Below are 56,790 nucleotides of genomic sequence, written 5' to 3'. Positions count from 1 at the left end.
GCTCGCGGTGCTGCGCGGGATCGCGGATCTCCGACCCGTGGAACACCAGACCGTGCTTGATCCCGGCCTGGTCCAGCATCGGTACGTCGGTCGTCCACATCTGCCCGCGCTGCTGGCCGAACATCGGCCGGCCCGCCTCGAACAGCACGTGGGTCACCTCACGCAACGCGTACGCCGTGAGCTCCAGCTGCCAGCGCAGATCCGACCGGTACTGGCGGTAGGTGCCCGTCCGGTGCACGCGGAAGTCGAACGCGCCGCTGCCCGTGGTGAGCGACTCGGCCTTGACGTCCGGCACCTCACGCTCGAGCGCGGTCGCCCACAACCACGCCTGTCCGGCACTGTTGACCGGGCCGAGCAGCAGGTGCCGCCCGGTCTTGTGTGCCTTGCCACCCGGCCGCGTGATGTCGAGCTGCCGCCCGGTCAGCTCGGCGTACAGCTCCCGCAGCTTGGTCGCCTGACCAGCCCAGGACACCTCTTGCTGGTACGCCGGATCGGCGACCCGCTCGCGGTAGCTGTCCAGATCGCCGAGCACCGTGCGGACCTTCGACGCCAGGTCGTGCGCGTCGGCCGCGGTGAAGACCTCGCCGATCTTGGTGCGGTCGACGAACTCCTTCATGCTCGGCATGTCGCTGACCACCACCGGCAGTCCGGCGAAGGCGTACTCGAACAGCTTGTTCGGCAGCGCCATCTCGTGGCTCGGGTAGCGCAGGATCGGGATCAGCCCGACGTCGGCGGTCCGCAGGAATGCGACCACCTCGTCCGGCTTCACCGGATCCAGGCAGTGCAGGCGGTCCTGCACCTCGAGCTGCGCGGCCTGCGCCTGCAGCTCGCGGACAGCGTCTGTCGCCACACCAGGTACACACACGACAGCCAGGTGCGCGTCCGGCAGATCCACCAGCGCCTGGACGGCGGTGTGGATGCCACGCGCCCGCGTCACGCCACCGCTGTAGACCAGCAGCGGTACGTCGGATGCCAGGCCGATCTGGCTGCGAATGTCGGACACCTCGACCGACACGTCAGCAGGGTTCGGCGTGTTCATCACCACGGTCGGCTCTTGCCGGAGGTTGTGCTCGCGCCGCAGCCGGGTCGCGATGGCCGGGCTGACGGTGATCACCCGGTCCGCGTCGCCGATGTACTCGGCCTCGTGGTTGGCCCAGGCCGCGATCGAACGCCGGGTCCGGGCGCCGTACTGCGAGAGTCCGGCGACGTACTCGTGCGCGTCGTACACAACCTTCAGCGTCCGGCCGCGCAGTTTGGCGCGGCCGGCGGCACGGGTCGCGACGCCGATCACGTGCATGTCGTGGGCGTGCACGACGTCCGGCTCGAGGCGGTCGATCAGGTCGCCGAACGCGATCTCCAGGTCCAGCGCCTCCGGGTGCAGCTTGCGCCACGGCGCCGGCCAGGGCAGCCGGTGCAGTACGCCGTCGTACGCCCGCCAGCCGAACTTGAACGGTCCGTCCGCCTTGTTGCCGACGCCCTTGCGGACCCAGGCGGCGCGCTCGGCGGCCTGCCAGCGCGCGCGGCGGAGCAGCCGGGTGGCGACGCCGGCCTTGAACTTGACCGGGTTCCCCTGGCCCGCCTTGGCGCGCGCGATCGCGTGCCCGGAGTCCGCCTTGAGTTCCTTGAGCTCGGCCGCGATCCGCTGGCTGCGCGCCACATAGGTTGCCCGGTACCGGTACCCCACCAGTGGCGGCCGCCAGTTGCGGCGCGCCGTACGGCTTCGTTTCCGTTCCTCACGCAGCGTGAAAGGCACCGCTACCCGGACGATCAGCGCTCCGTCGAGCATCTCCCTCGACGGCAGGCCGCTGGCCGAGACCCCGAGCACAGTCACCTCTGCTCCGGTCTCGGCCAGTGCTGCGGCCTCCTTGCGGACCCGGCTGTCGTTGGTGACGTCGTTGGCGACCATCATCACGACCCGCAGGTCGGCATGTGTCACTGGCTGACCGACCTTCCGATCACAATCCGACGCACGCCCGCCCACTTGGCCGGGTCGGTGCGGTCGCGACCGTCGACGAGTACCTGCACACCCGGCAGGTCGGCCGGGCTCAGCTGCGCGTAGTCCGCGTGGTCCGCCTGCAGCACCGCCGCGTCCACCGGCGTACCCAGCGTGTACGGCGTGAAGCCGAGACCCTGGAGCTCCTCGTCGGTGTACAGCGGGTCGTGCACGGACACCTCGGCACCGCGCGCCTTGAGCGCCTCGACTGCCGGGAAGACTCCGGAGAAGGCAGTCTCCTTCACGCCACCACGGTACGACGCGCCGAGCACGACGACCTTGGCGCCCTTGAGGTCACCGAACGCGCCCTCGAGCAGGCCGATCGTGTAGTCGGGCATACCGGCGTTCGCCTCGCGGGCGGCCCGTACGACGGTCGCGTCCGGGTCGGTGTACAGGTACAGCCGCGGGTAGACCGGGATGCAGTGACCGCCGACCGCGATACCCGGCCGGTGGATGTGGCTGTACGGCTGCGAGTTCGACGCCTCGATGACGGCGTGCACGTCGATGCCGTTCTGGCCGGCGAACCGGGCGAACTGGTTCGCCAGGCCGATGTTCACGTCGCGGTAGGTGGTCTCGGCCAGCTTCGCCAGCTCGGCCGCCTCCGCGGAGCCCAGGTCCCAGACGCCGTTCGCACGGTCCAGGTCCGGGCGCTCGTCGAAGTCCAGGACGGCCTCGTAGAACGCGGTGGCGCGCTTGGCGCCCTCCTCGGACAGGCCGCCGACCAGCTTCGGGTACTTGCGCAGGTCCGCGAAGACACGGCCGGTGAGCACCCGCTCCGGCGAGAACACCAGGTGGAAGTCGGTGCCCTCGGTCAGGCCCGAGATCTCCTCGAGCATCGGCTTCCACCGGTTCCGGGTGGTGCCGACCGGGAGCGTGGTCTCGTAGCTGACCAGCGTGCCGGGCGTCAGGTGCTCGGCCAGCGAACGGGTCGCGTTCTCCATCCAGCCGAACTCGGGCTGACCGGTCTGCTCGTCCACGAACAGCGGCACGACCACGACGACCGCGTCGCTGTTCGGGATCGCGTCCGCGTAGTCCGTGGTCGCCCGCAGGCGGCCGTCGGCCACGGTCTCGGACAGCAGCTCCTGCAGGTGGGCCTCACCCGGGAACGGCTCCTGGCCGGCGTTCACCAGCTCGACGAACTTCTCGTTGATGTCGACGCCGACGACCTGATGGCCCTTGGCCGCGAACTGGACCGCCAACGGCAGTCCGATCTTGCCTAAGGCAACAACACTGACACGCACAGCAACTCCACTAGGTAGTGATTCTTCATCGGGGGCCTCGGAGCTTTCGTTCCAGCGGGTGCTCGACGAACTTGTAGAGCAGCCACGAGGCGAAGATCGAGATGACCAGGACACCGGCGTACCAGGTCAGGTTGGACCAGCCGATCGGGCCGGCGACACCGTGCTGCTCCTTGATCGCATACAGGATCGTGGCGTGCACGAGGTAGAAGGCGTACGACCACTGGCCGAGCGCCACCATCGGCTTGCTGCGCAGGAACGACCGGCCGCCGCGCATGTCGCGGGCCGCGACCGCGAGGATCAGGAAGCCGTACAGCATCGTCAGGACTTCCTTCTGACACAGGCCCATCGTGACCGCGCCCGGGACCTGCGTCGGGTGCGCACCGGAGTACCAGAGCAGGTACAGGCCGCCGCCGGTGACCAGGAACGCGAACCACACCGGGATCCGCGGCGTCCAGCCGGACCGCAGCGCGATCGCGAGACCGATGCCGAACAGGAACGCCACCGAGTGCAGCACCGGCTGCGGCAACACCGGTACGTCGGCCTTGTAGTGGAACAGCGCCAGGCGGTACGCCCCGCCGAGCACGATCACCGAGACACACAGGATCAGGCCACCGACCGTCTTCAGCCGCTGCGTGGCCCGCCAGACGAACGGGAAGTACGCGTAGAAGAACGCTTCGACCGACAGCGTCCAGCCGGCCGGGTTGCCGCCGTACAGGATGGTCGGGTTGTTCGACCAGCCCTGGACCAGGAACGCCGACAGCACCAGCACGGTCATCGAGACCGGCTTGATCCAGGACATCCCGGTCGGCGGCTCGAACCGGTAGAAGACGAAGATCGCCGCGACCAGCGTCAGGAAGTACAGCGGGAAGATCCGCGCGAACCGCCGCCGGTAGAACGTGCTGATCTTCGTCCCCGGCCGCGACGACCAGGTGAGCACGAAGCCGGACAGCACGAAGAAGAACGTGACGCCGGACGTGCCGTACTTCAGGAAGTCGTAGATCGGTAGCGGCGCCAGCTGCGTCATGTGGTGGCAGAACACGAAGAAGGCCGCCCACCAGCGCAAACCGGTGAGCGACTCGACTCGTGGCAACCTCTTGCCGGGATCCGGCGGTGAGGTGGTGGTGACAGGCGCGCCCGAGGACGGGGTCGTGACACCGGCCGACCCGGGCATTTCCTGGGTCGGCGGCGTCTGGTTCTCTTCGGCGGCCTTCGTCATGTAGTTACTCCGCGAGAGTGGAGACGACACGCTCTGCAGCGTGCCCGTCGCCGTACGGCATCGGGCGGTCCCCCGTGGGCGTCGGCCGTGCGGCCAACTCGGGCAGCTTACTCACGTCGGATGTCAACACGTTCCATCCGTCGTCCAGCGTCTCGACCCACTCGGTCTCGGTGCGCAGCGTGGTGCACACCCGGCCGAGCAGGAAGGCCTCCTTCTGGAGACCCCCGGAGTCGGTCACCACACCGGCCGAACCGAGCACGGCCGCGACCATCTCGGGGTAGGCCAGCGGCTCCCGGACGTGCAGCGAACCGTCCGGCCGCTCCAGCTTGATGCCGTGCTCCGCGCACTTCGCGACCAGCCGCGGGTGGGCCAGCAGCAGAACCGGCGTACCGGCCCCGGCGAGACCGTCGACGATCGCGGCCAGCCGCGCCGGGTCGTCGGTGTTCTCGGCCCGGTGGATGGTCGAGACGACGTACTCACCGCGCTTGAACGGCAGGTCCAGCGGCTTGTCCGCGACCGCGTCGCGGACCCGGAAGCACACGTCGGTCATCACGTCGCCGACCAGCCGCGACCTGTCCTTCAGACCCTCGTTCGCCAGGTGGTCCATCGCGACCTGGGTCGGGGCCAGCAGCAGGTCCGCCGCGTGGTCGGTGAGTACCCGGTTGTGCTCCTCTGGCATCAGCCGGTTGAACGAGCGCAGGCCGGCCTCGAGGTGCGCGACCGGCAGGTGCATCTTCACCGCGGACAGCGTGCCGGCGAGCGTCGAGTTCGTGTCGCCGTACACCAGCACCCAGTCCGGCTTGTGCTCGTCCAGTACGGCGTCCATCGCGGCCAGCATCGCGCCGGTCTGGACACCGTGGCTGCCGGACCCGACGCCCAGGTGGACGTCCGGGTCCGGGATCCGCAGGTCGGCGAAGAACACGTCGGACATGTTCTTGTCGTAGTGCTGCCCAGTGTGCACGATCACGTGCTGGTGCTCGGTCGCGGCAAAAGCCTCTGCCACCGGTGCCAGCTTCACGAACTGCGGGCGCGCCCCGACAACGCTCAGAACCTTCATGGCTACAGGGTCTCCCCGGCGACGGCCACAGTCCGGTCCTCCGTCGCCGACTGCAGAACGGCCTCGGCCACCCGGACGGTGGTCAGACCCTGCTGCAACGTGACGATGTCGGCCTCCTTGCCGAGCACCGCGTCGCGGAACTGCTCGTGCTCGGTCTTCAGCGGCTCGGGCTTGCTGATCGCGTACCGGACCATGTCGCCCTCGCTGACACCGCGGAAATGCGCGACGTCGTCCCACGCGGTCTGCACGGTGCCGTTGGCGTGGAAGGTCAGGTCCGCGGTCAGGGTGTCGGCGATGAACGCGCCCTTCTCACCCGTGACCACGGTGAGCCGCTCCTTCATCGGGGACAGCCAGTTGACCAGGTGGCTGGTGACGGTGCCGTTGGCCAGCTTGCCGGTCACCGCGATCAGGTCCTCGTACTGCCGACCGGACTTGTGGGCGCTCTGCGCGGCCACCGTGACGAACGGCGACTGCGTCACCCACGCGGTCAGGTCGATGTCGTGGGTGGCCAGGTCCAGCACCACGCCGACGTCGGCGATCCGGGCCGGGAACGGGCCCTGGCGGCGGGTGGTGATCTGGTAGATGTCGCCCAGCTCACCGGCCTCCAGCCGCACCCGCAGCGCCTGCAGCGCCGGGTTGTACCGCTCGATGTGGCCGACCGCGCCGACCAGACCGGCCGCCTCGAACGCCTTCGCGATCTCGGTCGCCTCGGCCGAGGAGCCGGCCAGCGGCTTCTCGATCATCGCGTGCACGCCGGCCTCGGCCAGCGCCTTCGCGATCTCGGCGTGGTACTGCGTCGGTACCGCGACCATGCAGTAGTCGATCTTCTCGGCGATCAGCTGCTCGATGTTCTCGTGCACCGGACGACCGCCGGCGACGCCGAACTTGTCACCACCCGGGTCGGCGACCGCGACCAGGTCGACGCCCTCGAGGGACGCCAGCACCCGGGCGTGGTGCCGGCCCATCATGCCCAGGCCGATCAGGCCCGCACGCAGGTTCGCCATCTCACGCACCCGCCTTCGCCACGGTGTTCACCGCGGCCACGATCCGGTTCAGGTCTTCCTCGGACAGCGAGGGGTGGACCGGCAGCGAGAGCACCTCGGCCGCGGCCTTCTCGGTCTCCGGCAGGTCCAGCTCACGCTGGAACGACGGGAGCCGGTGGTTCGGGATCGGGTAGTACACGCCGCAGCCGACGCCGTACTCGGTCCGCAGCGCGTTCGCGAAGCCGTCGCGGTCCTCGGTCACGCGGATCGTGTACTGGTGGTACACGTGGGTCGCCTCGGCGGCGACCGCCGGAACGGCGACACCCTGCAGGTTCGCGTCCAGGAAGGCCGCGTTCTCCTGCCGCTGCTTGGTCCAGCCGCCGACCTTGGTCAGCTGCACACGGCCGATGGCGGCGTGCAGGTCGGTCATCCGGTTGTTCAGGCCGACGACCTCGTTCTCGTACTGCTTGAGCATGCCCTGGTTGCGGAACAGCCGCATCCGGCGCTCGAGGTCGGCGTTCGCGACCGAGTTCATGCCGCCCTCACCGGACGTCATGTTCTTGGTCGGGTACAGGCTGAACATCGCGAACTCGCCGAAGGTGCCGACCGGCGCGCCGTTCCAGGTGGCGCCGTGGGCCTGCGCGGCGTCCTCGTAGATTTGAATGCGGCGCTCGGCGGGCTTGTCGGCACTGTGTTTATCAGCTATGGCCTGCAGCGCGGTGACGTTGGCCGGGTGACCGAACAGGTGCACCGGCATGACGGCCTTGGTCTTCTCGGTGATCGCGGCCTCGACCGCGACCGGGTCCAGGCAGAAGTACGTCGGCTCGATGTCGACGAACACCGGGGTGGCCCCGGTCAGCGCGACGCTGTTCGCGGTCGCGGCGAAGGTGAAGGACGGGACGATGACCTCGTCACCCGGTCCGACCCCCGCGGCCAGCAGGCCGAGGTGGAGACCCGACGTGCCCGAGTTCGTCGCGACGCACGCCCGGCCGGAGACCAGCGCTGCGCCGAACTCCTGCTCGAACGCCGCCACCTCAGGACCCTGGGCGAGCATGCCGGACTGCATGACACGGTCGACAGCCTCGCGCTCCTCCTTCCCGATGATCGGCTTCGCGGCCGGAATCGGCTGCACCATCAGTTCTCCTCCTGTGCTTCATCGGCCGGCCGCAGCCGTCCGTCGGTTTCGATGTACATCTCGCCCGTGTTCGGGCACTTCCACTCGCCGTCCCCGACGGAGAGCAGCGGAACCCCGGCCTTGCCGACCCACTTGAGCCGGCGCGCCGGGACCCCCGCGACCAGCGCGAAGTCTGGCACGTCCTTGGTGACGACCGCACCCGCGGCGACCGTCGCCCAGCGGCCGATGGTGACCGGGGCCACGCACACGCTGCGCGCACCGAGCGAGCAGCCTTCCTTCATCGTCACCCCGACCGGTTCCCAGTCGTGCCCGCTCTTCGGCGACCCGTCCGGGTTCACCGCGCGCGGGAAGTAGTCGTTGGTGAGCACCACCGCCGGGCCGATGAACACGCCGTCCTCGAGGGACGCGGGCTCGTACACCAGCGCGTAGTTCTGGATCTTGCAGTTGTCGCCCATCCGGACCCCGGTCCCGACGTAGGCTCCGCGGCCGACGATGCAGTTCTTGCCGAGGACCGCGTTCTCGCGGATCTGGGCCAGGTGCCACACCGACGAACCGTCGCCGATCTGGGCGCTGTCGTCGACGTCGGCGGAGGGCGCGATGCGGGCCGTCACAGGGTCTCCTTCTTGGTGAGCCAACTACTCAGTACTTCGGCCGAGCGGCGTCCGTCGTGCAACGCCGCCACGAACTCGGGGCCGGTGGCCGCCTGCGCGGCGGCGGCGTCACGATCCGCGATCAGACCGCTGACGACATCACCCAGGGTGTCGGGATCCGCCTCCACGATCGGCACCTCTCGCCCGGCCAGACTACGCACTCGGTGGCGCACCCCGTCACCGACGTACGAAACCACGATCCGCCCGGCCGCCAGCGCTTCCGCGGCTGCCACGCCGTACAGGCCGATCCGGAGCTGATCGACAACGATGTCGGCGTCACCGATGACGCTTGCCATCTGCTCGTGCGGTACCCCGGTGATCCGCCGGTACTCGACCACGCCGCTCTCGTGCAGCCGGGTCAGCACCGCGTCGATCTCCTCGGTGCCCTTGAGTTTCGCGTTCGACGGGACGTGCGCGACGACCGGCTTCGCGCCGGAGAACAACGGCCGTGCGGCCTGCTGCCAGGGCGCCGGATCGATCGCGACCGGCAGCCACTGGGCGTTCGGTACGTCGTCCAGCAGGTCGACCGTGGAGACGAACACCGGAAGCTGCAGCGACTCGACGAGCTCGGCGTGCCGGCGGGCCTGCGGCTCGAGGCGATCGGTCAGCTCGTCACCCGGGGTGAACGGCGACCAGCGCTCGCGCTGCGCGTGCCGGCTGGGCAGGCGGATGTCGGAGCCGTGGAAGAGCAAGCTCACGTTGATGCCCTTGCCGAGCATCGTCTCGATGTCGGCGGAGGCGTCCGAAACGCCGCGGGCGCCGAAGACCGGACGCAGCGACTCGACCATCACATGCGTGTAGTTCTCGACGACGTACCGCTCCTGGGCGCGCTGCCAGCGCGGCTGACCGAACCACGCCAGCGGTACGCCGTAGTCGTCGGCGAACTGGAACTGTCCCTTGCGGTGCAGGGAGAACGCCACGGCGCTGACGTCCGGCAGGGTCTTGGCGGCCTGTGCCCAGGCGTACCCCTGACCGGCGGAGTTGGTCGGTCCGACCAGCATCCGCACCCGTGTCGCCCCTGCCGGCGGGAAGGCCGGCAGTTGCGCGTACGAGTACCGCAAGCCCCGCAGGCGCCGCCGGACCGCTCCAGCGGTCCGGGCCAACGGCGCCGGCAGGTGCTCGCGGATCGTCATCGTCGTCGTGTCACCCATTACGCAGAAGGGACCTTCATCATGTCGAGCTCGCGACGGGCCGCGGGCAGACCGAGCACGACCGGGGTGCTCGCCTTCCGCTGGCCGAGGTTCCAGCCGGCCCAGATGGCGCCGGCGTCGAGCGCGATCACGACATCGGCCTGGTCGATGGTCGACAGCACGTCGCGACGGCTGAGCACCCGCTCCCAGTACGTCTTGCCGAGGTCGCTGGTCGCCCGCTGACCGCGCAGGAACTTCACCGGCGCCGAGGTCTTGATTGCCTTGGGCAACATCCGCCCGGCGACCTTCTTGGCTCTCCGTGCGCGCCACTCCACAGCCTTCACCACCCGCTTCGCCCCAGTGGGCCGCGGCTTCGCAGCAGGCGGAGGAGTGGAGGCGGTGGTTCCGGCGGCGGCCACCTCAGCGGCGGCCGGGGCGATCTTGGCTTCGTCTTCAACGACGGTTGCCGGGTCGGCGACCGCTTCGGGGGCGATGACGGCGTCGGGGGCCTCGTCGGTCGGCTCGGTGGCCGGCTCCGGCTCGGGCGCCGGCGCGGCCGGCATCCGGCCCGGGCCGATCAGCGTGAACGTGTTGACCTTGTCGGCCACCCAGGCGGACGGAGCCACCCAACCGACGACGTCGATGGTGATGTCCTGATCGCCGAGGTCCTCACGAACCTGGTCGAAGTACGTCGGCGGCAACTTCCTCGTGGACAGCAGAACGACCTTGCTCACGCTGCAACCCCCTTCACACTCGCGGCCAGCGCTTCGATCCGCGGATCGAGTTGCAGGTCCCGCCGGTACGACGCGCCGAACTCGCGCGCCTTCGCCCGGATCCCCTCGTCCGCGGTCCGCGCCGCGTGCGCCGCCTCGATCAGCGCCGCCGCGATCGCCTCCGGCGTCACGTCCGCGACCGGGAACCACAGCGGGTGCCCCCGCAGGACGTCGGACGCCGCGTTCTCCGGGTCGTGCACCGACACCACCGGCAACCCGGTGGCGAGGTACTCGAACACCTTGCCGCTCGTCACGTACCGGCCCTTGCCCAGCATCAGCAGTTGCGCGTCGAACTCGTCGTACGCCTTGGCGATCTCCGCCTTGCCGACCGGGCCCTCGTAGCTGACCCCGTCCTCGGTGGCGGCGTTGATCGTCGCGAGCATGTCCGCGCGCGGCTGCGCGTAGTACCCGAGGTAGCCGTAGATCTTCGCCTTCGCGCCGGCGAGCTCCTCGGACTGCTCCTTGGCGAGCTGCCAGCCCTTGACGAAGTCCGCGAGCGGCACCTTCGGCGACACCGTTCCGACGTACCCGAAGACCAGCGGCCGGTCGGTGACGGCGCCGCGGTCCTGCGTGTCCGGCACCAGGTCGGGGTCGAAGCCGTTGGCGACCGTGTGCATCTTGCCCGCGTGCGTCGGGTAGAGCTTCTCGTGCCAGTCCTTGATCGGGTCGTTCACGAACCAGACCTCGCGGGCGGACTCGACCAGCTTCTTCTCCCACTTGGCCGCGCGGCTGTTCGGCTCGTGCAGCCGGTCACCGGTGAACACGTCCAGCAGCCACGCGTCGCGGTAGTCCATGACGTACGGCACCTGGAACTTCTTGTGCAGGTGGTACGCCGCGGTGAACGCGACGTGCGGGTTGGCGGTGGCGACCGTCAGGTCGACCTTGTGCGCCTGGTGGATGCGCTCCGCGGCCTTCTCGATCACCGAACGCCACGGCCCGTAGCCGCTTTCCGGGAACGGGATCTGGTCCTGCTTCGTGCGCCACTTGGCCCAGAGCTTCGGGTTCGACGCCCGGCGCTTGGACCAGCGGCGCAGGTCGGCTTCGAGAATCGGCCACTCGAACGGGACCCGGACTACCTCGACGGACGGGTCGACCCGCTCCTCGAGGGTCAGGTCCGCACCGGTGAACCGGAAGAACGTGTCGCGGTCGGCCGTCAGCACGGTCACCTTCCAGCCGAGCGCGGCGAACCGGTTGGCCGTGGCCAGGGCCCGGTAGACGCCGCCGCCTCGGCAGGGCGGGAAGCCCCAGGCGACGTACAGCAGGTGTGGGCGGTCGGTCATGCAGTTCCTCTTAAAAGATTGAGAATCGCGTCGGCCAGGTCGTCGTACGGCGTGTTCGTGGGCAGCTGGTCCGCCGCCCACTGCAGCGCGTGGTCGCGCAGCTTCTCCAGCTCACCGGGGTCCGCGGACCAGCGCCGCAGGGTCTCGGACGCCTCCGCCACCGAGTCCACCAGGACTCCGCCACCGGACTCCTCGATCACCTTCGTCTGCCGGGGCAGGCGCGTGGAGAGCACGGGAAGACCGCTGGCGAGGTACTCGTAGATCTTGGACGGCATCGCTTCCACGAACGCCGGGGTCGGCTGCAGCATGGCCAGGCTCGCCCAAGCTCCCTTGGTGAGCTGCCACGCGTCCGCCGGTGGCTGGCGCCCGTGCAGCCGGACCCGACCGGTCAGGTCGGGCCGTGCGACCCGGGTCTCCAGCTCGTCCCGGTCCGACGGTGCGACCGGGCCGATCAGATCGAGAGACCAGTCCGGCGCCGCGGCGACGGTCTCGACCATGTCGAACAGTCCACGGCTCCTGCGCAGGTCCCCGACGTACACCGCGCGCGGTGCGCCGGTGGGCGGGGACGGGGCCAGGAAGCCGCGGTTGGGAAGGTTCTGCACCACGATGCGGTGCTTCGCCTGGTGCGGTGCGAGGTGCGAGTCGGCGACGACCGTGAGGTCGGCGCCCGCGGCCAGCTTGGAACCGGCGCGGACGATCATCCGGGCCGGCAGACCCGCCGGGCCCTGCGCCCACGCGCGATCGGCGAGCAGGCGCTCGTAGTCCTCGTGCACGTCGACCACGAACTTGCGCCGTCGCAGCGCGGTGACGAGCCGGGTGACCGGAATCATGTCCGGGTCGACCGTCATCACCACCTTCGCCTTGGTCCGCCACGGCAGTACGGCCGTCCGGGCCAGCCGCTGCACCAGGTTGCCGCGCGGTCCGGCGTGCACCACAGCACCCGCCGGTCCACCGGCGGCGTCGCCGAGGCCCCACAGCTCGACCGACAGGTCACGGTGCTGCAGGGCAGCGGTGATCTTGTGCAGGCGCGCATCGGCCACGTCGTGGCCGGTCGTGATGATCCCCACGTCCGGCGCGGTGCTGCGTGACATTGGTCAGAGGTCCTCGAGTGAGACAGCTTCTGCTTCGCCGACCTGCAGGAACTTCGTGTAGGCCTGGATGACCTCGTTCGGCTCGCCGCGCATCATCAGCTTGCCCTTGTGCAACCAGATGCAGTCGTTGCACAGTTCGCGGACGCTGCTCATCGCGTGGCTGACCAGGAACATCGTGCGGCTGTTGGTGACGAGCTCCGACATCTTGGCCGCGGCCTTGGTCTTGAACGACGCGTCACCGGCGGACAGTGCCTCGTCGATCAGCAGGATGTCCGGGTCCATGTGCACCGCGACGGAGAACGCCAGCCGGCTGAACATGCCGGACGAGTACGTCCGCATCGGCATCTCCATGAAGTCACCGAGTTCGGCGAACTCCGCGATCTCCTCGTACCGGGCCTCGATCTCCTTGCGGCTCAGGCCCGCCGCGAGTCCACCGAGGACCACGTTCTCCTTGCCGGACAGGGCGGCGTTGAAGCCGACGCCCAGCGACAGCAGCGTGGAGACCCGGCCGTGCACCTCGATCCGGCCCGAGGTCGGCGGCAGGATGCCGGCCACCGCGCGCATCAGCGTCGACTTGCCGGCGCCGTTCGCGCCGATGATGCCGATCGTGGTCCCGTGGTTGACGTCGAACGAGACGTTCTGGACGGCCTTGACCTCACGGACCGCCCGCTCGCCGCGACCGAAACGCACCAGGGCGCTCTTGAAGGTCGGCACCCGCTCGAACGTGGTCCGGTAGGTGATGGACACGTCCTGCACCTTGACGGCCGGAATGTCCGAAGGGCTCTTCTGCATCGGCTTCTTCTCAGTGTCAGAGACGGACAACGAACTCACGCTCCCTCGACATGAAGAACAGCGAGCCGATCACGAAGGCGAGGATCGCCCAGAAGCCGGCGCCGGCCCACATCTGCCACTTGGGGATGTCACCGCGGACCAGCAGGTCCGCCCAGCCCCCGATCAGCGAGTAGAGCGGGTTGTACTGGATGAAGCCCTTGAACTTCGGCGGTGCCTGCTCGGCGAACCACAGCACCGGCGACAGGTACAGCCAGATCCGCACGAAGTACGGCAGGAAGCTGGTGGTGTCGCGGAAGTAGACCTGCAGGGCCGCGAAGATCATGCCCATGCCGGCCGCGAAGATCGTCAGCATGATCAGGAACGCCGGGGCCAGCAGCATCGGCCACCGCAACGGCTGGCGCATCACCAGGTGGATCACCAGGTAGACGCCCAGGGTCGGCAGGAAGCGGAAGAACGCCGTCCGGACCGCGGACAACGGCAACAGCATGCGCGGGAACGACTGGTTCATCAGCAGCTTGCCGCCACCGACGACGCTGGCCGCACCGGCCGTCATGGCACCGGAGAAGTAGTAGAAGGCGAAGAGGCCGCCGCACATGTGCGCGAACCGCTCGCCGGCGTCGATCTTGGAACCCCCACCGGCGATGATGTCGACCAGCAGGTAGTAGACCGCTGCCAGCAGCAGTGGGTTCAGGACCAGCCACACCTGACCGAAGAAGGTGTTCGTGTTGGCGGCCCGGATGTTGGTCCGGGACATCTCCGCTGCGAACTCCCGCCGCTGCCACAGCGCCTTGAAGTACGGGCGCAGTGCCGGCAGACCGACCTTGTGTGGTTCGTACACGTGCACCGACGGGTTGAACTCCTCGTCGACGCTAGTCGCGTTCATTCAGGCGATGCCTCTCTCTGCCGGAAGTTGGATCCACGATGGCCGATCACCTGGGTTTCGGCGGTAGCCGCCCGGGGTACGGCGACGTGCCACGCAGACCGGGAAGCAGAGTAGCGGATCGGCACGGACGCCGACGACACAGCGGTCCTCCTTAGTGAGCAACGACGTACGGACGGCTACCAAACGTCGTACCCCGCTGCGTCCACAACACCTGCGTCGTCCTTCGCCGATCGTTATCCGGAATATACATTTGACAGCCTGAGACGACCAAAACGCCTTCCAGCCAAGTCAAATCGCGGTCAATTCACGAGGTACGACGCTACCCCGGCGCGCGAAGTTGACGTGACCTGTCACACCGGCCGCGTGATCAGCGAGAGCAGCAGCGTGAGCGGGACCCCAGGAAGTGCGTCCTGGCCGGGGCGTGCCGGGCGGCGGACGTGACACGCAACATCACATCCGCGCTCCCCATGGACAGCCTCACCATCCACGGAGCACCCTTCAGCACCCCCTGGGGTTCCACCGTCGATCCGGGAGCACGTCCGCAGTGGGCGGTAGCGGACAGCCGCGCCGGATCGGGCAGCACGATGACCAGGGCGGCGGTCATCGCGCATCGAGCCCGTCGGGAGACGAGCTCGTTCGTCCGTCCCCAGAGGTGCTGCGTTCGCCGGCAGGTGCGCGCAGCAGGTGTGGGGACGGACCGGAGACCGCAGGAGGACAACGCCCGCCGGGATCCCTGCAAGGACCCGCGGACGCTGGGGACGGCGGCACCGGTACGGTCGGCGGCACAGGGCGGAACCGGTCGCATCGGGCACTCCTCCTCATCGGCCTCACGATTGGAGATGCCACATTTTGTACACCCTCCAGCACAGCCAGTGATGGCACGGAAGTGCGAGGGCACCGATGCGCCGGGATCGAGACCCAACCGAAACAGGCTCCGCTGACGAGACAGCCAACTCGGGCCAGAATTGGAACAGCAGCCCGGCGGCGCTCAGGTGGTCCGTCGCCGGGCTGCTGGACCTCAATTCTCGCTCACGACTGCGCGGAAATGGTGGCCAGATGGTGACACGGCACAACAATGCTGACAGGACAACAAAGATCGCTGCGTGCATTTGGGTCGACACGTTCAGTGCCGACGGCTCTGGATCGCCCCGTCTAGGCTGGAGGGGCGGTAGCGGACGGTGACAGCAGCCGGAAGGGAGGGGAGCGTTGTGAGCACAACGGACACGGAGCGTGTCGGCCATTTGAAGGTGCTCGGGCTCAACGACGACGAGATCAAGGTCTATCAGCATCTGCTGCGGACCGGCCCGTCGTCGATCACCGAACTGGGCGAGGCGGTCCCCGACCGGGAGCGCTCGATCGACGTCACCCTGGGCGGCCTGGTGCAGGCCGGGCTGGCGCGGCGATCCGGTTCGGACCATTCGCGCTACCTGCCGGTGCCGCCGGACGCGGGTCTGGAGGCGATGACGCTGCGCCGCGAGTCCGAGCTGAAGCAGGCCCGGATCGAGGTCCTGAACGCGTACGACGAGTTCCGCCGGACCGTGCACAACGAGTCGACGACGCACCTGATCGAGGTGGTCACCGGCAGCGCGATCGTCGAGCGGATCCACCAGATCAAGAGCGGCGTACAGCGCGAGATCCTGGCCATCGACTCCCCGCCGTACTACATCGGCGGACCGAACCAGGAGGAGATCGACCAGCTCCGTCGCGGCGTGTCCTACCGGGTCGTGTACTCACCGGAGTCGGTCGAGGTGCCGGGGTACCTGACCGAGAACATCCTCCCGTGTGTGGAGGCCGGCGAGCAGGCGCGGGTGCTGCCCGACGTACCGGCGAAGCTGACGATCATCGACGGCGCGATCGCGTTCGTGTCGATGTCCGCACGCGACACCGACGTGAACCGGTCACTGCTGATCATCCGGCCGAGCAGTCTGCTGTCCGCGCTGGTCGGGATGTTCGAGCTGTGCTGGCGCAACGCGCTGCCGCTGCACGCGTCCGTCGGTGCCGAGGACGACCGCCTGGAGCCGATCGAGCGCCGCCTGCTGGCCCTGCTGGCGACCGGTGCCGCCGACGACACCATCGCCCGCACCCTCGGCATCAGCCGCCGGACGTTCTTCCGCTACCTGGAGCGCCTGATGAACCGCACCGGCGCCAGCACCCGCTTCCAACTCGCCCTGCACGCCGCCCGGGAGAACTGGCTCTAGGCCCCATCTGCCGAAGGGCGCCCCAAACCGGTTTGGGGAGTGTCACCTACCCGAAACGGGCAGCAAAGCCCCCCAAACTGGTTTGGGGGGCTTTGCGTGCCGGGTCAGGCTTCGGCGGGGATGAACTCCTTCGCCACGACTTCGGCGATCTGCGCGGTGTTCAGCGCGGCGCCCTTGCGGAGGTTGTCGCCGCAGACGAACAGTTCCAGTGCGTTCGGGTCGTCGAGTGACTTGCGGATCCGGCCGACCCAGGTCGGGTCGGTGCCGACCACGTCGGCCGGCGTCGGGAACTCACCCTCGGCCGGGTTGTCGAAGAGCAGCACGCCGGGAGCGTCCCGCAGTACCTCCCGGGCGCCGTCGGCGTCGACCTCCTGGACGAACCGGGCGTGCACCGACAGCGAGTGCGTGGTGACGACCGGGACCCGCACGCAGGTCGCGGACACCTTGAGATCCGGCAGCCCGAGGATCTTGCGGGACTCGTTGCGGACCTTGAGCTCCTCTGACGACCAGCCGTCGTCCTTGAGCGAGCCGGCCCACGGTACGACGTTCAGCGCCAGCGGGGCCGCGAACGGGCCGAGGTCGTTCCCGACCACCCGCCGCACGTCACCCGGCGTACTCCCGAGCTCCCGGTTCCCGGCCACCTTCGCCAGCTGGTCGTGCAGCGCGTCGATCCCGGACTGCCCGGCACCCGACGCGGCCTGGTACGACGCGACCACGAGCTGCTCGAGCTCGTAGCGGTGGTGCAGCGCGCCCATCGCGACGATCATCGACAGCGTCGTGCAGTTCGGGTTGGAGATGATGCCCTTCGGCCGGTTCCGGGCCGCCTCGGCGTTCACCTCGGGGACCACCAGCGGCACGTCCGGGTCCATCCGGAACGCGCCGGAGTTGTCCACCACGACAGCGCCCTTGGCGGCCGCGATCGGCGCCCACTGCGCCGACACCTCGTCGGGGACGTCGAACATCGCCACGTCGATCCCGTCGAAGGCCTGCTCGCTGATCGCGACGACCTCGACCTCCTCGCCGCGGACCTTCAGCCGTTTCCCCGCGGAGCGCTCGGACGCGATCAGCCGGATCTCTCCCCAGACGTTCTCGCGGGTCGAGAGCAGGGCCAGCATCACCGACCCGACGGCACCGGTCGCACCCACCACCGCCAGCGAGGGCAGGCCCGTCCGGTCGTCGATCTCGTTGTCCAATGCGCTCACAGGGGTCACCGTCCAGTTCCTCCGTACACGACAGCCTGGGTGTGCTCGTCGTCCAGGTCGAATGCGGTGTGCGCCGCGGTCACGGCAGCGTCCACCAGGTTCTCGTCCACGACCACCGAGATCCGGATCTCCGAGGTGGAGATCATCTCGATGTTCACGCCGGCGTCGGCGAGCGCGGAGAAGAACTTCGCGGAAACGCCCGGGTGCGAGCGCATTCCGACCCCGACGACGGAGACCTTTCCGATTTGGTCGTCGTACAGCAGTTGCTCGTAGCCGACCTCGTCCTTCATCCGCGCCAGCGCGGACATCGCCCGGGCGCCGTCGGCGCGGGGCAGCGTGAACGAGATGTCGGTGCGGTTCGTGGCGACCGCCGACACGTTCTGCACGATCATGTCGATGTTGGTGTCGGCACCGGCGACCGTCTCGAAGATCCGGGCCGCCTCACCCGGCTTGTCGGGGACGCCGACCACCGTGATCTTGGCTTCGCCGCGGTCCTGCACGACGCCGGAGATGATCGCCTGTTCCATCTGATCCAGTTCCTTCGCATCGACGACCCAGGTGCCTTCCTTCTGCGAGAAGGAGGAACGCACATGGACGGGGACGTTGTAACGCCGCGCGTACTCCACGCAGCGCAGGTGCAGCACCTTGGCGCCGCAGGCAGCCATCTCGAGCATCTCCTCGTAGGAGATCTTCGGGATCTGCTGGGCGGCCGGCACGATCCGCGGGTCCGCGGTGAAGATGCCGTCCACGTCGGTGTAGATCTCGCAGTAGTCGGCCTCCAGCGCGGCGGCCAGCGCGACCGCGGTGGTGTCGGAGGCGCCCCGGCCCATCGTGGTGATGTCCTTGGTGTCCTGCGCGACGCCCTGGAACCCGGCCACGATCGCGATGTGGCCCTCACCCAGCGCGTCCTCGATCCGGCCCGGGGTGATGTCGATGATGCGCGCGTTGCCGTGCGCGGCGGTCGTGATCACGCCGGCCTGCGAGCCGGTGAAGCTGCGCGCCTCGTAGCCCAGGTTCGCGATCGCCATCGCCAGCAGCGCGGCCGAGATCCGCTCACCCGAGGTGAGCAGCATGTCGAGCTCGCGCGGTGGCGGCAGCGGAGAGACCTGCTGGGCCAGGTCCATCAGTTCGTCGGTGGTGTCGCCCATGGCGGAGATCACCACCACGACGTCGTTCCCGGCCTTCTTCGTCGCGACGATCCGTTGGGCCACGCGCTTGATGCAATCGGCGTCGGCGACCGAAGAACCGCCGTACTTGTGTACGACGCGTCCCACAGTGTTTCTCCTCAAACCACTGGTTGCGGTACGCCGTGCGGCGTTGCACCAGGCGTAGTCGTTCGGTTCATTCTAGCCGTGACCTGACCGTTGCCTACCGGCTGACCAGCAACCGGTCAGCGGTACTTGTCCATATAAGTCATCACTGAAATACTGTACCGGTGCACGCGTTCGACATTCTCGGCGACCCGGTCCGGCGCCGGATCCTGGAGCTGCTCGCCGACGGCGAGCTGCCGGCCGGCAGTATCGCCGGCACGATCGGCGCGGAGTTCGGCATCAGCCAGCCGGCCGTTTCCCAGCACCTGCGGGTGCTGCGCGACAACGGGTTCGCGACCGTGACCGTCGACGGCACCCGGCGGCTGTACGCCGTCGATCCCGGACCACTGCGGGAGATCGACAGCTGGCTGGACCGGTACCGCAAGTTCTGGACGAACCGGCTCGACGCCCTGGAGACCGAACTGCACCGCGGCCGCCGGACATAACCTTCGAGGCAGTACCTGCATCTAGCTGGTATGCGGAACATCGTGGCCAGACTGTGCATGTCCGAGGACGGAATCGTCGAACGCCCCGAGCAGTGGCTGGCGCGACCGGCGATCGGACAGCTGCTGCCGTCGACCGGGAGCGTGCTGTTCGGCCGGCGGACGTTCGAGCGGTACGCCGGCTCGCTGGGACTCGAGGACACCCGGAACCTCGTGGTCGGATCCCGTCCCGTGATGGCTCGCCCCGGCACCGAGATGCTGCAGGGCGACACGCGCCGGGTACTGAACGCGCTGAAGTTCGTTCCGGGCGACGACCTGCACGTGATCGGCAGTCTGACGCTGGTCCGCTCGCTGCTGCGGTGGCGCCTGCTCGACGAGATCTCCCTGCTGATCCACCCGGTCGCCGCGGGTCGCGGCATGCTCCTGGACCGGCGGCACCTGCAGCTGATCTCGATGTGCGCCCGCGACGGCGGCGTACTGGAGGCGAACTACCGCGTGCGCTACGCCGCGACCGCGGCGCCGTCGACGGCACTGGTGTCGACCGGCCGATGGGGCGGAACCCGCAGCAGGGACAGGGTCGCGAGCACGGTGAGGCCCGCGGTCAGGACCCACGCGTAGCGAACGCCGAACCCCTCGACCACCGCGCCGGCGACGGCGGATCCGACGGCCGACCCGACCATTCCACCGCTCTGCGTCCACCCGAAGATCTCGGTGTGCGCGGATGTCGGCGTGAGCGCGCCGACGCGTTCGTAGAGCGCGGCGACCGTCGGCGCGATCATGCAGCCGGCGGCGAACATCGCGATCGCCAGCGCGACCACGGACGACGTCACGAAGACGCAGACAGCGACCAGTGCGGCGAGCAACAACATCCGCCGCCACACGGCCGACGTACGCCCGCCGGGCAGGGCGCCGTTGATCACACCGCCGGTCACGCTGCCGACCGCCGCAACCGTTTCGAGAATGCCGGCGATCAGCCGATTCCCGTGCTCGTCGGCGACCGCGACCATGCCGAGTGACATCGACGCGAACCCCATCACCAGGCACGCCCACGCGAACAGGATCGGCGTACGGTGCGGATGGAAGATCAGCTGCCAGGCAGTGGGCCGCGGACCGGCCTCCTCGTCGTGCGGTACGCCGGGTTGCTGGTTGAGACCGAACCACCAGATCGCTGCCGCCGCCGTGACCGCACAGGCCAGCAGACCGGCCCGCGGACTCGCGAAACTGACCATGATCGCGCCGAGCATCGGGCCGAAGACGAACAGCAGCTCCTGTGCTGTGGCGTCCAGCGAGTAGACCGCACGGAGGCGGGAGCCGTGCACGATCCGCGGCCAGTTGGCGCGGAGCGCGGACGTGACGGGCGCTACGAACACACCAGCCAGCACAGCCGCGACCGGGAGCACCCGGTACCAGCTGTACGGCATTAGAGCGAGCACTGCCATCCAGACGCCCCAGGCCATCCCGGTGCCGATCACTACCTTGCGTGCGCCCTTACGGTCCGCCATCCGGGACCAAACGACACTCGCAACCGCCGTACCGACCGAATAGGCACCTGCGACCACACCGGCCCAGCCGAAGTTGCCGGAGGCGTCCTTGGCCAGGAACGCCAGCGGGACCATCGTCGCCAGCACCGGCAACCGCGCGATCAAGGCCGAGGCGAGCAGCGCCATCACACCTTGGGTCTGCCAGAGATCGCGGTACGCCGTCAGGTCCATAAGGCTCATTCTTTCCTGACATCGATGTCCACCGCGTCAGGAATTCTCCCTATCTGTTTTGTCGGTGGTATATGCGAACATATGTTCGTGCACGGGCTGGCGACGATTCTGCATGCCGATCTGGACGCGTTCTACGCGTCGGTCGAGCAGCGCGACGACCCGCGCCTGCGCGGCCGGCCGGTGATCGTCGGCGCCGGCGTCGTGCTCGCCTGCAGCTACGAGGCGAAGGCGTTCGGCGTGCGGACCGCGATGAACGGCGGGCAGGCGTTGCGTCGCTGCCCGGGCGCGATCGTGGTCGAGCCGCGGATGTCGGCGTACTCCGAGGCCAGCAAGGCGGTGTTCAAGGTCTTCGAGGACACCACGCCGCTGGTCGAAGGGCTCTCGATCGACGAGGCGTTCCTGGATGTGGCCGGCCTGCGGAAGATCCGCGGTACGCCGGTGGAGATCGCTGTGCGGTTGCGCGCCGAGGTGATGTCCCGGGTCGGGCTGCCGATCACCGTCGGCGTGGCGCGGACGAAGTTCCTGGCCAAGGTGGCGAGCGGGGTCGCCAAACCGAACGGTCTGCTCGAGGTGGCGCCGGAGCGGGAGCTGGAGTTCCTGCATCCGTTGGATGTTTCGCGATTGTGGGGCGTCGGAGAGGTGACGGCGGAGAAGCTGCGGAATCGCGGGCTGACCAAGGTGGGCGATGTCGCGATGCTGCCCGAGGCGGCGCTGGTCGCGATGCTCGGGCGGGCCTCCGGGCGGCATCTGCACGCCCTCGCGCACAACCGGGACCCGCGTCCGATCGAGGTCGGCCGACGGCGCCGCTCGATCGGATCGCAACGGGCGTTGGGGCGTTCACCGAAATCCCCGGCGACGCTGGACGCCGTCCTCGCCGGGCTGGTCGATCGTGTCAGTCGCCGGATGCGCTCCGCGGGCCGCTCCGGCCGGAGCGTGACACTGCGGCTGCGCTTCGACGACTTCACGCGCGCCACCCGATCCCACACGTTGCCGCAGGCAACGGATCAGACGCGTGCGATCCTGGTCACCGCCCGCGCGCTGCTCCGCGCGGCCAACCCGCTGATCACCGCCCAGGGCCTGACCATGATCGGCATCTCCGTCGGCAACCTGGAGAACGAGGCCGCTCTGCAGCTGGCGCTCCCGTTCGACAAGGCCGCCAACAACGAGCTCGACTCCGCCCTCGACCAGGTCAAGGACAAGTTCGGCACCAATGCGATCACCCGGGGCGTTCTCCTCGGCAAGTCACAAGGCCTGGAGATGCCGATGCTGCCCGATTAGAAGGTTTTGTCGTGGAGGTTGGGGGCGCACCAGGTGAGGGCTGCGCGGAGTTCGTTCACCTGGGTTCGGCGGTTGTTCGGCGATCCGCCGTGGGCGATCGGGTAGAGGCGGAGGCCGCCGTGGTGGTCCCGGGAGACCGGGAGCTGGTTCTGGTACGGCGGCTCGAGCCACGCGACCAGCCACGGGCGCTTCATGTCTCCGCCGACTCGCAGCCTCGTCCCGGTGATCTACTCCGGCGACAAGTACCCCGGCGTACCGATCACCATCCCGGTCGCGGTCAGGCTCGCCTCCTCGCCCCGACAACCGCCGGATCCTGTGGATGCGTTGTCATCAGGCGTCACGCTAACGCGCCTCAGGACCGCGGGTAACCGATCTCGGCGATGGATTCCTTCAGATCCGCCAAGCGCCGCTGACGATTGAGCGACGTGACGACGTACTCCGTCAGCGGCATCAGCGCGTACACGTGCCGGACGGCGTCGAGGTCCAGCGCTTGCTCGTAGTAGTCCTCGGCGAAGGACAGGTAGGCCTCGGGGCGGCCGTCCGCAACCAGTTCGAACAGCGAGTCCGCTCCATCGGCGCCGGCGTTCTCGACCGGCCCACAACGCCAGGCGGTGTCATCCGTCGTACGCCAGAAGCACACCGTCGCCCGCGGCGCCTCGTCCCAGAACGCCTTGTCGTCCCGCTGCGCGTGGAACACCTCGGGTACGCCGTCCAGCAGCCCGGGCCACGGCCGCATCTCGTTCACGTACGGCGACATCGGCGACTCGTGATCGAACCCGTACGCGAACGCCCCGTCCGGCGAGAACACGATCGAGTACTCGTTCCCCGACCCGTCCCGCATCAGGGCAGCCTCTTCGGTCGCGGACCAGCGCGCGTCGAACTCGTAGTACCTGGTCGACGCATCGTCGTTCAGCACCAGATCGAGCACCGCGAGCGCGCGACTCACCCGCCGTACGACATCCGGCTCGGGCAACCGCCGAACCAGCTCGAGAACCGACATCCCGTCAGCGGCGCTGGACGGCCTCTTCGGCGACCTCGACGAGCTCGCGGTCGGTCGCCTCGGTCTCCGCGTCGTGTGCCGGCTCCAGCCGGTCGTGCGCGATCAGCGACTGAATGGCCCGCAGTACGGCGCTCGCGGCCGCACCCCACGTGGACACGTACGAGAACTGCCACCACCACAGCGCCTCGACAACCCGGCCGTCCTCGTAGTGCGCGAGGCCGTGCACCAGGTCGGTCGCGATCGCGGTCAGGTCGTCCGAGAGCCGGTTGACGGTGATCTCCGGCGGAGCGGCGTACGGGTCGAAGACCTCCGCGTACTCGTCCAGGCCCTCGAACAGCACCGCGAGCCGGTCCCGCATCGCGTCCAGGTCCGGGTCCGGGCCGGCGTCGCTCTCGAAACGCTCCTCCGGCACGAAGTCCTCGAACGCGCCGAGCCGGCCGCCGGCGAGCAGCAACTGGCTCACCTCGAGCAGCAGGTACGGCAGCGAGGCGAGGCCCTCGTCGACCCCGTCCTCGTCCGGTTGCGCCGCGATGTCGCGGACCGAGATCAGGAAGCTCCGGACCTGGTCGGCGATCTGCTCGGCGAACTCCTCCAGATCCTCGGAGTCCGTGCTCAGTGCCCGCTCTGCAATATCTGTCGGTTCAGTCATCGATCGATCGTCGCCCTTCAAACGCCCGTCCGAGGGTCACCTCGTCGGCGTACTCGAGGTCACCGCCTACTGGAAGTCCACTAGCCAATCGGGTCACGCGCAACCCCATGGGCCGCAGCAGGCGGCTCAAGTAGGTCGCGGTCGCCTCACCTTCGAGGTTCGGATCGGTGGCCAGAATGATCTCGGTCACCTCGCCGCTCGCCAGCCGCTGCATCAGTTCCTTGATCCGCAGCTCGTCCGGCCCGATGCCCTCGATCGGCGAGATCGCCCCGCCGAGCACGTGGTACCGGCCGCGGAACTCGCGGGTGCGCTCGATCGCGACCACGTCCTTGGCCTCCTCGACCACACAGATCAGGCTCAGGTCGCGGCGCGGGTCCCGGCAGATCCGGCACTGCGTCTCCTCGGAGACGTTGCCGCAGATCTCGCAGAACTTGACCTTCTCCTTCACCTGCACGAGCACGTGCGCGAGCCGCCGTACGTCGGTCTCGTCGGCCGCGAGCAGGTGGAACGCGATCCGCTGCGCGGACTTCGGCCCCACACCGGGCAACCGCCCCAGCTCGTCGATGAGATCCTGAACGGCCCCCTCGTACACGTCAGCCTGGGTTCTGACCGGGCTCGCCGGCCGAAGTCCCCGGGTTCACGAACCCGACGCCACCACGGTTGTCGCTGCTGTCCCGGCTGTCGCCGCCGTCCCGCTGGTCCTCGTCGGCGTCGCTGTCCGGCTCGGCCGGCGCGACCGCCGGCGGGGTGCTGGGCAGGCCGAAGCCCGCGGGGGCGGTCGGTGCATCACCGCCGAAGCCGGGGAAGCCGCCGTCACCGCCGAACGCGCCGCCCAGCCCACCGGCCAGCGGTCCCATCGCGGCGGCCGCGGCCTGCTTCGCGTTCTCCGAGGCGTCCCGGACCGCGGCGACGATCAGGTCGGCCAGCGTCTCGGTGTCGTCCGGGTCGACAGCCTCTTTCTTGATGTTCAGGCTGAGCAGCTCGCCCGTGCCGGACACCAGCGCGGTCACCAGACCACCGCCGGCGGATCCCTCGATCTCCTGACCCTCCAGGTCGGCCTGCGCTTCCATCAACTGGTTCTGCATCGCCTGCGCCTGCGCGAGCAGGTTGGACATGTCGAAGCCCCCAGCACCGCCACCGTCGAACACCGCGATCTCCTCGCCCGAACCACCCAACAACCGGAGCCTCAACACTAGCCGGTCCTCCCGACAACCCCACCCACCCCCAGAAACCGACCAGTCTCCCCATGGTTATCCACAGGGCTGTGGACATCCCCGAGTGGTCCGCACCAGCTAATTGGGTTCTAGTTGGGTTCCTCGGTGATGATTTGGGCGCCGAGCGTTTCGCGTAGCAGGTCGGTGTGCGAGCGGGAGTCCTCCTCCAGCACCATGTCGTCCTCCCCGATCGAATCCGCCTCTTCCTCCGGCGTCAGCGGCACCTCAGGAGCAGCGGCTACCGAAGCCGCCTGCCGCGCCTGCTCAGCCGCAACCGCAGCCTCGGCCGCCCGCCGCTTGCTCCCCGCCTGCTCCCGCCGCTCCGCCACAGCCTGCTGTGCCTCGGTCTGCTGCCGCGCAGGCCGTGCCACCGGCCCGTCCTCCCAGGGATCTTCCGGCGGTACGTCGTACTCAGAGTCAGGCGGCTCCTGCAAAGCGACCGCCCCCGCCGGCACTCCACCACCGGAGGAGCTACCCGCCCCAGCAGCGCGCCCAACGACCCCCGACTCAGCACCACCCGCACCCGAACCGCCGGGACCACTCATGCCGGGACCACCTGACCCCGGACCACCTGGACCGCCCGCTTCCGGTCCACCTGCCCCCGGACCGCCCGTACCCGGTGCTCCCGCGCCCGGTCCGCCTGCTCCTGGTCCGCCTGCTCCTGGTCCGCTCATCGATGGACCGGCTGCACCTGGACCGCTCGTGCCTGCTCCGCCTGCATCGGCTGTCTGGCCACCCTGACCCGCACCCCCAGGGCCTCCAGAGCTTCCCGCGCCGCCCGGCTGTGGGCCGGAACCTCCCGAGTTTCCAGGACCGCCGGACTGCGGGCCAGGCCGCCCAGCCGAGCCACCGCCCCCCGCCCCCGGATCGGTCGACGGATCAACGACAGCCTCGACCCGGCGATCAACGCCAATGGTGTCGATCATCGCCTGGCGAAGAATCTCGTCGCTTCCGGAACGCGCAAAGCTCTCCCGAGCCCCCGCATTCACCAGGCCAAGCGTGAGCGTCTGATCATCAATCGCGATCACCTGAGCGTTCTGACTCAGCATGATCCAAGCGAACCGCCGCTGCGCCTTGACGGCCTCCAAAATCTGAGGCCACAGCCGCCGAACATCCCCCAACCCCACAGCCCCGCCCCCGCCAACTGCCGCAGCCTGCCCCGACTGCGCAGGTTGACCCGACTGAGCAGGTTGGGCGGCCTGCGCAGATGGGCTGGACTGCGCAGGTGAGCCGGACTGCGCGGGCGGACCGGTCTGTGCAACAGGTTCGTCGCCCCAGGCACCCGTACGCGCTCCACCACCAGAGGCCTGCGCCGCGGAACGTTCACCGCCACCAGATCGCCTGGCCTCGTCGCCACCAACGCCAGCACCAGCCGCAGCGCCCACAGACACGTCACCCGCCGGCTCAGCACCACCCCCGGCCCGTCCTGCACCGCGGTCGGCACCGCCGCCAGCACCGCCATCACTGGCACTTCCCGGGGCGGCCGGATCACTCTCGCCTGCTGTGCTGCCCGGAGCAGTAGCGCCGTCCGGGCCAGCTGGGGCGGGTGTCGCGGCAGGTGGATCTGTCGGGGCTGGGCGGTTGCTTGCGGCTGCTCGGGCGGCCGCCCTGCTTGTCGCGGCAGCGCCCGGCGTACCAGCAGGTGCCTGCGCGGAGTCCGGCGTACCTACGCTGGCTGGCGCGGCGTCTGCGGGCACTCCGATGGCGAGGCGGCGTTCCATGCGGTCGAGGCGGGCCTGAATGCCGTTCGTAGAGTCGTCGGCACCGGGGAGAAGTACCTTTGCGCAGATCAGCTCGAGTTGCAGACGAGGAGCAGTCGCTCCACGCATATCCAGCAAACCCTCCGCGACGATGTCCGCCGCCCGCGTCAGCTCGGCCGCGCCGATTCCAGCGGCCTGCGTCTGAAGCCGCTCAGCCTGGTCCTCGGCAGCCTCGATCAGCCCGGAAGTCACAGCAGTCGGCACAGCGGACAGCACCACAAGGTCCCGCAGCCGCCGCAGCAGGTCCTCGGCGAACCGCTTCGGGTCCTGGCCGGTCTCGATGACCTTCTCGACCGTCTCGAACACCGCCGCGCTGTCATGCGCCGCGAACCCGTCGACGCACGCGTCGAGCAACGAATCCGGCGTGAACCCGAGCAGCGCAACCGCCAGCTCGTACGTCACCCCGGCCGGCCCCGCTCCACCGATCAACTGGTCGAGCACGCTCAGCGAGTCACGCACCGACCCGGCGCCGGCCCGTACAACGAGAGGCAGCGCGGCGGGCTCGATCGACACGCCCTCGGCCTGGCACAGGGTCGCCATGTAGTCCGCGAGCGCCTTCGGCGGCACCAGACGGAACGGGTAGTGGTGGGTACGCGACCGGATCGTCCCGATCACTTTGTCGGGCTCGGTGGTGGCGAAGATGAACTTGAGGTGCGGCGGCGGCTCCTCGACCAGCTTCAGCAGGGCGTTGAAGCCCTGCGTGGTCACCATGTGCGCCTCGTCGATGATGTAGATCTTGTAGCGGCTCTCGACCGGCGCGAAGAACGCCCGCTCGCGCAGGTCACGGGCGTCGTCCACACCACCGTGCGACGCCGCGTCGATCTCGATCACGTCGATGCTGCCGGGCCCGCCGCGGGCCAGGTCGGTGCACGACTTGCACACCCCGCACGGCTCGGCGATCGGTCCCTTCTCGCAGTTGATCGCCCGGGCGAGGATCCGCGCGCTGGTGGTCTTTCCACACCCGCGCGGCCCGGAGAACAGGTAGGCGTGATTGACCCGGTTGTTACTCAGCGCGTTCCGCAGCGGCGCCGTGACATGGTCCTGCCCGATCACCTCCGCGAACGTCTCCGGGCGGTACCGGCGATACAAGGCAAGGGGCGCTTCCACGCCGCAACCCTAGCGCCGCCCCCGGACAATTCCCCGCCCCCGCCCTGCTGCGCGTCCTAGGGTGGTGCGGGTGACGACCGGGGATGAGCGGCAGCAGGCGGTGATCGCCCGCGCGGGAGAGGTACTGCGCGACGACAAGCGGGTGCTGGGCGTGTACCTGATCGGTAGTTACGCGACAGGAGCAGCCGACCGCTTCAGTGATGTCGACGTCCATCTGGTGGTGACGGACGACAGCACCGAGTGGTTCAAGGAGCACTGGGCCGACGTACTGCGGGAGCTCACCGGGCCGACTGTGCTGGCGGATCGGCTGCCGGGGATGATCGGCGGGCTCGGGATCACGGCGGACTGGTTGCACGTCGACCTGATCGTGCACCCGCTCGCGTCGTTCGACCGGTTCCAGTACGACGGGGTGCGGGTGCTGTTCGACCGGGAGGGCACCCTGTTTCCAGAGGGGGATCTCCCGCCGAAGGGTGGTCGGCCCGGCGAGCCGTACTGGCCCGCCGCCACCGTGAACCTCTTCTTCTACTTCCTCGGGAACCTCGTCACGGTCCTCGGACGGGACGAGCGGATCGTCGGCAACCAGGGGATCGGCGTCGTCCGCGACCAACTGATCGCCCTCATGCTCGCCGAACGCGGCGTACGCCGAAACAGCGGCGCCAAACGCCTCAACGCGTTCCTGTCCGACGAGCAACGCGCAACGCTGGAGTCGATCCCGGCCGCCGGCACCGATGTCGCCGACATCATCGCGGCGAACCAGTACATCTGCCGCCAGTTCATCGCCCGCGGTACCGCGCTCGCCGAACGGACCGGTGGCGAGTGGCCTACCGAGTTCGTGGAGGTGACCCTCGCCCACCTCCAGAACCACTTCGGCACCAGCTTCGACTGACCGTCCTTACTTCAAGTGGTAGTTGGCGAAGCGGCTGCGGAGGTCCTTCTTCGAGAACTTGCCGACTGACGTCTTCGGCACCTCGTCGATGAACTCGACCGCGTCCGGGAGCCACCATTTCGCCACCAGCGGCTGCAGGTACTCGAGGATCTCCTCGCCCGTCGCGCTCGCGCCCTCCTGAAGGACGACGCAGGCGAGCGGCCGCTCGTCCCACTTCGGATGCGGTACGCCGATCACCGCGGCCTCCTTCACCGCGGGATGGGCCATCAGCAGGTTCTCCAGCTCGACCGAGCTGATCCACTCGCCGCCGGACTTCACCAGGTCCTTCGTCCGGTCGACGATCCGCACCGACCCGTACTGATCGATCGCGGCGACGTCTCCCGTCTTCATCCATCCGTCCTCGGTGTTCAGCTGCGCCCCGTCGTCCGGCCGGTAGTACTCCGCGGCGATCCACGGCCCTCGCACCTGCAGCTCGCCGGTCACGTCGTCGTCCCACGGCAACGGCGTGATCGAACCGGGCTCGACGATCCGCACCTCGACACCCGGCAACGGCAGACCGGCCCGCGCTCGCAGGTGCGCCTGCTCTTCCTCGGGAAGGTCCTTGTTCCGCGCGGCGACGTGCGCCGCCGTCGCCACCGGGCTCGTCTCCGTCATCCCCCACGCCTGCAGGATCGGCCGGCCCAACTTCGCACGGAACGCCTCCGACAGCGCCTCCGGTACGGCGGAACCACCGCACGGAATCCGCCGCAGCTTCGGCAACTCCACTCCGTCGAGCAGCGGCAGCAAGCCCTGCCAGATCGTTGGTACGCCCGCCGACAGCGTGACCTCCTGCTCCTGGAGCAGTTTGAGGATCCCCTGCGGGCTCATGTCCGGTCCCGGGAACACCAGTGACGCGCCGGCCATCGGCGCCGCGTGCGCCAGGCCCCAGGCGTTCGCATGGAACATCGGCACGACCGGCATCACCGTGTCCGTCTCGGCGAGTCCGATCCCGGCGTTGGTCAGCACACCGATCGAGTGCAGCCAGGTGGACCGGTGTGAGTAGACGACACCCTTCGGGTTTCCCGTCGTACCGCTCGTGTAGCACATCGCGGCGGCCTGGTTCTCGTCCTCGACGTGGAACTCCACCGGTTGGGCCGCGGCGATCAGTTCCTCGTAGTCGTGGAACCGCGGGTCGTCCGGGATCTCCGCCGACGGCGCGCCGGGTGGCAGGTCGTCCATCACGACGACGTGACGAACCTCCGGCAGCCGCTCCAGCAACGGCAGGAACAACCCGAGCAGCGACCGGTCGACGAACACGACCTCGTCCTCCGCATGGTTCGCGATGTACACGACCTGGTCGGGGAAGAGTCTGATGTTCAGCGTGTGCAGCACCCGGCCGGTGCAGGGCGCCGCGAAGTACAGCTCGAGGTGACGCCCCGAGTTCCACGCGAAGGTGGCGACGCGGCCGTCCGGGCTGATCCCGAGCGTGTCCAGCACCCCGCCCAGGCGTCTGGTCCGGTCCGCCCACTCGCCGTACGTCACCTTCGTCGGCGCCGGACCGCCCGTATAGACGGTCTTGTCCGGGTAGAACTGCTCAGCCCGCCGGAAGATCGTGTCCAGGGACAGCTGGTAACTCTGCATCAGACCCTTCATGCAGACACTGTGCCAGCCGCGATGTCACCTTGACCATGACCTCAACCGGACTTTCTCCGGCACTCATCCGGAACTCTTCCGGAACTGTCGCCTCAGGCAACAGTCCGCGAGACTCTCTGGACCAACAGATGACATGACATACGTGTCGTGTAATATGTCTGTCATGAAGGTTGTCGAGGAGCTTCGTTATCTCGTGCTGGCGATCCAGCGTGAGGGCAACCGCCTGCTCGCCGCGGAGCTGCGCCCGCTGGGCATCACGCCTTCCCAGGCAGAGGTTCTGCGCGTGCTCCGTGACCACGGCCCACTGACGCTGAACGCGCTCGGCGGACTGCTCGTCTGCGAGACCGGCAACAGCCCGAGCCGTCTCGTCGACCGGCTCGTCGCCCAGGGTCTGGTGAAACGGGGCATCGACACGATCGACCGGCGTTATCTCGCGCTCAGCCTGACTCCGCAGGGCCGCGCGCTGCACCGCCGCATCATCACCGCGGAGAACCGGCTGCACCGCACCATGGACGACCGTCTCGCCGGCCAGGCACTCGACGAGACGATCTCGACCCTTCGTTCGCTCGCCGACGCCTTCCCGACCGGGGCTGCCCTGGCCCGCCGTCGGGGTCCCGCACTCGCCCACCAGGAGAACTAGTCATGGAACAGGCCACCGAGACCATCCACGCCGGCCAGGCGGCGATCCGGCAGGTGCTGCTGGACGCCCTGGGCCTGCCGGAGTGGAACGAGGCGTTCATCGCCATCGACGGCCCCCGCGAGACGAACCCGGGGACCCGCTACGCGCTCCGCGTGCGGCCAGGCTTCTCCGGCGAACTGCAGTACACGGTGGTCGAGGTGGACCGCATCGAGATCGTCTGGCAGGTCCCCGGTTTCCGTGAGGTCGGCACGTGGACCATCGGAGCGGACAGCCGCGTGACCCACACGTTCGAGCAGTCCGGCCCGCTCGCGACCGTCCTACGCCCCGCCTACCGGAACATCGCCACCATCCGCCTGGCCCGCCTCGCCAACCGCGTCCGCCAACTCCAACTCGCCCACACAGCCTGAGCCGGCCTCGTCGCCCGCCTAGCTCAAAGCGAGCGGGACGGCCCGTTTGTGAGCCGTACGGCGGTGGGTCGCGATGATCGTGGTCGCGGCCTTCTCGTTCACGTCGTGGCCCTCGAGGAAGTCGTCGATTTCGTCGTAGGTCACGCCGAGCACGGCCTCGTCGGGGACGCCTGGGTTGTTGGTCTCCAGGTCCGCGGTGGGCACCTTGCCGGTGATCTCCGGTGACGCGCCGAGCCACTCGCCGACCGCGCGGACGCGGCGCTTGGAGAGCCCGGACAGCGGGGTCAGGTCGCACGCGCCGTCGCCGTACTTGGTGAAGAAGCCCATCACCGCCTCCGCCGCGTGGTCCGTGCCGACCACCAGACCGCCGCGGGCGCCGGCCACGAGGTACTGCGCGACCATGCGCTGACGAGCCTTGATGTTGCCGACGTGGAAATCCTCACGGTCGCCGAGGCCGGAGTGCCGCACCGCCTCGACCATGGCGTCGGTCGCCGGCTTCACGTCGACCACCAGGGTCTCGTCGGGCTTGATGAACTCGAGCGCGCGCTGGGCGTCCGCCTCGTCGGCCTGCACGCCGTACGGCAGCCGCATCGCGATGAACGTCGCCTGACCGCCCTCCGACCGGACCCGCTCCACCGCGAGCTGACAGAGGCGGCCCGCCGTGGCGGAGTCGACACCGCCGCTGATCCCGAGCACGTACGCCGTCGCGCCGGTCCGCCGGAGCCGGTCGGCGAGGAACTCCACGCGCTGCTCGACCTCGGTGTCCACGTCGAACGCCGCGGGCACACCGAGCTCCGCGATGATCAGTTCCTGCAGGTAACGGCTCTCGGGGTTCATCGCGCTCCTCTGTCTCGGGAGGACCAAGCCTAGACAGTGCCCGGACATGAGGATTCCCCGCGCACCCGGAAGAGCTCACTTACCCTTGCTGCCTTCCGGCCCTGGGGGGATTGGGCGAGATACCGCCACGCGGGGAACCAGCCACGAGTGTACGGGATCCCCTCACCGCGACCGAAATCCACCGGTGCATTCACCGGCCTCTGAGCTCTCAGCGAACATGCGTGCGCGGCTCGCGTGCCGGGGTCAAGCTTGGTGGGTGACGGATCATCAATTCGGGCCCTTCGGGATCACGACCGGGCTCGACAGCAGTGCGGAGTCCATCGCGGCGGCGCGGGCGGCCGAGGAGCTCGGGTACCCGGCGATCTGGTTGTCCGGCGGGCCGCTGCCCGGGCTGCAGACCATCGTCGATCTGGTGGGGGCGACGACGGCGATCAAGTTCGTCAGCGGGATCCTGGCGGTGGTGAAGTACCGCGCCGGCGACGTGAGTACGACGTACGCCGCGCTCGAGGCCTCCGCGCCGGGACGGTTCACGGTCGGTCTGGGTGGGGCACACGGCGCCAAGCCGATCGCCACGCTCAACGCGTACCTGGACGAGCTTGACGTGCCTGTCGAGCACCGGCTGCTCGCTGCGCTCGGTCCGCGGATGCTGAAGCTCGCCGCGGACCGGTCCGCCGGCGCGTACCCGTTCCTGACCAGTGCGGCGTACTCCGCCGAGGCGCGGAAGGTCCTGGGGCCAGACAAGCTCCTCGCCGTCAGCCACCTCGTCGTACTGGAGTCAGACGCCGACCGAGCCCGGGCGATCGCACGGGACACCATCAGCTTCTTTACGTCGATCCCTGGCTACATGAGCTCGCTCAAGCGCCAGGGGTTCAGTGAAAGCGACCTGTCCTCGCTGCCGGACCACATGATCGATTCACTCGCCGCCTGGGGCAGCCCAGCCGACATCAAGACCAAGCTGACCGAGCACCTCGACGCCGGCGCCGACCACGTCGCGATCAACGTCATCACCGGAGTCACCGGCCCCCAGCCGATCGAGCAGTGGCGCGCACTAGCCCCCACCCTCCTCGGGTAGGTGGCGTTAGATCAGCAGGCCGATCACCAGCAGGAGAATTAGCACGGCTGCGATCACCAGGCCGGCGCGCTTGGTGCCGAAGCGCCTCAGGGCAATGGCCAATGGTCCGATCGGTTTCATCGTCGCTCCAGTCGTCTCTTTGCCAGATGGGTGAACAAGAGGTAGGCCAGCGCTGCTGGTACGAACAGCAGACCGAGTCGGCCGTGTCCGGCGAGTGCGAGTCCGATCGCCAGGAGTACGGCGAAACCGGAGGCGATCCAGCCCGCGATCACTCGGTCCCTGGCGAACAGGTGACCGTGCTGACGAAGTACGTAGACCGCTCTGGCCATGACACCGAGCCCAACGAGCAGGAGGGCGGCAAATCCGACCTGTGCCCGTGCCGGCAACCTGTCCTCGGTCAGCCAGAGCACTCCGACCAGTGCGACCACAGCACCCGCACCGCAGAGCTGGACCACGGACCGGACCCGTCGCCGCAGTGAGAGCGAGTCATGCAGTCCAGCGATGGTTTCCTCTGCTGAGATCACGACCCTGCCTCCTCTCGCAACAGCCGGCGTGCTCGGTACAGACGCGACTTCACGGTCCCCACCGGTACGCCGAGCACCTCTGCGCACTCCTCCAAGCTGAGGTCCTCCAGGTGGAACAGCACCAGCACCTCCCGCTCCATCACAGGCACACCGCCCAGCAACCGCCGTACGTCGATCCGCTCGATCACGTGATCCGCCGGGTCGGGTTCCTCGTCCACGTCGACGTGCGGCTGTTCGGCGTACCTCTGCCTCAACTGGTTGACCACACTGCGCCGGGCGATGGTGAAGAGCCACGCCGCGAACCGCTCCGGCTCCTTGAGCCGCGGCAGCCCACGTACGACGGCCAACCACACCTCCTGCGACACGTCATCGGCCAGGTCGGCCCGCCCGAGCATGTGGCGCACGTACCCCCACACCGGTTCGTGCCACCCCCGAACGAGCTCAGCAACCGCCTCCCGGTCCCCCACCTGAGCCCGCACCACCACAGCCACCCAAGCCGACTCCACACGCCACCTCCCTCACCCCCACAGTCGCGCCGGCCCGCCTCCAGGTTCACACCCGATTTCGGAATCCCGCGCCGCCTCGGTATTCTCTCCGCTTGGAGGATTCGCCTAGAGGCCTAGGGCGCACGCTTGGAAAGCGTGTTGGGGGCAACCCCTCACGAGTTCGAATCTCGTATCCTCCGCCATATCGGAAGGGCTGGGCGCTGAGCGTCCGGCCCTCCTTCATTTCTGGGCTATGACTCGCATCGAGCCGCTGGTTACGCGGATTCGGCGGGTGTGGAGGGCCTGGAGGCGTTCGATGGGTGGGATCAGGCGGGAGACGGGGTCCAGGAGTTCGCGTAGGCGGGTGGCTACGAACGGGAGTGCGTAGTACTGGTAGGCGCTGTCGACGGCGCTGACGGTGAAGCCGGCGCGCTTCAGGAGAGCTGCGATGGTGTCGGGGTCGTAGTAGCTGACGTGTTCGGGGATCTTGTACGACACCCAGCGTCGGCCGGATGCCCGGGACAGCAGGCTTCTGATGTTGGGGGTTACCAGGACGAGCAGACCGCCCGGCCGGAGCAGGCGGCCGGCGCGTTCGAGGAAGGCGCCCGGTTCGGTGAGGTGCTCGATGAGGTGTGATCCGAAAATGACGTCGTACTGCTGCTCCTGGATCTCGGGCACCTCCTCCAGCAAACCGCAGAAGACCCGGTTCGGCAGCCGTTCTGAGGCCCACTTGACCGCGGTTGGTGAGAGGTCGATGCCGTAGGCGTCGTACCCGGCGTCCAGAGCGCACTGGAGAAAGTAGCCGTAGCCGCAGCCCACCTCCAGCACCTTGCCGGACGGGACGAACTCGGCGATCCGGCGGACGTCCTCACGGAAGGTTGCGAGGTACTCCGGCTCCTGGCTCTCGTACTCCGAGTAGCCGGAGCCCTCGCCGCCGAAGTACGAGTCCGTCTCGTACAGGGCACGGAGGGTTTCCGGCGTCGGCGTGGGCTGGAGCTGAACGAGGCCGCACGCCTGGCACTCGGCGACTCCGTAGCCGTCCTTGGTGAAGCGACGGCGGAAAGGTCCGCGCGCCGCACACAGAATGCATACTGCTTCATCACGCATGGCGACCGGTCCCCCGTGATCGAGAAGGGGCGAATCTAGTTGACCCGGAAGCCAATCGGCAACAGGTTCAGGGCTGGAATACGCGGGCGCAGGTCTTGGTGACGCGGGTGATCAGGGTCGGGGAGACTTCGGCCGGGGTGGGGACTGGGGGTCGGTAGGTGCGGCTGACCACCTGGCCAAGGACCGCGGACGCGAGCAAGTCCGGATCCTGGCTCACGTACAGGTTGATCTGGTGTGTGGCCGGGAGTTCGGTCATCGCCTTGAGGGCCGCGGTGAGGTCGGCGTCGGTGATGTCGTGAGCGATGGTCAGGTTGGCGGCCGACGGGCCGACCTGAACCCCGGTCACCCCGGCGACGTCGGCAACGGCCACGTGGACCCGGTACTGCGGGCCGGTGTCGAACGGTGAGCCCGTGAAGACCGGGTTGCTCAGTTTCCCGACGAATCGCGATCGCCTTCTGACCAGGTCGATCGGCAGGTAGGAGCCCCAGCCTTTGCGCAGGCTCGCAACCGCGGCGACGTACCCGGCGCCGTTCCGAACGGTGACCGATCTCGGCCTGTCGGCACCGAGATCGATCTGAATGACGTCGGGGATCTTCATCAGGTCCGCGGTCAGTCTGCGGACCTGAGGAGTGAACGCCTTCGCGAAGTCGGTGTAGCGCGCCCGGGCCGGTCCCCAGCCGAGTTCCAGCTCACTGAACTGCCGCGCGATCGCCAGGGTCGGCAACGTCTTCAGCAGGGCGTCCAGGCCGATGTCAGCGGCCGAGAAGTAGACGCCTGCCCGGCTGTCCGGCGCCTCGATCCACCCGGTCAGGTGCGGAAACCGCCGCTGCAGATCGACGAAATGCTGGGTCGCATCGCGATCGAGGCGGAAGTTGAGACTGGGGCTGTCGGTCCACTGGACCACGACCTCGCGGTTTGCGGATTCGACCCGGTGTGTACGCCGGCCGCCGTCGCTCGGCACCACCTGGTCCAGTCCGACGGCGACTCCGGCCACCGCGGCCGGTGGAGCGGTCACGATCAGCCCCGACGATCCGTACGTCGACGCCGTCGCCCGGCCGTCACGACGGAGCCAAAGAACCCGCGCCACGTCCTCGTCCCTGTTCGGAAGGGACATGTAGAACTCGGCGCGGAACGTGTCGATCTCCAGCTCAACTCTGGGGACGTCCTCGTCCTCGCGCTGCGCGTACTCCTCCCTGACCTTGGCGATCAGCGAGGTCACGTCCTTATCCGACCGCTGCTTCGCCAGCGTCAGGAGGATGTACCTGCTGTCGGCGGCGCCGGCCAGTTCGGCCTTCTCGACGCCGTCGAGCCGGCGCATCCACTCCAGGAGGCTCGCCGCGGCGTCGGGCTTGTCGCATCCGGCCAGAACCCCGAGTACGACGCCACCGGCCAGCGTCCCGAACGCACGGCGATTGATCTGCACGCCGTGATTGTCGGCGAGCCACGGGTCACCGGCGCCCCCAGAAGGGCCGGACGCTTGGTGCGCCCGGCCCTTCTCTCAGGCTCCCGGGGTGATGTTGTTGTTCAGGCGGAAGAAGTTGTCCGGGTCGTACGTCGTCTTGATCGCGGCGAGCCGTTCGAGGTTGCTGCCGAAAGCGCTCTCGACGCCCACGGTGACTGCCTCGTCGGCGACGCTGTTGAAGTTCAGGTACAGCGAACCTGTCCCGTGCTCGTGGACCTCGCCCCACGCGCCGCGGACCCACGAGATGACCTTGTCGTCGTCGGCGGCGTCCTCCCAGTTGCCGTCGATCGACACCATCCACTTCGCCGATCGCTCGCTGTAGGCGGTGTCGGTTGCTCCCACCCGATTGATCGCGCCGCCCATCAGGAAGGCGATGACGAAGACCCGGTCGTGCGGTCGGTTGCGGGCCTTGGCCACGATGATGTCGAGGATCGGGTCGGTGAGATCCTCCACGAACGTCGACTTCCAGTAACTGCGCAGCGTTCCGCGCCGGAAGAACTCGTCGAAGGCGGTCTGAACACCGACGAACGGGAGCGGGCCGGAAATGTCGGCGAGTGGGGTGCCGATGTCGCGGAGGGGCTGAATGATCTTCATGCCCTCCTCCGGGTCGCCGGAGTACACGGCGCCGGTGACGATCATCGGTACGTTGTGGATCTGCGGCGGTGTGTGCTCGCTGGCCGGGAGCGTCGTACATCCGATCAGGGCCGAGATCTCGTCGGGCACCGTCGCGGCCCAGTCGCGGAACTGCCGGTACACGTTCTCGGCGTCCTCGACGGGATGGAAGACGCCGGCGAACGCCACCGTCGGGCCCACCGGCCGGCATTGGAACGTGAACGAGGTGACCACGCCGAAATTGCCGCCGCCGCCGCGGATTGCCCAGAACAGATCAGGATTCGAGTCCGCTGACGCCGTCCGCACCTGCCCGTCCGCGCACACCACCTGGGCGGACAACAGGTTGTCGATCGCCAGCCCGTACTGGCGGCGAACCCATCCCTCGCCGCCGCCGAGTGTCAGCCCCGCGACGCCGGTGTCGGAGACGACGCCGCTCGGGGCGACGAGCCCGAAGGCCTGGGTCTCGTGGTCCATGTCGCCGATCAGCGCTCCGCCCTGGACCCGCACCGTCCGGGCCTCGGGGTCGACGTCGACGCCGTTCATCCGGGCGAGGTCGAGGAGCAACCCTCCGTCGACACTCGAGAGCCCGGCGACCGAGTGACCACCTCCACGAACAGCGACCAGGAGACCGTTCTCCCGGGCGAAATTGATCGCGCTGATCACGTCCGCGGTCCCGCTGGGACGTACGACCAGCGACGGCCTCCCCGGATACATCGCGTTGTAGGCCGAGCGAACCCCCGCATAGCCCGGGTCCTCCGGCGTCAGCACGTCACCCCGGATCGTCATCCGGAGTTCGTCGAGCATCTCGTTGCCGATCTTCGTCTCGACGCCCTTCAGCGTCGTCACCGTGACAGTCATCCCCTTGCCCCCTACTCCTGAACGGGGGGAGCACATCACCCCATTACCGAGGCTAGACCCGGAGCGGCAGGTAGGCACGGGTCCAGCGACGGTTGCCGTAAGCAACCGTTGGGCTACTGCCGGCGCTCAATGGTCGCCGGGGGTGATGAGGCCGGTTTCGTAGGCGAGGACCACGGCTTGGGAGCGATCTCGAAGGTTGAGCTTGGCGAAGATCCGGGCCACGTGGGTTTTGACGGTGGCTTCGCTGAGGGTGAGGGCGGTGGCGATTTCGGCGTTGGAGAGGCCTTGGCCCATCAGGGTGAGGACTTCCAGTTCGCGCGGGGTGAGGTTGGACAGGTCGCGGTGGAGGGCGGGTTGGGTGGTTTCGGGGGTGGCGAAGCGCTCGACGAGGCGGCGGGTGATGGACGGGGACAGGAGAGCGTCGCCGGTGGTGACCAGGCGGACGGCCGCGGCCAGGTGTTCGGGGGTCACGTCCTTGAGGAGGAAGCCGCTGGCGCCGGCGGCCAGTGCGGCGTACACGTAGCTGTCCAGGTCGAAGGTGGTGAGGATCAGGACGCGGCAGTCGGTCGGGGTGGCCAGGATGCGGCGGGTGGCTTCGAGGCCGTCCATGGTGGGCATGCGGATGTCCATCAGGACGACGTCCGGGTGCAGGCGCCGTACGGCGTCCACTGCTTCGGCACCGTCCGCGGCCTCGCCGACGACCTCGATGCCGCGGGCGGTGAGGATCATCCGGAAGCCGGTGCGGACCAGGGCCTGGTCGTCCGCGATCACCACACGCGTCGTCATGGGCGCTCCAGTGGGAGCTTGGCGCGGACGCGGAAGCCGCCGCCGAGGCGCCGGCGGGCGTCGAGCTGGCCGCCGTACACGCCGACGCGTTGCTTGAGGCCGAGGAGCCCACGGCCGTCACCTTCGGAGACCACCGAACGGCCGCTACCAGTCAGGACGCTCGGACCGGAGTTGAGTACTTCGACCCGCAACGCGTGCGGCGCGTAGCGGACGGTCACTTCGGCCCTGACACCGTCGCCGTGCTTGAGGGCGTTGGTGAGCGCCTCCTGGATGATGCGGTACGCCGTGACGTCGACACCGGTCGGCAACGGGTACGGGTCGCCGGAGATCCGTACCTCGACAGGTAGACCCGCGAACGCGATGCGGTCGATCAGCTCGCTCAAACGAGTCAGGCTCGGCTGAGGGGCCAAGGCGTCGTCCTCGACGCCGTCAGCCTTCGGTGCGAGTAGCCCGAGCAGATGGCGCAGCTCAGCCATGGTGTCGCGGCCTGCGGCTTCTACCGCGAGTAGAGCTGCCTCGGCCTCGTCCGGTGAGGTTCCCAGCACCTGCCGGGCCGCACCGGTCTGGATGACCATGACGCTGACGTTGTGGCTCACGATGTCGTGCAGGTCGTGCGCTATCCGCGCCCTCTCCGCGTCGACCGCCTTGCGCGCCGCGGTCTCCCGTTCACGCTCCAGCAGCCACCCGCGCTCCTCCAGCGCGCGACCGTGAGCACGCTGAGCGCGCAACAACAAGAGCGCGAGCAGAGCGGCAACCAAGGCCGGCAGCACCACCAGGAACCACATCACGAGACCACTGTCCCAAAGCCGTTGGCCACATCGCATCATCCGCCAGACGCACCGCCGTACATCTCCAGGATGACAGCGCGCGGACATTACCCCGGCAGGCTGACGTCAGCGGTCGCCTGCCGGCCCTAGCGTGAGCAGCATGACGGAGGACAACGGACAGGCGGTCGTACAGCTCACCGCCGTACGCAAGGAGTACGGCGAATCCGCCGCACTCGATGGAGTGTCGCTGGAGATCCACGCCGGTGAGGCGGTCGCGGTGATGGGACCGTCCGGCAGTGGCAAGTCGACCCTGCTCAGCATGGTCGCCGGACTGGACCGGCCGACGTCAGGGTCCGTCGTGGTGCACGGCGAAGACCTGGGCGCGCTGGACGAGAAGGGGCTGGCGCTGTTCCGGCGCAGACGGATCGGGATGATCTTCCAGTTCTTCAACCTGCTGGACGACCTGTCCGCGCTCGACAACGTCGCACTGGCCGCACAGCTCACCGGTACGTCGGCGGCGCACGCACGGAAGCGCGCACTCGAGCTGTTCGAGGAGCTGGGCATAGCCGGTCGCCGCAACATCTACCCCTCACAGCTCAGTGGTGGTGAGCGGCAACGAGTCGCGGTTGCCCGCGCGCTCATGAACCGCCCAGCGATCCTCCTGGCCGACGAGCCGACAGGCGCGCTCGACACTCGTGCCGGCGAGCAGGTGATGGACCTGCTCCTAGACCTCAACCAAATCGGCCAGACCCTCTTGCTGGTGACACACGACCAGCAGCTCGCGACACGGTGCGCCAGCCGGGTCATCGACTTCGTCGACGGGCAGATCGCCGGTGAACGCAGCCTGGAGCGTACGGCGTGAGCGCCGTCTGGCCTGTCGCGCGAGCGGCCGTACGACGGCGTCGTGTGCAGACCGTGGTGATCGGCGTGGTCGTACTGCTCTCCACCACGATGATCGTCGTCGCACTAGGCCTGCTGGCCGCGTCGAGTGGCCCGTTCGACCGCGCGTACGCGAAGCAGAGCGGTTCGCAGCTGACTGCGTCGTACGACCGCAGCAAGGTGACTGATGCGCAGCTGACCGAGGCTGCGCGGAGTGCGGCGGCTGTCGGCGGACCGTTCCCGCAGGCGACGCTCGAGCTCGCTCAGCCCGCGATGATGGGGTCACTGGTCACGGTGGGCCGCGCGGATCCCGGCGGCGCCGTCGACCGGCTCAACGTGTGGAAGGGCCGCTGGGCGACCAAGCCCGGCGAGATCGTGCTCAACCGGAACCCGACCGAGTCCAACGGCCGCGGTGCGCCGCAGCTGAACGGGACGATGACCGCCGGCGGTCAGACGCTCACCATCGTCGGCTTCGCGTACAGCGTGAGCCAGTCGGCCGATGCGTGGGTCACGCCGGAGCAGCTGAACGCACTGCACCCGACGTCGACGCAGATGCTCTACCGCTTCACCCACGCCGCCACGAACGCCGAGGTGACGGCCGGCCAGCAAGCCGTGACCAAAGGACTGCCTAGCGACGCCCTCCTAGGTACGCAGTCGTACCTGGCGTTGCGGGCGTTGACAGCGGGTCAGCCGAATACGTTCGTACCGTTCCTGATGGTGTTCGGATGGCTGGGCCTTGCTGTCGCCGTACTGATCGTGGCGAACGTCGTCAGCGGTGCAGTGGTCGCAGGCTTCAAGCACATCGGTGTGCTGAAGTCACTGGGGTTCACGCCGACACAGGTGATGGCGGTGTACCTCGGGATGATTTCGATCCCTGCTGTCATCGGATGCGCGGGCGGTGTTGTCCTAGGCAACGTACTCGCCACCTCCTTACTGACCAGGGCTTTCGAGAACTACGGCGCGGGCGGGACCACTGTCCCGATCTGGGTCGACGTAGCCACGCTGCTCGGCGTACCTGCTCTCGTCGCTCTCTCCGCACTCCTGCCGGCTCTGAGGGCCCGGAGCCTGTCAGCGGCGCAGGCGATCAGTGCCGGGAGCGCGCCGCGAGCTGGACGAGGCCTGCGGGTGCAGCGGTGGCTGAGCGGCACCCGGCTGCCCAGGCCGGTCAGTCTGGGGCTGGGGCTGCCCTTCGCCCGTCCTGGACGTACGGCGCTGACGCTGGCGGCTGTGGTGCTCGGTGTCACCAGCGTGACGCTGGCGGTGGGACTGGGGAAGTCGCTGACGACGTACCAGACCGCTGCGAGCCGAGCGGGCGCTGTTGACCTGACGATCTTCGCCGGACCCAACGGCTCCGGGCCTGAAGGACCGAACGCGCCACCTGGTGCGAAGCTGACCGATGCCGAGGACGAGGCCGCACTGCGTTCTGCGCCCGGTGTCACGTCAGTGGCGGCGATGGCGGACCTGGAGATGCGGCTGGTGGGTACGCAGGCCGACCTCCGCGTGTCGTTCTACCGCGGCGACTTCGATCAGACCGGCTACCGCATCCTCGCCGGGCGCTGGTTCGACGGCCCGGGCCAGGTGGTGGTGTCGGAACGCTTCCTGAAGCAACGCGGTCTGGCCGTCGGCGACACGATCACACTGCAGTCGAAGGGCAAGACGGTACGGGCGCAGATCGTCGGGAAGGCGATGTACAACTCCGCCGACGAGGTGCTGTCCAACTGGGCCACCCTCGCGCTGATCGCACCTGAGCTGCGGGCGAACATCTACGAGGTCAACGTGAAGCCCGGGACGGACCTGAACGCAGTAGTCCAAGCCGTGCAGGCGAAGGACTCCGGGCTCCAGGAGACGGAAGGCCAGGACGCCGGCACGTTCGTGGCCGTCGTACTGGCGACCGTCGTACTGCTCACGCTGATGCTAGGGACCGTTGCGGCGCTCGGTGTGTTCAACACCGTCGTACTCAACACCCGCGAACGCCGCCGCGACCTGGGCATGCTCAAGTCGATCGGTATGACGCCTGCACAGGTCACCGGGATGGTCGTGACCTCGATGATCGCGCTGGGAGCCATCGGCGGCCTGCTCGGCATCCCGTTCGGCATCATCGCCCACCGCCTGGTCGTCCCCGCCATGGCGAACGGAGCCCAGATAGAACTCCCGGACTTCATGCTCGACGTCTACCCAGCCGGTCTCCTCGCCCTCCTGGTCCTCGCCGGCATCGTCATCTCCGCGGCCGGCGCCTACTTCCCCGCCCGCACAGCCGCCCGCACCACCATCGCCGAGGTTCTCCACAACGAGTGAAATGCGGTTGCCCGCAGGCGATGGGTCGGGCTGACTGTGTGGATGGACAAGGTCGTGGCGGGCAACCGAGCCGTGTGGGAGCAGGCTTCTATGAAGCATGTTCGGGAGTACGACGAGCTGCTTGAGCAGGCGCGTGGGGAAGGCAGGCTGTTCGCGCGGGAGCGGGAGCTGTTGGCGCCCGTGCTGGCGGAGGCTCCGGTGGTGGTGCACTTCCAGAGTGGGCATGGGCTGGATGACGTGGCGCTGGTGAAAGCCGGAGCCAAGAGCGTCGTGGGGGTCGACTACAGCTCGGTGGCGGCAGGTGCTGCGCAGCGACGGGCGGGTGACGTGGGAGTGAGCTGTCAGTACGTCGTGGCCGAGGTGCCCGGCGTGCCGATCAGAGATGCGTCGGCCGACCTGGTGTACACGGGCAAGGGCGCGCTGATCTGGATGCGTGACATCGACGCGTGGGCGCGCGATGCGGCGCGCGTGGTGCGGCCGGGTGGACACCTCTTCGTGTACGAGGGCCACCCGGCCGTACCGCTCTGGACCTGGGACGAGGACGAGCCGCGGATCCGGCCGGACCGGAGCTACTTCGCCGAGTCCCACGTCAACGACACGTTCCCGGGCAACGGCGCCCAGGAGTGGCAGTGGACGCTCGGCCAGATCGTCACCGCGGTCACCAGAGCCGGCCTACGACTCCAGATCCTCGAGGAGTACGCCGAACCGTTCTGGCGCCCGCAGGACGACACAACCGCTGCAGCGTGGTCCGGCCGGCTCCCCAACTCCTACGCCCTCCTCGCGCAGAAGCCCCTATAGATAAGGCAGGAGCGCTGCCTCCTCGCGGTCCAGGTGGGCGTTGAGCTGGGCGATCAGCTCGTCCACCTGGGCCAGGAGGTCTGAACTGACCAACTGCTCGAGCTCCGCGAGCAGTACTGCGATCTCGTCGTGCTCCTTCTGCAGTACGGCGATCACGTCCGTCAGCTCCGGGTGCTGCTCGACCAGGGCCGGGAACAGCCCGGTCGACTCGCCGGTGTGGTGGTAGTGCAGGCCCTGGCACATGGTCAGGCAGTTGATGCGGAGCTGCGCGCCCAGGGTCCCGGACGTCGCGATCTCGTGCCGGATCAAGGCCAGTTCCCGCCGGAACGCGGCGTGGATGGTCTTCAGTACCTCCGCAAACGACCCGCGGACAGGTGGCGGCCCCGGTTCTTGGACGAGCGCCACCACCGGAAGAGTTCGCGTGGTTCCCTTCTGGTACTCGCCCCACCCCGGATCGGCCTCGACGAGCCGCGCGAACACCTCGTCCCGCTCGGCGCCCCGCAGTACGACGGCCGTGGCGTCGTACTCGAAGAGCCCGAGGTCGACGTGGACCGACGGATCGGCGAGCAGGTTGTGGTACCAGGCCGGGTGTTTCGGGCTGCCGCCGGCCGAGCCGACGACGAGGACGCGGTCGCCGTCCGGGTAGTACCCGAGGATCGCGGTACGCGCTTGGCCGGTCCGCGCGCCGGTGGTTGTCAAAAGCAACAACCTGGAGTTCTCGAAAGGCCCGCCGACGCGACCGTCGTTCGCCTGGAACTCCGCGATGAGTTGTGCGGTGAAATCGTTCAGGATTCGCTTCTCTCTGGTGTCGTGAAAGGGATTCGCAGACATCAGAGAAGCGGGCGGGGCCCGCGCGGCGCTCAGAACGCAGCCGGGGACCCAACTCGGTAATGGCTGGAAGAAGCCGACCCGGCAGTCACGTCGGCGATACTACCGTATGTGTCCCTGCCGGATCGGCTCGTCCAGGCCGGGGTCGAACTCCTCGAGGAGGACGGCCTCGCCGACCTGACGCTGCGCGCGATCGCCCGCCGTACGGGCGTCTCGCACGGCGCACCGCGGCGCTACTTCCCGACCCATGACGCGCTGCTGGCCGCGATCGCCGCCACCGGGCTGCAGGATCTGGCCGCCCGGCTCGGTACGCCGACCGACGGACCGCCCGAGGAACAATTGGTAGTGGCTGCCAGAAACTACCTGCAGTTCGCCGCGGAACGCCCCGGCATGTTCGACCTGATCTTCCGCCACGACCTCCTGGCCGGCGCCGGCGGCAACCTCCGCGCGACCTCGCTCCCGCTGTTCCAGAACTTCGTCGACCTGGTCGCCCAGCTCCACCCGGCCGACGCCGCCCTCCGCGCCACCGCCCTGTGGACAAACATCCACGGCCTCGCCACGCTCCGCGCCACCAACGCGCTGGAACTTCTCGGTACGACGGACCTCGAGCCGATCATCCGGTACGTCGTCCACAGCCATCTGCACTGACTGTGTACAAGTCGTCGCGATCAGTCGTGCTTCCTGCCGTCTTCGGGAAATCATTTCGGGAACCGGCGAAAAATCCTCACGAATGCTGTAACGAGCGGCACACTCCGCCGATAAACGGGTGAACGACCCAGCAGGGGGGACCTAGTGGGAAGTTCCGGTGTTTCTTCGGGACCACCGCATGTGGAGGGGGCCTCGCAGGTGCTCACCCGGGGCGGGGTGAGCACCTGTTCGAGGATCTGCCCCCGGATCTGTCAGCCCTTGATGCCGACGTTCGCCATTCCTTCGACGAACCGCTTCTGGGCGAACACGAACAGCACGATCATCGGCAGCGTCGCGAGCGCCGTACCGGCCATCAGGTACGGCCACTGGATCTCCGCCGGGTTCTGGGAGAAGATCGCCAGTCCGAGCTGCAGCGGCCGCATGTCGTCCGACGTGGTGATCATCAACGGCCAGAGGAACCCGTTCCAGGCCGCCTCGATCTGGAACACCGCGATCGTGATCAGCGCCGGCTTCACCAGCGGCGTCATGATCCGCCAGAAGATCCCGAACTCGCCGAGCCCGTCGACCCGGGCCGCCTGCGCCAGCTGGTCCGGCAGCGAGACGTAGAACTGCCGCGCCAGGAACGTGAACAACGGCGCCGCGCCGAGCGGGATGATCAGGCCCCACCACGAGTTCAGCCAGCCGATCCCGCCCTGGCCGAGGATGTTGTTCCCGCCGAACAGCGGGATCGACTTCACGATCAGGAACAGCGGCACCAGGATGATCTGGAACGGCACCAGCAGCAGCACGATGAAGTAGTTCAGCAGCGTCTTGCCGCCCCGGATCGGCAGCTTCGCCAGCGCGTACCCCGCCGTCGTACAGACCGCCAGCGTGAACGCGGTCTCGCCGACCGCGATGAACAGGCTGTTCCGGAAGTACCGCAGGAACGGCGCGGTCTGCATCGCCTCGACGAAGTTGTGCCAGCGCAGCTCCGACGGCAGCCAGCCGAACTTCGCGATCTCCAGGTTGCTCTTGAACGCGGTCAGCAACATCCAGACGAACGGCGTGATCATCAGGATCGCGCCGACCGTGAGAACGACGTACAGCACGATCCGGCCGGGCCGGAGTACCGGCGGCTTCGACGCCGCGACGGTCAAGCTAGTCATTGGCATCCGCCTTCTGGAGCAGGCGCCCGACCGCGATGAAGATCGCGATCACGAGCATCATGATCACGGTCTCGGCGGACGCGTAGCCGAGTTTCAGGTCCTGGAACGCGTTCTGGTAGATGTCCATCACCAGCACCCGCGTCTCCGATCCGGGCCCGCCCTGCGTCATCACGTACACCAGGTCGAACACCTGGAAGGTGCCGACGATCGACGTGATCAGGACGAAGAACTGGACCGGGCCGATGGCCGGCCAGGTGACGTTCGCGAATCGCTGCCAGCGGCTGGCGCCGTCCAGGTCGGCCGACTCGAGCAGGTCGCGGGAGACGCCCTGCAGCGCGGCCAGGTAGATGATCACCTTGGTGCCGAGCCCCTGCCAGATGCCGACCACCATCAGCGACGGCAACGCGGTCGCCGGGTCGGCCAGCCAGCGGTTGGGAGCGAACCCGAACAAGCTGAGGAACCCGTTCGCCAGCCCGGAGCCCGGGTTGTAGATCCACAGCCAGATGGTGGCCACGGCGACCGTCGCGGTGACGGTCGGGATGTAGAACGCGGTCCGGAAGAAGCTGAGCCCGCGGATCTTCTGGTTCAGCCCGACCGCGACCGCGAGCGAGATCGCCATCGAGATCGGGATCACCACGATCGCGTACAGCACGGTGTGCCACAGCGACGCCAGGAAGTCGACGTCGCGGAACAGGTCGGCGTAGTTGCCGAACCCGACCCAGGCCCAGGTGTCACCGAAGCTGTAGTCGGTGAGGCTGAGCACCAGGACGGCGATCACCGGGACCACGATGAAGACGGCCGAGTGCAGCAAGGCCGGGGCGAGCAGAGCCCAGCCGGCCCGGACCTGACTGCGGATCAGGGTCCGGCCGTCCTTGGACGGGCTCACCTTGCGGGGCGTGCTGAGTGCTGGACGTTCGAGTGTTGTGCTCATCGGGACTGTCCTGCCAGGTTGTGCAGCACCTTCGCGGGATCCTTCTGTCCGAGGACCGCCTGGGTGAGCTGGATGTCGAAGTTGCCGCGCATCTCGAGCCAGTTGGACGGAACTTCGTTCTCGTTGACCGCGTACTTCAGGCCGTCGGCGACGAACTGGCTCAGCGGGTTCGACTTCGCCTGCGGCGAGTTGCTCGCGTCCTTGTAGGCCGGGACCTTCTTGTTCAGCTTGGCGATCGCGTCCAGGCTGGCCGTCGTGGTCAGGGTCTGGATGAACGACCAGGCCGCGTCCTTGTGCCGGCTGCGGGACCCGATCGAGGCCAGGTCGCCGCCGACGTACTCGATCTCCTTGCCGCTGTTGAAGCGGAAGAACTCCAGGTCGTCGCAGTTCTTCTGGCCGATGCCGTCGGCCGAGCAGTCGACGCCGCCGTTGACGATGCCCATCGCGGCCTCACCAGTGAGCACGAGTGGTTGCTGGGCGGCGTTGGTCTGCCCGTACGGCTGGACGTTGTTGATCATCGACTTGATCCACAGCAGCGTGTCCAGGCCCGCCTTGTTGTCGAAGTTCGGCTCGCCGCCGACGTAGAGCGGCGTACCGGTCGAGGCCAGGAAGGTGGTGAACGACTGCCGGAAGCCGGTGGCCGAGGCGAGGTCGAACCCGCTGCGGGTGATGTTGCCGTTCTTGTCCCGCTTGGTGAGTTTCTCGGCCGCGGTCTTGATCTCGGCCAGCGAGGTCGGCGGCTTCGACGGATCGAGGCCGGCCTCGATGAACGCGCTCTTGCGCAGCGCGACCGCCCGGGCGTCCGCGACCAGCGGGTACGCGTACAGCTTCTTGTCGTAGGTCACCGCCGGGATCAGCGCCGGGGTGCTCTTCTCCTTGATCACGTCCGGCGTGACGCCGTACTTGCCGAGGTCCTCGAAGATCCGCTTCGACGCGAACGGCTGGACCCAGCCGACACCGGTGACGACCACGTCGTACGGGATCCCGGCCGCGATCGAGGTCGACAGCTTCTCGTTCAGGTTCTTGTACGTCGCGAAGTCCGGCTCGACCTTCATCTTCGGATAGGTCTTGTGGAAGTCGTCGACGACCTTCTGGAACGCGTCCCGGCCCTTCGTACTCGGCGGGAACGACGGGATCAGCACCCGCAGGGTCCCGGTAGCCTCGGCCGGCGGGACACCGTCCGTGCTCTTGTCGATCACCCCGTTGCCACAACTGCTGACCACGACGCTGAGCGCAGCGGCCAGCAAGGTCAGTCCCACACCTCGTCTCACAGGGGAACTCCTTCGCTGCCTGTTTCAGCCGGGGGCCCGCGACCCCTCGAGTGCAGCGAAAGTATGGGAAAGGGCTTTCCTCGTCAATACCTCATCGCTCGAATGATCACATTCGATCAGGATCGGAACGCGGAGAGGTGTTGTTCCGCCGTCGCGATCCCGCAGGAGGTGCGGATGTTGAGTGTGGGAAGCAGGCTCAGGTGCTGGACCGGGAAGGCCGGGGACTGGAGTTTGCGGAGCAGCAGGTCGCAGGCGGTCTCGCCGAGCGCGCGGCGGGGCGGCGAGACCGCGGTCAGCGGGACGACGGCCAGCGACGCGGTCACGTCGTTGTAGGCGATCACGGCCAGGTCCTCGGGGACCCGGAGGCCGAGCTCCATCGCGCGCTCGACCAGGCGGGCGCCGTGCTCGTCGGAGTGGACCAGTACGGCGCGGCTGCCGAACGACTCGCACTCGGCGAGGAACGCGTCCAGTTGCCCGATCGCACCGGGGTCGTCGCCGCGCATCGGCAGGTCGACCGGCGAGAGGAACACCTCGACGCCGAGCGCCTTCGCGGCCGACTCGATCCCCCGGCGCAGCCAGTACGCCGTGACCGTGGCCTGCAGGTTGATCGCGATCCGGCGATGCCCGAGCGCCACGAAGTGCCGCAGCGCCACCATCGCGCCGTACGCGTGATCGGTGCGGACATGGTCGTACTCGCGGGCCACCTGTGGAAACCCGAACGCGCGCTCCATCAGCACCACCGGTACGTCGATGTCGTCCAGCCGCGTGTCCAGCCGGTCCGCGTCGCCGTCGCCGAGCGCGGTGCTGATCAGCAGCCCGGCGACCCCGATCCCGAGCACCTTGTCGAGCCGCTCACGCTCGGTGGCCACGTCGTACCCCGAGACGCCGAGGACCAGGCGGGCGCCGTACCGGTCGGCCATCGCCTCGGCGCCGCGGATCACGTCGGAGTAGTACGACGCGGCGCTCGGTACGACGATGCCGATCGTCAGGCGGCTGCCGTGCGTCCCCTGCTCGGCGGTCCCGGTACCGATCGCGCCGCCGTGCACCCGGCGGAGCAGGCCGGCCGAGTCCAGTTCGGCCAGGTCCCGGCGTACTGTGATCGCGGAGACACCCAGCTCGGCGACCAGGTCGGCCACCCGGAGCCGGCCGTGCCGGCGCAGGCTGCGCAGGATCAGTTCGTGGCGCTCCTGTGCAAGCATGCAGCCCCCTGGTCTCTCCGTGATTGTTCGTGATCATACGATCAGGACCCGCCCGTACGGAACGAGGAGACGATCGGTGGAGAAGGCCAACCGGACGACCAGCGTGCTGTCGAGGCTCGCGGTCGTCGGCGACCTGCTGATGCTGCAACTGGTCTTCGTGGTGATCAGCCTGGGTCTCCTGACGGTGTTCCCGGCCGCGTTCGCGCTGCAGCGGGTGGTGCCGGACGCGATCAGCCAGGAGAAGCCGAAGCTGATGCGGCGGTTCTTCAAGGAGTTCCGCTGGGCGATGAAGCGGTTCTGGCTGCCCGCGTTCGGTCTGTGGGTCGGGGCCGTGATGCTGGCGTTCGGCCTCTCCTTCTGGGCGAATGCCACCGGACCGGCGCGGATCTTCGCGCTCCTGATCCTGGTCCCGCTCACCGGGATGATCCTCGGGCTGTACCTCAGCGGTCTGGCGATCCTGCCTGCAGCGCCGGAGAACTCCACGTTCAAGTCGCTGTTCCGGTCCGCCAACCTGTTCCTGCTCCGTCGACCACTCCCGGTAGCCGGAGGGGTCGTCGTACTGCTCACCTGGTTCGCCCTGGCGGCCGTGGTGCCGACACTGCTTCTGGTCGGGTCCGCACTGGTCCCGGCGCTCACGGCGTACGCCCTGTCTCGGCCGCCTCGAGAAAAAACTTCTGAAGACGTGTCAATCTGACTCCTTCTGGTTCGACGTAGAGGTGTAAGGCCACTACGACGAACTGCAAGGAGACCGGAATGTACGCGACGACCGACACCCTGGCGACTGCGCCGGCTGCGCAGGGCGGCCGCTCGCGCTGGCTGGCGCTCTACACCCTCTGCGCGGGCATGTTGATGATCGTGCTCGACGTGACCGTGGTGAACGTAGCCCTGCCGGCCATCCAGGACGACCTGGGCTTCACGAGCTCCTCCCTCGCGTGGGTGGTGAACGCGTACCTGATCGCATTCGGCGGCCTCCTGCTGCTGGCCGGCCGTCTCGGCGACCTCCTGGGCCGGCGGAACGTCTTCGTCGCCGGACTGGTCGTTTTCACCGCCGCCTCTGTGCTCTGCGGTCTGGCCGGGTCCCAGGAGGTGCTGGTCATCGCCCGCTTCATCCAGGGTGTTGGCGGCGCGCTGACCTCCGCGGTGATCCTGGGCATGATCGTGACGCTGTTCCCCGAGCCGCGCGAGCAGGCCAAGGCGATCGGCGTCTACGCCTTCGTCGCGTCGGCCGGCGGGTCCATCGGTCTGCTGGCCGGCGGCGTCCTGACCCAGGCGATCAACTGGCACTGGATCTTCTTCGTGAACCTGCCGATCGGCGTACTGACCGCGGTCGTGGCCGTCAAGGTGATCGACAAAGACAAGGGCCTCGGGCTGGGCCGCGGAACCGACGTACCGGGTGCTGTGCTAATCACCGCGGCGCTGATGGTCGGTGTCTACACGATCGTCAAGCCGGCCGCCGAGCTGGGCTGGACCGCCGGGCAGACCGTGGTGCTGGCCGGGGTGACGCTGGTCCTGCTGGCCGGGTTCATCGTCCGCGAGGCGACCGCTGCCAACCCGCTCGTCCCGCTGCGGATCTTCCGCTCCCGCACCCTGAGCGGCGCGAACCTGGTCCAAGCGCTGTCCGCCTCCGGGATGTTCGGCATCTTCTTCCTCGGCTCGCTCTACCTGCAGCGTGTGCTCGGGTACGACGCTCTGGAGATCGGACTGGCGTTCCTGCCGACCACCGTGGTGATGGGGCTGCTGTCGGTGAGGTACTCCGAGAAGCTGGTGATGCGCTTCGGTCCGCACCGTCCGCTGATCGTCGGACTGTCGCTGATCGTGGTCGGGCTGGCCCTGTTCACGCAGGCTCCGGTCGGTGGCAACTACTTCGTCCACGTCCTGCCGGTGCTGGCTCTGCTGGGTCTGGGCGGCGGCGTCTGCTTCCCGGCTCTGATGGGCCTGTCGATGTCGGACGTGAAGCCCGAGGACGCCGGTCTGGCTTCCGGCCTCATCGGCACCATGGGTCAGGTCGGCGCCGCCCTGGGCCTGGCCGTCCTGGCGACGCTGTCCGCGACCCGCACCGCCTCGGTCGCCGACACCAAGCCCGCCCTGGAGGCTCTGACCGACGGTTACCACCTGTCCTTCGCCATCGCCGCTGTGATCGTCGCTGCCGCGGTTGCCATCGCCGTCACCGTGATGCGCCCCGCCAAGCCGGCCACCGCGGCCACCGAGACCGAAGAACTCGCCTGCGAAGCCGCCTGACCCGCCAACCGAACTCCCCGCGACCACACCGGTCGCGGGGAGTTCGTCGTACCGCGGTTGTCCACAGGGTGGGGGATCGAGTTTCGGAGTGAGGGCAGGATGGGGAAGGATGTGGGTCCGGCAGGGTGGCAGAACGCTCGCCGGGTGTTGTCGGTAGAGGGGAATCGGACGTGGTGGTGCAGTCGATCGAGCAGCGGATCGCCGGGGAGCTGGAGGTCGGTGAGAACCAGGTGCGGGCAGCGGTGGCGCTGCTGGACGAGGGGTCGACGGTCCCGTTCATCGCGCGGTACCGCAAAGAGGTCACCGGGATGCTGGACGACGCCCAGCTGCGCACCCTCGAGGAGCGCCTGCGGTACCTGCGGGAGCTCGAGGAGCGCCGGCAGACCGTCCTCGACTCGATCGAGAGCCAGGGCAAACTCGACGACGCGCTGAAGGCGTCGATCCTGGCCGCCGACACCAAGTCGCGGCTCGAGGACATCTACCTGCCGTTCAAGCCGAAGCGCCGGACGAAGGCGATGATCGCCCGCGAGAACGGCCTCGAGCCGCTCGCCGACGGGCTGATGGCCGACCCGGACGTCGAGCCGATCGCCGCCGCCGCGGTGTTCGTGAACGCCGAGGTCCCGGACCCGCAGGCCGCCCTCGACGGCGCCCGGGCGATCCTCGTCGAGCGGTTCGCCGAGGACGCCGACCTGATCGGCTCGCTGCGGGAACGGCTGTGGGAGCAGGGCCGGCTGGCCTCCGCGGTGCGTGAGGGCAAGGAGACCGACGGCGCGAAGTTCTCGGACTACTTCGAGTTCGACGAGCCGTTCACGAAGATGCCGTCGCACCGGATCCTCGCGCTGTTCCGCGGCGAGAAGGAGGACGTACTGACGATCACCGTCGAGCCCCTGCCCGCGGGCGTGGAGGCGGACGGACCGACGGAGTACGAGACGACCATCGCCCGCAAGGTCGGCATCGAGAACCAGGGCCGCCCGGCCGACAAGTGGCTGGTCGAGACGGTTCGCTGGGCGTGGCGGACGAAGATCCTCGTGCACCTCGGCATCGATCTGCGGATGCGGCTGCGGCAGGTCGCCGAGGACGAGGCGATCCGGGTGTTCGCGGCCAACCTGCGTGACCTGCTGCTGGCCGCCCCGGCCGGCACCCGCGCCACGATGGGCCTCGACCCGGGCTTCCGCACCGGCGTGAAGGTCGCCGTCGTGGACGCGACCGGCAAGGTCGTCAACACCGGCGTGATCTACCCGCACGTCCCGCAGAACCAGTGGGACAAGTCGATCGCCACCCTCGCCGCGCTGGCGGCCGCGCACGACGTACAACTGATTGCGATCGGCAACGGTACGGCGTCGCGCGAGACCGACAAGCTGGCGGCCGAGCTGATCGCCAAGCACCCGGAGCTCAAGCTCACCAAGGCCGTCGTGTCCGAGGCCGGGGCGTCGGTGTACTCCGCGTCGGCGTTCGCGTCCCAGGAACTGCCGGGGATGGACGTCTCGCTGCGCGGCGCGGTCTCGATCGCGCGGCGGCTGCAGGACCCGCTGGCCGAGCTGGTGAAGATCGACCCGAAGTCGATCGGCGTCGGCCAGTACCAGCACGACCTCCCGGAGAACTCCCTGTCCCGCTCGCTCGACGCGGTCGTCGAGGACTGCGTGAACGCAGTCGGCGTCGACCTGAACACGGCGTCCGCGCCGCTGCTCACCCGGGTCTCCGGCATCACGCCCGGCCTGGCGGACAACATCGTCCAGCACCGCGACGTCAACGGCCCGTTCGCGTCCCGTACGGCGCTGAAGGACGTGGCACGCCTCGGGCCGAAGGCGTTCGAGCAGGCGGCCGGGTTCCTCCGGATCCCCGACGGCGACGACCCGCTCGACGCGTCCAGCGTGCACCCCGAGTCGTACCCCGTCGTACGGCGGATCCTCGACGCGACCGGTTCGGACCTGAAGAGCCTGATCGGGTCGGCGGAGCTGAAGCGGCTCAAGGCGGCGGACTTCGTCGACGACATGTTCGGTCTGCCGACGGTCACCGACATCCTGGCCGAGCTGGAGAAGCCGGGCCGGGACCCGCGGCCTGCCTTCAAGACCGCGGTATTCGCCGAAGGCGTGGACAAGATCGCGGACCTGAAGCCGGGGATGCGCTTGGAGGGCCAGGTCACGAACGTGGCCGCGTTCGGTGCGTTCATCGACATCGGTGTGCACCAGGACGGGCTGGCGCACGTGTCGGCGCTGTCGAAGACCTTCGTGAAGGACCCGCGCGAGGTGGTCAAGCCGGGTGACATCGTGATGGTGAAGGTGCTCGAGGTCGACATCCCGCGCCAGCGGATCTCGCTCACGCTGCGCCTGGACGACGAACTCGGCTCCGGCGGACGCCAAGGAGGCGGCCAAGGCGGGCGTCAGTCGGGCGGCCAGAACCGCGGCCAAGGCGGCGGTCAAGGCGGTCAGGGCGGCGGTCGCGGACGTGGGCCCGGCGGTCAGGGTCGCGGGCCCGGCGGGTCCGGCGGTCAGGGGCGTGGCCCGGGCGGTCAGGGCGGCGGTCAAGGTGGTCAGGGTGGCCAGGGTGGCCGTGGCGGCAACCGGGGATCCGGTGGTCGCGGCAACCAGCCCGAGACCCCGATGGACGAGACCTCCCTCGCCGACGCCTTCCGCAAGGCCGGCTTCACCGTCCGCTGACGCCGACGGGTGACGACCAGCGCCGTACCTGCCTGATCGTCACCCGCCCATTGATCGCGGCTGATCCCGCCTCACTCCTCGACCTCGTAGCCGGCCGCCTCCACCGCCGTACGTACGGCGGCTGCATCGAGAGGTCCATCGGTGACGAGGGCAACCATTCCGGTCGGCAGATCCACTCGCACCGACTCGACACCCGGCAGCGTCTCGAGCTCCTCGGTGACGAACCCGACGCAGTGACTGCAAGTCATACCCAGCACCCGGAACGTCTTCACGACGTACTCACATCGCGGGTCACCTGCGTCGTACGGCGCATTCGGCCGTCCGGTGCCAACTCGCCGAACAGGTACACCTCGGTCGCGATCGTTCGCCCGCGCCGCAGTTCCGCGTGAATCGTGAATCGCGCAGCCACCTGGTCGCTCGTACGGATCGCCTCGTGCACGTCGTACGAGCAGGAGACCACGTTCCTCCGCACCGGGCGGAGGTGGTCGATCAGCCGCTGCCGGTCGAGCGTGATGCCGTCGGCGATCTGCTCGATATCAGGTGTGTAGTACCGATCCACGACCGCCTCGGCGTCACCGCCCGCGACGACCTCCCTGGTGAACGACTCGAAGAAGTCCGCGACGAACTCCCGTGCGCTTAAATCTGACATGACGTCAAAGATAAGCAGATCCGTTAACCTTGACAAGGTGTCAGAGAACAAGCCGGTACGACGCCGGCGCCGAGCGGATGCGGACCGAAGCCGTACGGCGATCCTGGCGGCGGCGATCGTCCTGCTCGACGAGCAGCCCGACGCGAGCCTGGAACGGATCGCCGAGGCGGCCCACGTCACCAGACAGACCGTGTACGCGCACTTCTCGTCCCGCGACGTACTGCTGAACGCCGCCCTCGACGAGCTCACAGCCGAGACACTGGAAGCGATCGACGCCCTCGACCTCGATCAAGGACCGGCACTCGGCAACGTGCTACGCCTCATCGACCTGGCATGGCGAACGTTCGAACGCCACCCTCTCCTCCTGCACCTACCGCACGCCGGCACCCACAATCCGCCACAGCTCGGCTCCCGCGACGAGCGCCATGACCCGGTCGCGGACCGCTTGGAGCGCCTGATCCGCCGAGGCCAACGCGCCGGCGAGATCACCCGCGACCTCCCCGCCCACTGGCTGGTCACCACCCTCATCGCCCTCGGCCACGCAGCCGGCGAATCCGTCGCCGCCGCCCGCCTCACCACCCGAACCGCCAACAAGACCCTCAACACAACCATCACCCGACTCCTGCAACCGAGCTAGCTAGCGCCCGCATGCAAACCCATCCCGCCCGGCCCCATGCCATCCCATCCCGCGCCACCCCACCCCGCGCCGTCCCACCCAAGGTCACATCTGCCGTCATCACGCCGCCCGCCTCACGCGGCCCGCTCGATCCGCAACCCGGAGCTCGCGGCAGCAGCTAGCCGCCACTCGTCCGAATCTGCGCGGTGGCTCAACTGCGGTCGCGGCGAGTCATGGGTCGGTTCGGTGGGTGCCGGTGGGGTCGACGTGGAAGGTGAAGCCGTGGGGTGTCTTCCATTCGAGGGTCCTGTTGTCGATCCGGCGCACGCTCCATCCGCGCGCGTGGGTCTTCACTCGGTGCCCGTAGCGTCCGAGGGGTGCGAGGTTGGTGGTGCTGGTCTGTCCGCTGGGTCCGTGTGGGTCGTAGGTCTTGATGTGGTCGAGGTCGATGGTGTTGGTGGTTT

General features: G+C 68.5%; 54 protein-coding genes, 1 tRNA gene, 1 other RNA gene and 1 pseudogene (1 of these 57 only partly in view). 17 read left to right on the top strand and 40 right to left on the bottom strand.

The window, feature by feature from the left end; all coding sequences use genetic code 11:
- The 13 genes in view from E0H50_RS25260 to E0H50_RS25200 are tightly spaced (at most 25 nt apart) and all read right to left on the bottom strand, a layout consistent with a single transcriptional unit that may run on beyond the window.
- Positions 1-1,936 carry the 5' portion of a glycosyltransferase family 4 protein gene (locus tag E0H50_RS25260; RefSeq protein WP_131292821.1) on the bottom strand. It extends 689 nt beyond the left edge of the window, so the window shows 1,936 of its 2,625 coding nt (coding positions 1-1,936); the start codon lies at positions 1,934-1,936; its stop codon lies off the left edge, out of view.
- Entirely contained in the window at positions 1,933-3,234 is a 1,302-nt protein-coding gene (locus tag E0H50_RS25255) for a nucleotide sugar dehydrogenase (RefSeq protein WP_131292819.1), read from the bottom strand. The genes E0H50_RS25260 and E0H50_RS25255 overlap by 4 nt, the downstream gene beginning before the upstream one ends.
- 25 nt (positions 3,235-3,259) lie before the next feature.
- Entirely contained in the window at positions 3,260-4,450 is a 1,191-nt protein-coding gene (locus tag E0H50_RS25250; protein WP_131292817.1) for an acyltransferase family protein, read from the bottom strand.
- A 4-nt stretch (positions 4,451-4,454) separates the two neighbouring features.
- Positions 4,455-5,507: a non-hydrolyzing UDP-N-acetylglucosamine 2-epimerase gene (gene wecB, locus E0H50_RS25245; RefSeq protein ID WP_131292815.1), complete on the bottom strand. Its 1,053-nt coding sequence runs from the start codon at positions 5,505-5,507 to the stop codon at positions 4,455-4,457.
- Positions 5,508-5,509: 2 nt separating this feature from the next.
- Positions 5,510-6,511, bottom strand: a complete 1,002-nt coding sequence (locus E0H50_RS25240; RefSeq protein ID WP_131292813.1) for a Gfo/Idh/MocA family protein — start codon at positions 6,509-6,511, stop codon at positions 5,510-5,512.
- Between the two features lies 1 nt (position 6,512).
- On the bottom strand, positions 6,513-7,628 hold the full coding sequence (locus E0H50_RS25235) for a DegT/DnrJ/EryC1/StrS family aminotransferase (protein WP_202868339.1): 1,116 nt from the start codon (positions 7,626-7,628) through the stop codon (positions 6,513-6,515).
- Positions 7,625-8,236 carry an acyltransferase gene (locus E0H50_RS25230; protein ID WP_131292809.1) on the bottom strand — a complete coding sequence of 204 codons (612 nt, stop codon included), beginning with the start codon at positions 8,234-8,236 and terminating at the stop codon, positions 7,625-7,627. The genes E0H50_RS25235 and E0H50_RS25230 overlap by 4 nt, the downstream gene beginning before the upstream one ends.
- Positions 8,233-9,426, bottom strand: coding sequence for a hypothetical protein (locus tag E0H50_RS25225; RefSeq protein ID WP_131292807.1), 1,194 nt, complete (start codon positions 9,424-9,426; stop codon positions 8,233-8,235). Before E0H50_RS25225 ends, E0H50_RS25230 begins: the two co-directional genes overlap by 4 nt.
- Positions 9,426-10,139, bottom strand: a complete 714-nt coding sequence (locus E0H50_RS25220; protein WP_131292805.1) for a hypothetical protein — start codon at positions 10,137-10,139, stop codon at positions 9,426-9,428. The genes E0H50_RS25225 and E0H50_RS25220 overlap by 1 nt, the downstream gene beginning before the upstream one ends.
- Positions 10,136-11,458, bottom strand: coding sequence for a glycosyltransferase (locus E0H50_RS25215; protein ID WP_238151195.1), 1,323 nt, complete (start codon positions 11,456-11,458; stop codon positions 10,136-10,138). Before E0H50_RS25215 ends, E0H50_RS25220 begins: the two co-directional genes overlap by 4 nt.
- Positions 11,455-12,549 carry a glycosyltransferase gene (locus tag E0H50_RS25210; protein ID WP_131292803.1) on the bottom strand — a complete coding sequence of 365 codons (1,095 nt, stop codon included), beginning with the start codon at positions 12,547-12,549 and terminating at the stop codon, positions 11,455-11,457. The genes E0H50_RS25215 and E0H50_RS25210 overlap by 4 nt, the downstream gene beginning before the upstream one ends.
- 3 nt (positions 12,550-12,552) lie before the next feature.
- A complete protein-coding gene (locus E0H50_RS25205) occupies positions 12,553-13,341 on the bottom strand; it encodes an ABC transporter ATP-binding protein (RefSeq protein ID WP_130386923.1) in 789 nt (262 codons plus the stop codon).
- A 16-nt stretch (positions 13,342-13,357) separates the two neighbouring features.
- The gene (locus E0H50_RS25200; RefSeq protein WP_131292801.1) at positions 13,358-14,224 is read right to left on the bottom strand and encodes an ABC transporter permease; all 867 of its coding nucleotides are present in this window, start codon (positions 14,222-14,224) and stop codon (positions 13,358-13,360) included.
- 1,208 nt (positions 14,225-15,432) lie between these two features.
- Between E0H50_RS25200 and E0H50_RS25195 the strand changes: the two genes are divergently transcribed.
- Positions 15,433-16,422 (top strand): helix-turn-helix domain-containing protein, encoded by a 990-nt coding sequence (locus tag E0H50_RS25195; RefSeq protein ID WP_131292799.1) that lies wholly within the window; start codon positions 15,433-15,435, stop codon positions 16,420-16,422.
- A gap of 104 nt (positions 16,423-16,526) precedes the next feature.
- On the opposite strand, the gene E0H50_RS25190 is transcribed toward E0H50_RS25195, so the two are convergent.
- Together E0H50_RS25190 and E0H50_RS25185 are read right to left on the bottom strand one after the other, a co-directional pair.
- Entirely contained in the window at positions 16,527-17,633 is a 1,107-nt protein-coding gene (locus E0H50_RS25190) for an aspartate-semialdehyde dehydrogenase (protein ID WP_202868327.1), read from the bottom strand.
- Entirely contained in the window at positions 17,630-18,898 is a 1,269-nt protein-coding gene (locus E0H50_RS25185; protein WP_131292797.1) for an aspartate kinase, read from the bottom strand. Before E0H50_RS25185 ends, E0H50_RS25190 begins: the two co-directional genes overlap by 4 nt.
- A 161-nt stretch (positions 18,899-19,059) precedes the next feature.
- Between E0H50_RS25185 and E0H50_RS25180 the strand changes: the two genes are divergently transcribed.
- Together E0H50_RS25180 and E0H50_RS25175 are read left to right on the top strand one after the other, a co-directional pair.
- A complete protein-coding gene (locus E0H50_RS25180) occupies positions 19,060-19,380 on the top strand; it encodes an ArsR/SmtB family transcription factor (RefSeq protein ID WP_131292795.1) in 321 nt (106 codons plus the stop codon).
- 30 nt (positions 19,381-19,410) lie between these two features.
- Positions 19,411-19,995, top strand: coding sequence for a dihydrofolate reductase family protein (locus E0H50_RS25175; protein WP_131292793.1), 585 nt, complete (start codon positions 19,411-19,413; stop codon positions 19,993-19,995).
- Here the strand turns inward: E0H50_RS25175 and E0H50_RS25170 are convergent.
- On the bottom strand, positions 19,878-21,089 hold the full coding sequence (locus E0H50_RS25170) for an MFS transporter (RefSeq protein WP_238151194.1): 1,212 nt from the start codon (positions 21,087-21,089) through the stop codon (positions 19,878-19,880). The two genes, E0H50_RS25175 and E0H50_RS25170, sit on opposite strands and share 118 nt — an antisense overlap.
- A gap of 81 nt (positions 21,090-21,170) precedes the next feature.
- Here E0H50_RS25170 and dinB point away from each other — a divergent pair, with 81 nt between their 5' ends.
- Positions 21,171-22,367, top strand: coding sequence for a DNA polymerase IV (gene dinB / locus E0H50_RS25165; RefSeq protein WP_131292789.1), 1,197 nt, complete (start codon positions 21,171-21,173; stop codon positions 22,365-22,367).
- On the opposite strand, the gene E0H50_RS25160 is transcribed toward dinB, so the two are convergent.
- From E0H50_RS25160 to E0H50_RS25135, 6 genes are all read right to left on the bottom strand, one after another.
- Positions 22,364-22,561, bottom strand: coding sequence for a hypothetical protein (locus E0H50_RS25160; protein ID WP_131292787.1), 198 nt, complete (start codon positions 22,559-22,561; stop codon positions 22,364-22,366). The genes dinB and E0H50_RS25160 overlap by 4 nt on opposite strands.
- Positions 22,562-22,719: 158 nt before the next feature.
- Positions 22,720-23,367 (bottom strand): hypothetical protein, encoded by a 648-nt coding sequence (locus tag E0H50_RS43110; protein ID WP_165547292.1) that lies wholly within the window; start codon positions 23,365-23,367, stop codon positions 22,720-22,722.
- 4 nt (positions 23,368-23,371) lie between these two features.
- Complete coding sequence (locus tag E0H50_RS25150) at positions 23,372-24,016, bottom strand: DUF5063 domain-containing protein (protein WP_131292785.1); 645 nt, start codon at positions 24,014-24,016, stop codon at positions 23,372-23,374.
- A complete protein-coding gene (gene recR, locus E0H50_RS25145) occupies positions 24,009-24,608 on the bottom strand; it encodes a recombination mediator RecR (protein ID WP_131292783.1) in 600 nt (199 codons plus the stop codon). Before recR ends, E0H50_RS25150 begins: the two co-directional genes overlap by 8 nt.
- 1 nt (position 24,609) lies before the next feature.
- The gene (locus E0H50_RS25140; RefSeq protein WP_238151193.1) at positions 24,610-25,209 is read right to left on the bottom strand and encodes a YbaB/EbfC family nucleoid-associated protein; all 600 of its coding nucleotides are present in this window, start codon (positions 25,207-25,209) and stop codon (positions 24,610-24,612) included.
- 110 nt (positions 25,210-25,319) lie between these two features.
- On the bottom strand, positions 25,320-28,097 hold the full coding sequence (locus tag E0H50_RS25135) for a DNA polymerase III subunit gamma and tau (RefSeq protein ID WP_131292781.1): 2,778 nt from the start codon (positions 28,095-28,097) through the stop codon (positions 25,320-25,322).
- Between the two features lie 70 nt (positions 28,098-28,167).
- Here E0H50_RS25135 and E0H50_RS25130 point away from each other — a divergent pair, with 70 nt between their 5' ends.
- Positions 28,168-28,983 (top strand): aminoglycoside 6-adenylyltransferase, encoded by an 816-nt coding sequence (locus tag E0H50_RS25130; protein ID WP_165547291.1) that lies wholly within the window; start codon positions 28,168-28,170, stop codon positions 28,981-28,983.
- Positions 28,984-28,989: 6 nt separating this feature from the next.
- Here the strand turns inward: E0H50_RS25130 and E0H50_RS25125 are convergent, their stop codons facing one another.
- Positions 28,990-30,615 (bottom strand): long-chain fatty acid--CoA ligase, encoded by a 1,626-nt coding sequence (locus tag E0H50_RS25125; RefSeq protein ID WP_165547290.1) that lies wholly within the window; start codon positions 30,613-30,615, stop codon positions 28,990-28,992.
- 163 nt (positions 30,616-30,778) lie between these two features.
- Here E0H50_RS25125 and E0H50_RS25120 point away from each other — a divergent pair, with 163 nt between their 5' ends.
- Positions 30,779-31,255 (top strand): MarR family winged helix-turn-helix transcriptional regulator, encoded by a 477-nt coding sequence (locus E0H50_RS25120; protein ID WP_131292777.1) that lies wholly within the window; start codon positions 30,779-30,781, stop codon positions 31,253-31,255.
- A gap of 2 nt (positions 31,256-31,257) precedes the next feature.
- A complete protein-coding gene (locus E0H50_RS25115) occupies positions 31,258-31,662 on the top strand; it encodes an SRPBCC family protein (RefSeq protein WP_131292775.1) in 405 nt (134 codons plus the stop codon).
- 18 nt (positions 31,663-31,680) lie between these two features.
- On the opposite strand, the gene nadE is transcribed toward E0H50_RS25115, so the two are convergent.
- Positions 31,681-32,499 (bottom strand): ammonia-dependent NAD(+) synthetase, encoded by an 819-nt coding sequence (nadE, locus tag E0H50_RS25110; protein ID WP_131292773.1) that lies wholly within the window; start codon positions 32,497-32,499, stop codon positions 31,681-31,683.
- A gap of 45 nt (positions 32,500-32,544) precedes the next feature.
- An RNA gene (gene ffs, locus E0H50_RS25105) (signal recognition particle sRNA small type) lies at positions 32,545-32,641 on the bottom strand.
- Positions 32,642-32,755: 114 nt separating this feature from the next.
- Between ffs and E0H50_RS25100 the strand changes: the two genes are divergently transcribed.
- The gene (locus tag E0H50_RS25100) at positions 32,756-33,571 is read left to right on the top strand and encodes a TIGR03620 family F420-dependent LLM class oxidoreductase (protein ID WP_165547289.1); all 816 of its coding nucleotides are present in this window, start codon (positions 32,756-32,758) and stop codon (positions 33,569-33,571) included.
- Positions 33,572-33,687: 116 nt separating this feature from the next.
- On the opposite strand, the gene E0H50_RS25095 is transcribed toward E0H50_RS25100, so the two are convergent.
- Together E0H50_RS25095 and E0H50_RS25090 are read right to left on the bottom strand one after the other, a co-directional pair.
- The gene (locus tag E0H50_RS25095; RefSeq protein ID WP_131292770.1) at positions 33,688-34,095 is read right to left on the bottom strand and encodes a hypothetical protein; all 408 of its coding nucleotides are present in this window, start codon (positions 34,093-34,095) and stop codon (positions 33,688-33,690) included.
- The gene (locus E0H50_RS25090) at positions 34,092-34,601 is read right to left on the bottom strand and encodes an RNA polymerase sigma factor (RefSeq protein ID WP_131292768.1); all 510 of its coding nucleotides are present in this window, start codon (positions 34,599-34,601) and stop codon (positions 34,092-34,094) included. Before E0H50_RS25090 ends, E0H50_RS25095 begins: the two co-directional genes overlap by 4 nt.
- 94 nt (positions 34,602-34,695) lie before the next feature.
- Between E0H50_RS25090 and E0H50_RS25085 the strand changes: the two genes are divergently transcribed.
- Positions 34,696-34,783, top strand: a tRNA-Ser gene (locus tag E0H50_RS25085).
- A 37-nt stretch (positions 34,784-34,820) separates the two neighbouring features.
- On the opposite strand, the gene E0H50_RS25080 is transcribed toward E0H50_RS25085, so the two are convergent.
- The 5 genes from E0H50_RS25080 to E0H50_RS25060 all read right to left on the bottom strand — a co-directional run bounded on the left by E0H50_RS25080 (position 34,821) and on the right by E0H50_RS25060 (position 40,190).
- Positions 34,821-35,687: a class I SAM-dependent methyltransferase gene (locus E0H50_RS25080; protein WP_131292766.1), complete on the bottom strand. Its 867-nt coding sequence runs from the start codon at positions 35,685-35,687 to the stop codon at positions 34,821-34,823.
- Between the two features lie 67 nt (positions 35,688-35,754).
- The gene (locus tag E0H50_RS25075) at positions 35,755-37,110 is read right to left on the bottom strand and encodes a hypothetical protein (protein ID WP_131292764.1); all 1,356 of its coding nucleotides are present in this window, start codon (positions 37,108-37,110) and stop codon (positions 35,755-35,757) included.
- A gap of 75 nt (positions 37,111-37,185) precedes the next feature.
- Positions 37,186-38,619, bottom strand: a complete 1,434-nt coding sequence (locus E0H50_RS25070; protein ID WP_131292762.1) for an FAD-binding oxidoreductase — start codon at positions 38,617-38,619, stop codon at positions 37,186-37,188.
- Positions 38,620-38,745: 126 nt separating this feature from the next.
- Positions 38,746-39,405, bottom strand: coding sequence for a response regulator (locus E0H50_RS25065; protein ID WP_131292760.1), 660 nt, complete (start codon positions 39,403-39,405; stop codon positions 38,746-38,748).
- Complete coding sequence (locus E0H50_RS25060; protein ID WP_131293158.1) at positions 39,402-40,190, bottom strand: sensor histidine kinase; 789 nt, start codon at positions 40,188-40,190, stop codon at positions 39,402-39,404. The genes E0H50_RS25065 and E0H50_RS25060 overlap by 4 nt, the downstream gene beginning before the upstream one ends.
- Before the next feature lie 142 nt (positions 40,191-40,332).
- On the opposite strand from E0H50_RS25060, the gene E0H50_RS25055 reads away from it, so the two are divergent.
- The 3 genes from E0H50_RS25055 (at position 40,333) to E0H50_RS25045 (ending at position 44,144) form a co-directional block, all read left to right on the top strand.
- The gene (locus E0H50_RS25055) at positions 40,333-41,034 is read left to right on the top strand and encodes an ABC transporter ATP-binding protein (protein ID WP_131292758.1); all 702 of its coding nucleotides are present in this window, start codon (positions 40,333-40,335) and stop codon (positions 41,032-41,034) included.
- Complete coding sequence (locus E0H50_RS25050) at positions 41,031-43,346, top strand: ABC transporter permease (protein WP_131292756.1); 2,316 nt, start codon at positions 41,031-41,033, stop codon at positions 43,344-43,346. The genes E0H50_RS25055 and E0H50_RS25050 overlap by 4 nt, the downstream gene beginning before the upstream one ends.
- Before the next feature lie 90 nt (positions 43,347-43,436).
- Complete coding sequence (locus E0H50_RS25045) at positions 43,437-44,144, top strand: class I SAM-dependent methyltransferase (protein WP_238151192.1); 708 nt, start codon at positions 43,437-43,439, stop codon at positions 44,142-44,144.
- On the opposite strand, the gene E0H50_RS25040 is transcribed toward E0H50_RS25045, so the two are convergent.
- Complete coding sequence (locus E0H50_RS25040) at positions 44,139-44,975, bottom strand: nitroreductase/quinone reductase family protein (RefSeq protein ID WP_238151191.1); 837 nt, start codon at positions 44,973-44,975, stop codon at positions 44,139-44,141. The genes E0H50_RS25045 and E0H50_RS25040 overlap by 6 nt on opposite strands.
- A 108-nt stretch (positions 44,976-45,083) precedes the next feature.
- Between E0H50_RS25040 and E0H50_RS25035 the strand changes: the two genes are divergently transcribed.
- Entirely contained in the window at positions 45,084-45,620 is a 537-nt protein-coding gene (locus E0H50_RS25035) for a TetR/AcrR family transcriptional regulator (protein ID WP_202868326.1), read from the top strand.
- Between the two features lie 251 nt (positions 45,621-45,871).
- On the opposite strand, the gene E0H50_RS25030 is transcribed toward E0H50_RS25035, so the two are convergent.
- From E0H50_RS25030 to E0H50_RS25015, 4 genes are all read right to left on the bottom strand, one after another.
- Entirely contained in the window at positions 45,872-46,765 is an 894-nt protein-coding gene (locus E0H50_RS25030; RefSeq protein ID WP_131292750.1) for a carbohydrate ABC transporter permease, read from the bottom strand.
- Positions 46,758-47,696, bottom strand: coding sequence for a carbohydrate ABC transporter permease (locus E0H50_RS25025; protein WP_131292748.1), 939 nt, complete (start codon positions 47,694-47,696; stop codon positions 46,758-46,760). Before E0H50_RS25025 ends, E0H50_RS25030 begins: the two co-directional genes overlap by 8 nt.
- Positions 47,693-48,967: an extracellular solute-binding protein gene (locus E0H50_RS25020; protein WP_131292746.1), complete on the bottom strand. Its 1,275-nt coding sequence runs from the start codon at positions 48,965-48,967 to the stop codon at positions 47,693-47,695. Before E0H50_RS25020 ends, E0H50_RS25025 begins: the two co-directional genes overlap by 4 nt.
- 116 nt (positions 48,968-49,083) lie before the next feature.
- A complete protein-coding gene (locus E0H50_RS25015; protein ID WP_131292745.1) occupies positions 49,084-50,166 on the bottom strand; it encodes a substrate-binding domain-containing protein in 1,083 nt (360 codons plus the stop codon).
- Between the two features lie 76 nt (positions 50,167-50,242).
- On the opposite strand from E0H50_RS25015, the gene E0H50_RS25010 reads away from it, so the two are divergent.
- From E0H50_RS25010 to E0H50_RS25000, 3 genes are all read left to right on the top strand, one after another.
- A complete protein-coding gene (locus E0H50_RS25010) occupies positions 50,243-50,860 on the top strand; it encodes a DUF624 domain-containing protein (RefSeq protein ID WP_238151190.1) in 618 nt (205 codons plus the stop codon).
- 59 nt (positions 50,861-50,919) lie between these two features.
- Complete coding sequence (locus E0H50_RS25005) at positions 50,920-52,404, top strand: DHA2 family efflux MFS transporter permease subunit (protein WP_131292742.1); 1,485 nt, start codon at positions 50,920-50,922, stop codon at positions 52,402-52,404.
- 170 nt (positions 52,405-52,574) lie between these two features.
- Positions 52,575-55,061, top strand: coding sequence for a Tex family protein (locus E0H50_RS25000; protein ID WP_131292740.1), 2,487 nt, complete (start codon positions 52,575-52,577; stop codon positions 55,059-55,061).
- Between the two features lie 71 nt (positions 55,062-55,132).
- Here the strand turns inward: E0H50_RS25000 and E0H50_RS24995 are convergent, their stop codons facing one another.
- Positions 55,133-55,333 (bottom strand): heavy-metal-associated domain-containing protein, encoded by a 201-nt coding sequence (locus tag E0H50_RS24995; RefSeq protein ID WP_272948518.1) that lies wholly within the window; start codon positions 55,331-55,333, stop codon positions 55,133-55,135.
- Complete coding sequence (locus tag E0H50_RS24990; RefSeq protein WP_131292736.1) at positions 55,330-55,710, bottom strand: nuclear transport factor 2 family protein; 381 nt, start codon at positions 55,708-55,710, stop codon at positions 55,330-55,332. Before E0H50_RS24990 ends, E0H50_RS24995 begins: the two co-directional genes overlap by 4 nt.
- A 37-nt stretch (positions 55,711-55,747) precedes the next feature.
- On the opposite strand from E0H50_RS24990, the gene E0H50_RS24985 reads away from it, so the two are divergent.
- On the top strand, positions 55,748-56,347 hold the full coding sequence (locus E0H50_RS24985; protein WP_238151189.1) for a TetR/AcrR family transcriptional regulator: 600 nt from the start codon (positions 55,748-55,750) through the stop codon (positions 56,345-56,347).
- A gap of 210 nt (positions 56,348-56,557) precedes the next feature.
- Here E0H50_RS24985 and E0H50_RS43105 read toward each other — a convergent pair.
- Positions 56,558-56,790 (bottom strand): annotated as a pseudogene (locus E0H50_RS43105) (HNH endonuclease); the annotation flags it as partial.

It is taken from the genome of Kribbella sindirgiensis (assembly GCF_004331435.1).
GTDB lineage: Bacteria > Actinomycetota > Actinomycetes > Propionibacteriales > Kribbellaceae > Kribbella > Kribbella sindirgiensis.
This window is presented reverse-complemented; position numbering and strand designations above follow the sequence as displayed.

Excerpts from the sequence above, each read along its gene's own strand:
- E0H50_RS25250 (WP_131292817.1), bottom strand. The coding sequence starts at position 4,450 with ATGACGAAGGCCGCCGAAGAGAACCAGACGCCGCCGACCCAGGAAATG.
- wecB (WP_131292815.1), bottom strand. The coding sequence starts at position 5,507 with ATGAAGGTTCTGAGCGTTGTCGGGGCGCGCCCGCAGTTCGTGAAGCTG.
- E0H50_RS25240 (WP_131292813.1), bottom strand. The coding sequence starts at position 6,511 with ATGGCGAACCTGCGTGCGGGCCTGATCGGCCTGGGCATGATGGGCCGG.
- E0H50_RS25225 (WP_131292807.1), bottom strand. The coding sequence starts at position 9,426 with ATGGGTGACACGACGACGATGACGATCCGCGAGCACCTGCCGGCGCCG.
- E0H50_RS25215 (WP_238151195.1), bottom strand. The coding sequence starts at position 11,458 with ATGACCGACCGCCCACACCTGCTGTACGTCGCCTGGGGCTTCCCGCCC.
- E0H50_RS25210 (WP_131292803.1), bottom strand. The coding sequence starts at position 12,549 with ATGTCACGCAGCACCGCGCCGGACGTGGGGATCATCACGACCGGCCAC.
- E0H50_RS25205 (WP_130386923.1), bottom strand. The coding sequence starts at position 13,341 with ATGCAGAAGAGCCCTTCGGACATTCCGGCCGTCAAGGTGCAGGACGTG.
- E0H50_RS25200 (WP_131292801.1), bottom strand. The coding sequence starts at position 14,224 with ATGAACGCGACTAGCGTCGACGAGGAGTTCAACCCGTCGGTGCACGTG.
- E0H50_RS25175 (WP_131292793.1), top strand. The coding sequence starts at position 19,411 with ATGCGGAACATCGTGGCCAGACTGTGCATGTCCGAGGACGGAATCGTC.
- E0H50_RS25170 (WP_238151194.1), bottom strand. The coding sequence starts at position 21,089 with ATGGACCTGACGGCGTACCGCGATCTCTGGCAGACCCAAGGTGTGATG.
- dinB (WP_131292789.1), top strand. The coding sequence starts at position 21,171 with ATGTTCGTGCACGGGCTGGCGACGATTCTGCATGCCGATCTGGACGCG.
- E0H50_RS25160 (WP_131292787.1), bottom strand. The coding sequence starts at position 22,561 with ATGAAGCGCCCGTGGCTGGTCGCGTGGCTCGAGCCGCCGTACCAGAAC.
- E0H50_RS43110 (WP_165547292.1), bottom strand. The coding sequence starts at position 23,367 with ATGTCGGTTCTCGAGCTGGTTCGGCGGTTGCCCGAGCCGGATGTCGTA.
- E0H50_RS25150 (WP_131292785.1), bottom strand. The coding sequence starts at position 24,016 with ATGACTGAACCGACAGATATTGCAGAGCGGGCACTGAGCACGGACTCC.
- E0H50_RS25125 (WP_165547290.1), bottom strand. The coding sequence starts at position 30,615 with ATGAAGGGTCTGATGCAGAGTTACCAGCTGTCCCTGGACACGATCTTC.
- E0H50_RS25120 (WP_131292777.1), top strand. The coding sequence starts at position 30,779 with ATGAAGGTTGTCGAGGAGCTTCGTTATCTCGTGCTGGCGATCCAGCGT.
- E0H50_RS25115 (WP_131292775.1), top strand. The coding sequence starts at position 31,258 with ATGGAACAGGCCACCGAGACCATCCACGCCGGCCAGGCGGCGATCCGG.
- nadE (WP_131292773.1), bottom strand. The coding sequence starts at position 32,499 with ATGAACCCCGAGAGCCGTTACCTGCAGGAACTGATCATCGCGGAGCTC.
- E0H50_RS25080 (WP_131292766.1), bottom strand. The coding sequence starts at position 35,687 with ATGCGTGATGAAGCAGTATGCATTCTGTGTGCGGCGCGCGGACCTTTC.
- E0H50_RS25070 (WP_131292762.1), bottom strand. The coding sequence starts at position 38,619 with ATGACTGTCACGGTGACGACGCTGAAGGGCGTCGAGACGAAGATCGGC.
- E0H50_RS25065 (WP_131292760.1), bottom strand. The coding sequence starts at position 39,405 with ATGACGACGCGTGTGGTGATCGCGGACGACCAGGCCCTGGTCCGCACC.
- E0H50_RS25060 (WP_131293158.1), bottom strand. The coding sequence starts at position 40,190 with ATGTGGTTCCTGGTGGTGCTGCCGGCCTTGGTTGCCGCTCTGCTCGCG.
- E0H50_RS25055 (WP_131292758.1), top strand. The coding sequence starts at position 40,333 with ATGACGGAGGACAACGGACAGGCGGTCGTACAGCTCACCGCCGTACGC.
- E0H50_RS25045 (WP_238151192.1), top strand. The coding sequence starts at position 43,437 with ATGAAGCATGTTCGGGAGTACGACGAGCTGCTTGAGCAGGCGCGTGGG.
- E0H50_RS25040 (WP_238151191.1), bottom strand. The coding sequence starts at position 44,975 with ATGTCTGCGAATCCCTTTCACGACACCAGAGAGAAGCGAATCCTGAAC.
- E0H50_RS25030 (WP_131292750.1), bottom strand. The coding sequence starts at position 46,765 with ATGACTAGCTTGACCGTCGCGGCGTCGAAGCCGCCGGTACTCCGGCCC.
- E0H50_RS25025 (WP_131292748.1), bottom strand. The coding sequence starts at position 47,696 with ATGAGCACAACACTCGAACGTCCAGCACTCAGCACGCCCCGCAAGGTG.
- E0H50_RS25015 (WP_131292745.1), bottom strand. The coding sequence starts at position 50,166 with ATGCTTGCACAGGAGCGCCACGAACTGATCCTGCGCAGCCTGCGCCGG.
- E0H50_RS25005 (WP_131292742.1), top strand. The coding sequence starts at position 50,920 with ATGTACGCGACGACCGACACCCTGGCGACTGCGCCGGCTGCGCAGGGC.
- E0H50_RS24990 (WP_131292736.1), bottom strand. The coding sequence starts at position 55,710 with ATGTCAGATTTAAGCGCACGGGAGTTCGTCGCGGACTTCTTCGAGTCG.